The sequence below is a fragment of the Pseudomonas sp. UBA5706 genome (assembly GCF_002419965.1).
Taxonomy (GTDB): Bacteria; Pseudomonadota; Gammaproteobacteria; order Pseudomonadales; family Pseudomonadaceae; genus Aquipseudomonas.
In genome coordinates, this window is record NZ_DIHC01000016.1 from 270,640 (window position 1) to 327,883 (window position 57,244).

Genomic DNA, 57,244 nt, shown 5'->3' on the forward strand with positions numbered 1-57,244 from the left:
TGTGGGACAGTGAGCGGCGTTTCGCGTTACAGCCAGCCCCCCACGCAAGGGCTGAACGCTGAGCGCGATGCGCTACCTTGTCATTCAAAGCCTGGTGCGAAGGAGGAGTGATGTTCGAAGGTTTTCGCCTGCAAATGATCGAATTGCCCGAGGCGACTCTGCGGGTGCGTTATGGCGGTTCAGGGCCGCCGTTACTGCTGCTGCATGGTCATCCCCGCACGCACACGACCTGGCATGCGGTCGCGCCGCTGCTGGCGCGGTCGTTCACCGTGGTTTGTCCCGACCTCAGGGGGTTCGGCGGGTCCAGCAAACCAGATGATCCTCCCGAGTACGCGGCCTCCTCGAAGAGGGCGAAAGGACGGGATTGTGTTGCGCTCATGGACCACCTGGGCTTCGATGGGTTTTATCTGGCGGGGCATGACCGGGGCAGCTACACGGCATTTCGCACCGCCATGGATCACCCATCCAGGGTGTTGAAGCTGGCGATCATGGATGGCGTGCCCATTCTGGAAGCGCTGGAGCGGTGTACGGCGCAGTTTGCCTCCCTATGGTGGCACTGGTTCTTCTATGCGCAGCCTGACAAGCCCGAACGCGCGATTCTTGCTGATCCCAGGGCGTGGTACCAGGGCCGCGAAGAGGACATGGGCGCAGGCAACTACCAGGACTTTCTGGCCGCGATTCACGACCCAGAAACCGTCAGGGGGATGCTCGGCGATTACCGGGCGGGACTGGTGCTGGACCCGCAACATGATCGCGAAGACAGGCAGGCTGGACGCAAGCTTCAATGCCCGCTACATGTTCTCTGGTCACTTAGGGACGATCTGCAAACGCTTTATGGCGATGTGCTCGCCGTGTGGCAGCCTTGGGCCGCTCAGGCTGTCACCGGCGCAGGCATCGACAGCGGTCACCACATGGCAGAGCAGGCCCCGGTCGAAGTGGCCAATGCCTTGGCGGCATTCTTTAGTGGAGGACAGGCGGGAGACTCACAATCGGGATGACTCGCTGCCTGAGCTCTTCGTGGGACGATCACGCAGCCAGCGGTCATGCCTGGTGATGTTCCACCAGGAAATCGATGAACACCCGAACCCTGGCCGGCATTGCCGTGCCACCGACGAATACTGCATGAATCGGTTCCCGGTCACCGGGATTGCAGTCTTCCAGCAGCGGCACCAGTGTGCCGCGCTGCAGGTCATCGGTTACCGAGAAAGCACCGATGCGTGCAATGCCGGCACCGAGCCTGGCCAATTGCGCCAGGGCCTCGCCGCTGCTGCATTCGATGGTGCCGCCGACCTTCAGGGAAAACTCCAGGCCGTCGCGGCGAAATGGCCAGTCCGGCGCGGCCCGGCGAAAGTTGAAGCGCAGGCAATTGTGACGCAGCAGGTCTTCAGGTTCAGCAGGCGTTCCATGGCGTTGCAAATACTCAGGGGACGCCACGATAACCTGGCCCGTCTCGCCAATGCAGCGCGCGCTCAACGGGCTGTCCGGCAGGTGGCCGAAACGCACCGCGACATCGGCCTGCCCGCCGAGAATATCGACCACTTCATCGCCCAGCATCAGGTCCAGCAGCACCTGGGGGTAACGCGCACTGAACGCCGCCACCAACGGTACGATCTTCATCCGGCCGTGGGCGAGGGCGGCGCTGACCCTGAGCCTGCCTCTGGGCACGCCTTGATCGGTAATGGCCTCTTCCACTTCGGCCAGGTCCGCCAGAATGCGCCGCGCGCCGCGCAGGAATGCCTGGCCCTCGGCGGTCAGGGTGATCGCGCGAGTGGTGCGTAACAACAAGCGCGTGCCCAGGCGCTGTTCGGTGCGGGCGATGATCCGGCTGACCGCCGAGGGCGTCAGATCCAATGATCGAGCCGCCGCCGACAGGCTGCCTTCCTGCGCCACCTTGACGAAGACCTCCATCTCACCTGACCGCCCGTTAAGATCCATTTGTGCCTCGTAAGCAAAGGTGATTGACCATGGAAGGCTCTACCGCCGCAAAAGATCGGATCGTAGCATTCGCGGCACAGATAAGGAGTTTTTCATGGGTATCAATCCACCCCTTGTAGCACTCTCCATCGGCGCCTTCGGCATCGGTGTTACCGAGTTCGCCCCCATGGGCATGTTGCCCGGTATCGCCGCGGACCTTGGCGTCTCCATTCCCGCAGCCGGTCTGTTGGTCAGCGCCTATGCCTTGGGCGTACTGATCGGCGCGCCACTGATGACCCTGGCCACGGTGAAAATTCCGCGCCGTTACCTGCTGATCGGGCTGATGATGATTTTCGCCCTGGGCAACCTGATGTCGGCGCTGGCGACCGACTATCAGAGCCTGCTCATCGCCCGGGTCGTGACCTCGCTCAATCATGGCGCATTCTTCGGTATCGGCTCGATCGTGGCCGCCAGCGTGGTCCCGCCCGAGAAGCGAGCAGGTGCGGTAGCGGCCATGTTCATGGGGCTCACCCTGGCGACCATCGGAGGGGTGCCGCTGGCGACCTGGTTTGGCGAAATCTTCGGCTGGCGCACAGCGTTCTGGGGTATCGCCGGGCTAGGCGTGGTCGCCATTGCAGCGCTGTGGTATGCCTTGCCGAACCAGCCCGCGCCTAAAAGCGACGGTGTGCTCGCGGAAATACGCGTACTGGGGCGTGGTCCGGTGCTGACCGCCTTGGCGCTGACGGTGGTCGGCTCCGGCGCGATGTTTACCGTGTTCACCTACATCGCGCCGATCCTGCACAGCCAGACGCACGCGTCGACGACGTTCATTACCGGCATGCTGGTGCTGTTCGGGATCGGCTTGACGCTGGGTAACATGCGGGGCGGCAAGGCGGCGGATCGCTCGGTGGATCGCACGCTGATCGTTTCGCTGGTGGTGCTGATCGTCGTACTGTTGGCGTTCACGGTGCTCATGCGCTGGCCATTGCCCACCGCGCTGGCGGTGCTGGTCTGGGGCGCTGCCAGCTTTGCCCTGGTACCACCGTTGCAAATGCGCGTGATGGAAGCGGCCAAGGACGCGCCCAACCTCGCATCAGCGGTCAACATCGGCGCATTCAACTTCGGCAATGCCATTGGTGCGGCGTTGGGTGGGGCGGTGATCAATGCAGGTCTTGGCTACCCGGCGATTTCGCTGGCGGGTGCAGCGATGGCGGCCTTGGGGTTGCTGATGGTGCTGCTGTTTGCCTGGCGTTCTCGGGTCGCGGCGACTCGCGCTGATGGCAACCCGGCGGCGGTGGTCTAGGACGCGGTGCTGCGCCGGCGTCGAGCGCTCAAGCGCCACCGGCGTAGGGCGTATTGCAAGTGTGTGGGCTGATGATCACCGGGGTATTATTCATGCAGTAAAAAGCCGCGACAGTTCGCGGCTTTTTACGTGACTCATCGAGCGTTTCAGTCAGCGACGATGGCGTAAGTCTCGATTTCAACCTTTTGCCATGGGCGCAGCATTGAGTCCACCTGAATCAGGCTGCTGGCCGGGCGAATGCCGTCGAACACTTCGCTGTGGGCCTTGGCAACCTGCGCTGCGTCGTTGATGTCGCGCAAGTAAACCACCGTGCGTACCACGTCTTCCACGCTCATTTGGGCGTCAGCCAATACCTTTTTCACCGTGACGAGAATCGCTTGTGCCTGCTCGTAGGCATTGCTGTGTTCGTAATCGGGCGCAGCGCACGTGCCGGAAATGTGCAAGTGATTGCCCACGCGCACCGCTCGCGAGTAACCGAACACCGACTCGTACTGGCCGCCTGAAGAAATGTTTTGCCGCGTTGCTGTTTTGTCGGTCATGTCGTGTCTCATTTTGGGAGGGGTTTACCGGTGGAATCCTTGATGAACAGGATCGAAATCAGGCCGACGACAGCGCCGGCGATTAAATACCAGGCTGGAATCATTTGATTGCCCGTTGTCGAGATCAGCCAGGTATTGATCAGCGGGGCGGTGCCGCCAAAGAGCGAAACGGCCAGGTTGTAGCTGATGGCCAAGGCGCTGTAGCGCACGCGGGCGCTGAACAGCGAAGTCAGGGTCGCTGGCATCGCACCTTCGAAAAACAACTGGCCGAGCGTCAGGGTCAGCAGCGCGACGAACAGGAAACCGACCTTGCCGGTGTGCAGCAGCATGAAGCAGGGAAATGCCATCACGATCAGCAGTACGCAGCCACAGAGGATCATGCGCTTGCGTCCCAGACGATCGGCCAGATGGCCCGACACCGGAATCAGCACCAGCATGAACAGCGTGGCCGCCAGGCCCATGGAAAGGGCGAAGCTGTTGCTGTAGCCCAGAACGTTTTCCAGGTAGCCGGGGATGTAGCCGAGAACGATGTAGTAGGTAACGTTGAACACGGTCACCAGGCCCATGCACTTGAGCATCTGCGGCCACTCGCTGACCATTAGGCGAAACAGGCGGCCCTTTTCGCCCGATGAAGAGGTGTGCAGCGTTTCGTTGTTGCGAATCTCCTTGAACACCGGGGTCTCTTCCAGGCCCAGTCGCAGGTAAAGGGCGATCAGCCCGAGCAGGCCGCCGATGGCGAACGGCACACGCCAGCCCCATTCGGCCATTGCCTGTTCGCCGAGGGCGAGGGTAAACACGCTGACGGTGGCCCCGCCGAGCAGGAACCCCGAGATGTTGCCGAACTCAAGCCAGCTGGTGAAAAAGCTGCGACGTTTGTCTGGCGCGTGTTCGGCGATGAAGGTGCAGGAGCCGCCGTATTCGCCACCGGTTGACAGGCCCTGAAGCAACCTCATCAGGATCAGCAAGATCGGCGCCGCCACACCGATGCTGGCGTAGCCTGGGATCAAGGCGATGGCGAAGGTGGCGACGGCCATCAGCGAAATGCTCAGCGATAACGCGGTGCGCCTGCCGTATCTATCACCGATGGGACCAAAGATCAGGCTACCCAGCGGCCGGATCAGAAACCCTGCGGCAAAGGTGGCGTAGATCGCCATCAATTGCGTGGCGGGATTGTCGTCATGGAAAAAGGTTTTGCCGATGATCCCGGCCAGCGACGAATACAGCGCGAAGTCGAACCATTCGACCATGTTGCCCAGGGTCACGCCGATCACGGCTTTTGACAGAGGTCTGCGCGATGGCTCGGCTGGCGCACGGTTGCTGGAAAATTCAGGTACAGCGGTAGCGTGTAGTTCGCCCATGATATTGCCCTCTGTAGTAGTTGTAGTGAGGCAGCAGTCAAAGGAGGGGAGACAGGCCCACGTCTGGCGCGTGGGGCCTGTTTGCAGGTCAGCGCATGAACACACCACCGGCAATGCACAGCGATTCGCCAGTGACGTAGGACGGCTTGCTGCTCAACTGCCAAACCCACTCGGCAATCTCATCAACGCGGGCCGCACGCTTGAGCGGAATGGACCCAATGGCTGCATCGATGCGCCCGCCGGCCCGGGTGCCAGCTGTGTCGACCCAGCCAGGCGCTACGGCATTCACCACGATGTTGTGCTCGGCCAGTTCGATGGCCAGCGAGCGAGTCATGGACACCACGGCCGCTTTCGACGCGCTGTACAGCAACTGATTCTTCGACACGGTGAATGCATCGACCGAGGCAAAAAACACAATGGATCCACCCCCGGCGGCTTTCAGGTGGCGAGTGCCGATGCGTGCGATGTTCAGCGAGCCCAGCACGTTGATGTCGAAGATTGTTCGGTACAACGACTCGCTGTAGCTTTCCAGTGACGAGGTTGGAAAAATCCCGGCTGCGTTAACGATCGCACGCAGCGGCGCTTTGCCGTCGAGGGCCGCATCGACAGCGGCGCCTAACACTGCTTCGCATGTGATGTCGCCTGTCACAGGCGACAATAGCGGGCTGGACGCTTGCGGGTCGGGCATCACGTCGACGGCCACGACATGCCAGCCTTGTTCCTGAAAACGTTGCGCGACGGCCTGGCCCATGCCTGATGAGGTGCCTGTGACGATGACGCTGGAGTGCGGTGCTGTATTCATGGGGAGTGTCCGATCAAGCCAGTTGAGGGAGGGTGTTGCCAGACACCAGGGCCAGTTCCATGACGTCCAGTTGGCGTTGGGTGTCCTGGTAGTTGGCCAGCCATTCGCGCTTGACGATGTCGATGCGCGACTCGGCCGCTTGCAGCTTGGCGAACGCGGCTGCAAGGCCTTTCATGCCACTGGCTCGCAGCTTGAGAAAGCGCATGACCAGCCTGGTTTGCTCGCAATAAACCGGCCATTGCGGGCCCCGCGGAGCACCAAGACCGATGTAGAACAGACCTTCCAGGTTGGTCGGCAGGGTCATGGCCGCAGTGCGCAGCGGTGCGCCATCGCGCCATTGCAGCAGGTGTTCGTCGAGGAATGGCAGGCGGGTGTTGAATCCGGTGGCCCAGACGATGGTGTCGTAATCGGCCTGGCTGCCGTCAGTGAAGGTCACGGTTTTGCCTTCGATGGTGTCGATGCCCGGAGCGACCTTGATGCGCCCGTGCTGAATCCAGTACAGCAGCAAGGTGTTGACCACAGGCGGCTGCGCATCCAGATCATAGGTCTGCGGCGCCGGCAGCCCTGGGTAATTCCTGTGGGTGCCGACGCTGGCCATGATCAGCATGTTCATGATCATGTTCTGCTGTTCCGGCGGCAGTTGCCCCAGCAGCGGTAACTCTCCGCGCGGCAGGCCGAAAAGGGTCTTGGGCTGGAACAGCTGGCCGCGGCGGATGGCGATGGTGGTGTCAAGGCGTGCCTGTGCGGCGTCCACCGCCAGGTCGCAACCGGAATTACCGAAGCCGACCACCAGCACCTTGCCTTCGACCTGCTGCACATTGCGATACTCACCGGAATGAATCGACACACCGGTAAAGTGCTGACCGATTTGCGGAATCTTGCAATCCCATAAATGGCCGTTGGCAACCAGCACACCGGCATAACGCAGGCTGCTGCCATCGGCCAGGGTCACCTGCCAGCCCGCTTCGCCGTTTTCACCGAGCGGGGTGAGGTGGCGTACCTCGGTATTGAAAGTGATCTTCTGGCGCAGTCCGAAGGCATCTGCGTAGGCGTTCATGTACGTCTTGACTTGATCCCGGCTCGGGTAGACCGGGTAGTGCGCAGGCATCGGGAAGCCGTCGAAACAGGAGCTGCTTTTAGGGGTGATCAGGTGCAGCGCATCGTAGTCAGTGTTCCAGTGGCCACCGATGTGCGCTGACTTTTCAAAGCAGTCCACCGTCAAGCCGGCATCAGTCATGGTCTTCAATGCGGCCAGGCCAGCTGCCCCGGCGCCGATGATGCAATAGTGCGGTTGATTGGACATTGCGACTCCCCATTCCTTGAACCCTGCGAGCGCCTCATGTTGGCGTCCGTGGCTGGAGTATCCGTCCAGCAACCGGGTGGATGAATGGGCAAAGCCATGTGTTTCCCATAGGTCTTGCCTATGGCTAAAGCGTTTCGAGATGGGCGTACTGGTTCTGAATCCGCGACAAGTGGCTGCGCATCAGATTCATCAACACCCGGGTAGGTGGCGAGATAGGCGTGTCGTGGCGATGGATGAAGCCAAACACCTCGAAGATCGCCGGTGACAACGGCACCCAGCCCAGACGGTCATCGAACCCCAATTGATGCAGGATCGGCCGGGTCGCGATGACATCGCCCAGCCCGCGCGCTGCCAGTTCGAATCCTGTGATCTGATGCTCCACCTCGATGATCGGGTCCAGCACCTGACCACCCTTGGCGGCCAGTTGCGCCAGCAAACGGCGTATGGGGTCGCCGGTGCTCCAGCGCGCCTCGGTCAGGATCAGCGGTGCCACGGCCAGGTCACTGATCGACTTCGGCCCCTTCAAGCGCTCCGGGTCAGCGCTGATATAGCCGACTTGGGCTGACCACACCGGCTCGGTGATGGTGAGGTTTTGCTGTTTGATCGGCAGCATCACCAAGCCAGCCTCGATTTCACCCTGGCTGACCAGATCGGCGATTTCCGATGAGTTGTAACCCACGATCTTTATGCGCATGTCGGGATAAAGCGTACGAAATTGCTCGATCAGGTCGGTGAGGAAATAATGATGCGCGGTGCCGAAGGTGCCAAAACTGGCGACGCCGCCGGACAGCTCGCGTACGGCCTGCACCGCCTCGTAGCCTTGCCGCGCCGCCGTTACCATGCCCTGCGCAAAGGGCTGCAGACGGCGCCCGGCCTCGGTCAGCATCAGTCGGCGGTTGGTGCGGATGAACACGTGAGTGCCCAGATGTTCTTCAAGACGCAGGATCTGCTCGGAAAGGGACGGTTGGGAAATATGCAGGCTTTCCGCCGCCCTGGAGAACGTGCCGTGCTCAATGGCAGCAAGGAAATAGTGCAGCTGTTGCAAGGTCATGGCGCATTTCCATCAGCGGGATGACGTGAACATGCCACAGCCCGGTTGCATTGCGAAGCCGCCGTTCGGTCCACCTGCTGGGAAGCAAGCGCCTGGCAGGGGACCAACGGGGTGGTCGCTGCGCTCAGCCCACGCCGCCATGGGGCAATGGACAGCAATGGTCATCGGAGCGCGGATCTACGCTACTGCCCGAGTGTCTTGTCCATGATGATCGTGCGTTCGGCGCCGTGAAACTCGTCCCGGATCTTAGTGAAGCCAAGCGACAGGTAAAACCCTTGCGCGGTGATCGAGGACGGCACCCGCAACTGTTTGAAGCCTTCACGCCATGCCATTGATTCAATCGTCTCCATCAGCCTTCGGCCTAAACCTTTGCCCTGATACACCGGTGCGACGAATACGCTTCTGACGATGTTTCGATCAAGGCTTGCAGTCGCGACGAGCGCGTTACCCACGGTTGCGACATAGACCTTTCGTTGAGTCAGAAATCCCAGAATCGCTAAGGGAGAAAAGTTTCGCTGCACCTGCTCGATGATCTCTGCTGGATAGTCTTGCGTGTTGGATTCGCCCAGGGCCGCGATGATGACCTGGCTGATCGGTGCTGCATCTGCCACTGTCGCGTCTCGAATCAAACAGTCCATCGAAAAGATTTCCTGGTGTGTGTTGTCAGTTGAGCGAGTGCCTGCCAATGGCAGCAGCATCGCCCGGATCGATGGTGCCAGCCCTCGAAGGTACGATGCCACAGCCTATATGCTGTTCCGCTCGGTGCCCAGCGCACGATGGCTCGTTTGTTGTTTTCACGAAACCACCATTCGCGCGCCCAGCCTGCTCGCTCCGGGCGTCTGCCCGGTGATGCGCTTGAATGCCCGGCTGAACGCGGCCTGAGAGGTGTACCCGAGCCGCAGCGCTATTTCAGCCCGGGTCGCGGGCGAGAGCAGCGGTACGCCTTTGAGTGTGGAGGGCAAAGAGCGTGACGGGCAAACTCTTCCGGGCTGCCGGCTCCTTGCCTTGAACTGCAGACGGCTTGGCTTAAGGGATGCAACGCCACAGGGCGACGCATCCCTTCAAGGTTCACTCCGGAAAATCAGCCGACACGCTGAGGTCCCGAACCCCTTCGATTTGCGCCAGCCGTTTGCGCCGATCGGCTACCACGTTGTCATGGCCCCATTTGCCCAGGGGCAGGTGACGCGGCGGTTTCTCCATCCGGGTAATGGCAATCATGGCCTCACCGGCACGCACCGGATCACCGGCCTGGCTGCCGCTGTTCTTCTTCGTCGACTCCAGCCGCGCGCCTGCTGTCTCTTTGTAGTCGGCAATTTTCGTGGCGGTCTGGCGTAGCGAACGGCCGGCCCAGTCAGTGCGAAACGGCCCTGGTTCTACGCAGGTGACGCAGATGCCGAGCGGTTCCACTTCGGCGATAAGCGCGTCGGACCAACCCTCGATGGCGTGCTTGGACGCTGCGTAATAGCCAGACCCCGGAAAGCCGATCAATCCGGCTACCGAGGTGATGTTGAGGATGTGGCCGCTTTTTTGCGCACGCATGATCGGCAATACCGCACGGGTGATGGCGAACAGGCCGAAGACATTGGCGTCGAACTGAGCGCGGATTTCCGACTCCACACCTTCTTCAACCGTGCTCTGGTAGCCATAACCGGCATTGTTGACCAGTACGTCGATCCGACCGAATTTTGCCTTCGCGGCTGCGACTGCCGCTTCTATCTGATCAGCCTTGGTGACGTCCAGATCCAGCGCCAGCACGCGTTCCTCGACGTTGGCGGTCAAGTCTGCGACCCGCGATTTGTCTCGGGCGGTCGCGACCAGGCGCCAGCCACGGTCGATGATCAGCTTGGCCAGTTCTCGGCCAAAGCCGGTCGAGCAGCCGGTGATAAGCCAGACAGGGGTGTCGTTTGTGTGGGTTGTCATGATTCAGCTCTCCGTGAAGATCAAAAATGCTGAGGCCTGGGACGATCACCTCGCTGGACAGGTATAGGTTCTGAACCCTGTATCCCGGATCGTGAGCCAGTGAACAGGCGAGCACGGTGGGTATCGGCTTGGACCCGCAACGGCTGAACTTCGTTTCCCTTGTTTACCGGCATCACCAAGGCGCAGGCCTGTCGCAATCAAGTTTGCAGCGTGGCAATCGCCCAAACGTGCGGCAATGCGGTCTGCACGCAGCAGCGATGTCGACGTCGCCACCGTCGGCACGCCGTACTGCTCCAGCGAAGTGGGGGAGGTCTGCAGGCAATGCTGTCGGACCGCAAGGGCGCATCGGCGGACTGTCGATGGCCGACTCGGCGCCGGCATTCAACCCAGCGCCGGGCATCGCACGACGGGTATTGCCGTCACCTGCGAGAAACGTGTCAGCTTTCGCAGGCAACGCTTGAGTCCTGGTCGGACTCGGCAGCCAGCTTTAAGCGGTCGGCTTTACTGATGTATTTGGGCTTGTTGCGCGGGGCCAGTTTGGCGTTGGCTTTTTTTGCGTGCGCCTCCAACAGTTGCTTGATCTTCTTGCGGCGGTTCATGGCGGGTACTCGGCTGCTCAATTGCCGAATGGTAACAGCCCAGGGCGCGGCAGATCGAGGTGAGAGGAACTGACCATGTGTCCAGGCGCCGCGCGGCCAGAGGGCGGGCTCAAACGAAGGTTTTGCCCCCCCCCCGGCGGCGCTTTTACCTATTGTCCGAAACAGGTGCGCAGATCCTCGAGCAAACCGGGCCCCTTCGGCTGCCAGCCCAGACGCGCCCGGGTCTTGGCGCTTGAGGCGGTCATGTCTTTGCCGGCGAAGATCGCCATCCAGCCAAAATGCGCCGCGGCCTCTTCGCGGGACAGCGCGACAGTGGGCACGCCGAGACCGTCGCCAATGACCTGGGCGATATCGCGAGCGCGGATTCCTTCTTCGGCGGTGGCGTGGTAACGGGCGCCAGGCTGATGTTTTTCCAGCGCCAGGCGGTAAAGGTGGGCAGTGTCCTTCAGATGGGCGGCGGACCAGTGTTCGCGGCCTTCCCCGACATAGGCCGATACGCCTTTTTCCCGCGCCAGTTCGATGAGGGAGGTCACCAGCCCCTGCCTGGCCGGGTCGTGAATCTGCGACAGTCGCATCACCACCACGTTGACGCCGCGCTGGCTCAAGGCCTGACCCGCCAGCTCAGAGGCCACACGGGGGTTGCGGTGCGCAGGATCGAAGTGATCCTCGTCCGCCACCTGGCCCGGCGCGGACGAACCCATCGGCGTGACGGAGGTGATGAGCAGCGGCCGTAACGACCCTTCCAGCACGGCGCCCAAGGCTGCGATCACCCGGGATTCCTTCTGGCAGTTCTCGACGAAATGGGTGAAGTTGTGATCGAAGGCAGTGTGAATGACGGCATCGCAGTTTTCGGCGCCCTTACGCAGACTGCCGAGGTCTTCGATGTCACCGCGATAGGCTTGGGCGCCCAGCGCCCGCAGTGAGCGCTCACCGTCATCGGAGCGGGTCAGGCCCAGCACCTGATGGCCTGCGTGGAGCAGTTCACGAGTCACCTGCGAGCCCACGAAACCCGTCGAACCGGTAAGAAATACGCGCATGAGTCAAATCTCTCTTTGCTGAAAACACCAGCCTGCGCGTAGTGTTTATCCGGTTAAAGCCGTGACGTTATCAGGGTATAAAAACTAACAGGATGGCCATGTCAGATCAGTCGATTCAGCTCTTGGGCGCTTATTTGAAGGATTGCCGGGCGCGCCTGGATCCGGCGAGCTTCGGCTTGAGTAATGCGCGCAGGCGCACGCCGGGGCTGCGCCGTGAAGAGGTCGCGCAGCGCGCCAACATCAGCCCCACCTGGTACACCTGGCTGGAACAGGGGCGCGGAGGTGCACCGTCCTCGGAAGTGCTGAACCGCATTGCCCAGAGCCTGCTGATGACCGAGCCCGAGCGCGAGCACCTGTTCCTGCTTGCCTTCGGCCACCCGCCGGAAGTGGTTTACCGCGCGCCTGCAGGCGTCACGCCGCGTCTGCAACGGCTGCTGGATACCCTCACGTTCTGCCCGGCCATCGTCAAAACGGCCACTTGGGACGTGCTGGCCTGGAACCGCGCTGCGGCCGTGGTGTTTACCGACTACAGCCTGCTGCCGGTGGAAGAGCGCAATATCCTGCGCTTGATGTTCTGCCGCGCCGGTGTGCGTGAACGCCAGGACGACTGGCAAAGCATGGCGCGCTTCGTGGTTGGCGCATTCCGCGCCGACGCCATTCGTGCAGGCGCAGCGTCCGAAGTCAGCAAGCTGGCCGATGAACTGTGCCTGCGCAGTGCCGAATTCGCGACGCTGTGGCGCGACAACGACGTCCGGGTTCATGGCGAGGGCACCAAGCGCATCCATCACCCCACCCAAGGCGTCATCGCCCTGGAGTTTTCGGGTTTTGCGGTGGATGGGAGGCCGGACCTGGGCATGATCGTCTACAACCCGGCGACGGCCGAAGACGTGCAGCGGGTTCGTGCACTGCTGGAATGAGATCGGGACGCTGCGGGGTGTGGCGTGCGTGCGCCTCGGCTACCTGCAGGCCAGGGTGCCTGATGCGGTGGCCTAACCGGCGGCACCGTCACAACGCTGGTCCATCGCCTTGATCAGTACCCCATCTTGAAATAACTCCAGATGAACAGTGCAGGCCGCCTGCGGGGGAACGCTCAAGCGCACGAGGGACGTGCTGGCCCCGGTCTGAATGTTGCCTTGCTGGCTGATGCTGGAAGTGCCAGCGTCGCTGCGCTGGCTGACGGCCATGCAATAACGCAGGGTCAGGGGCGTTCGTGCGCCTTGGGCGATCAGGTGGAGCAGGCCCGACTCGATGGCTTCGTATGTACGCAGCGTCCCGGCGTGCACGCTGCGGCGAATCATTCAGGGCGGCAATGGGGGTGTCGAGCGTGGCCTCAGTAGACGAGCGAAAGGCGTGTGAGCGTTCGTGAAGGCATTCGTCCAGGCGTTTTCAGCTTTCGATGACGTCTTTTATGCGGCTGGCCAGGTCATCCATGGAAAATGGCTTGGTCAGCAAGTGCATCCCGGGTTCGAGTTGCTCACCCCACAGCAATGCGTTGTGCGCATAGCCGGTGATGAACAGCACCTTCAAATCAGGCCGCACGGTACGCCCGGCATCGGCGACCTGACGGCCATTGAGACCGCCGGGCAGACCGACATCCGTCACCAGCAGGTCCACCCGTTTATGGGACTGCAGCAACTGCAAGCCCTCGGCACCGTCGCCTGCGGCCAAGGCGGTGTAGCCCAGGTCCTCCAGCACTTCGGCGATGAGCATGCGCACTGTCGGCTCGTCGTCGATCACCAGCACCGTTTCGCCACGACCATCCAGGGCGCCGGCCTGGGGCAGGGCAGGTGCCTGGGCATTCGCCGCCAGCGTCGATCGGGGCAGATACAAGGTCATCGTGGTGCCGACGTCCAGGCGCGAATCAATATGAATGCTACCCCCGGACTGACGGGCGAAGCCATAAATCATCGACAGGCCCAGGCCCGTGCCCTCGCCAGTAGGTTTCGTCGTGAAGAAGGGGTCGAAGGCGTGAGCGATCACCTCGCCGCTCATGCCGCTTCCGGTGTCGGCAACGCTCAAGGTCAGGTAATCGCCGGCGGGAATCTCAAGCTCGGCGGCCGCTTTTGCCGTCAAGGTGCAGTTGCCGGTGCGGATGGTCAGCGTACCGCCAAGCACCATCGCATCGCGCGCATTGATGCACAGGTTGAGCAGGGCGTTTTCCAGCTGGTTGGGATCGACTTGGGTCGACCACAGGTCGGTCTGGTTCTGGATGTCGATATCGATCGCCGGGCCGATCGTGCCGCGGATCAACTCCAGCATTGCGTTCACCAGAGCATTCACATCGGTAGCGATCGGTTCCAGCGTCTGGCGCCGGGAGAAGGCCAGCAAGCGGTGGGTCAGTGCCGCGGCTCGGCGCGAAGCGCCCTGGGCGGCCTCGAAGTAGCGCTCCATCTGGTCCAGGCGCCCCTGACCGACGCGCAACCGGAGCATTTCCAGGCTGCCCATGATCCCGGTCAGCAGGTTGTTGAAATCGTGAGCCAGGCCACCGGTGAGTTGCCCGACCGCTTCCATTTTCTGGCTCTGGCGCAGCTGTTGTTCGAGCAGACGCTGGGCAGTCATTTCGACCCCGACGCCGGTGCGTCGTACCGGATCACCGGTGCCGTTGAAGTAGGTGTGGCCGCGCGATAACACCCAACGCACCCCACCGGCGGGGTGAACGATGCGGTATTCCAGTTCAAGATCGCCACTGTTTACCAGACCGCCTGCCATGGTCTTGCGCAGGTTGGCCAAATCATCAGGGTGAACATTGGCGAGAAAGTCGGGGCGTTTAATGCCTGCCACGCCCTGGGTCGGGTCGATGCCGTACAGCTCGCTAATGCCCTCGTCGCAAAAAAAACAGTCGCTGGAGACCTCGTACGTCCACACACCCACGCCACGCACCGCCGACAGTGCCAGACGGGCGAAATCCATGGAGTCGTACAGTGCAGTCTCGCCTTGCGCCTCGGCCACTACATCGCGCGGCCTGGCCTCATGGGTCTGCATGACCCGCAACGCCGCCACACGGGCTTGCTCGACGCTAGTGTAGTGACCGGCGCTGACCTGCGCCTCAAGGACCGAAGAAAGCGCCAGGCTCAGGGCCAGGTCCTGAGGTGCCCGGTAGGACATGAAGAGATTCTCTGCGTGGAAAATTAAGCGAGCGAGTAGATATCACACAACGTGGGGCAGGAACAGCCTGTCGCCGGCCAGTGCGTCGGGTCAACCCTGCAGAGTGTGGCCCGTGGTGCTGGAATTAGGCTTCTTGGGGCGTTGCAAACCCATCGATACTGAAGCTGTGCGCAAGGCGCAACACCCGCCCGGCAAACCGATGGCCAACCTGTCAGCTCACCCCGGGAGGCCGCAACCCAGCTCATCGCCTGAGGGCTGCCAATACGGCTAGCCAGTGCCGGGCTGCACTGCGGGGTGAGGTGCTCCACCAGCAAGCGTCCCTTGGGCGTCAGATTGACTTCGCGCGTGGTGCGTTCGAACAGCTGGATGTCGATGGATTCTTCCAGTTTACGAATCGAATCACTGACCGCACTCGGCGAGATTCCCAATTCCCGGGCAGCCTGGATGAACGAGCCGGTTCGCCCTGTCGATTCGAAGACGCACAGCGAAGACAGGGGCACTCTGCGTAGCTGGCGGATTAGTGAATTTTGCTCTGCTTGCCCGTGGCAGCGTCGGACCAAACCCTTTGATTCAGCCGGCTTTTAACCCACCCAACACAATCAGCACAGAGCCCATGCCCCGTTCAATCGGGGCCTTGAACCGCAGAAAACCGCTGGCGATCCGACGGTTGGAAAAGCACAGCGCGACGCCGCAATACCACAGCGCCGAGAGCACGAAACACAGCCCGCCTACTACCAGCAAAAACCACAGCGGCGCGTGGGCCGGAATTACCACGGCGAAGACACCGCCAAAGAATGCCAGGGATTTTGGGCTGGTCATGCTAACGACGTAAGCGCGACGCATCGCGCCCTGCCATGTTGGTTCGGCCGTGCCGGTCAACCGCAGCGGTTGTTTCGCTCCGGCAATCATCTTGATGCCCAGCCAGATCAGATACGCGGCGCCTGCCCACTCAAGCGCACGTTGTAACCACTGAAAGTGCGCGATCAGCAATGCGACCCCGGCCATGGCCAATATGGCCCAGCTGAGCGAGGCGCAGGCGAGCCCCAGGCCTGCGAACAGTCCCGCTTTGCGTGAAACCGCCATACTGGTGCGGGTCACCACGATGAAATTAGGGCCTGGACTGATCAGCGAAATCATATAAACGCTGATGAGCACCGCCAGCGATTGAACATACTCCATGCGCACTCCTTCACAGGCCGGGCCGTATCAGGGAGCTGGAACGATACGTTCGCCGCCGCAACGCGCCTATAGACAGATGGCGCCATACAGATGCGGCGTGAGCGCCGTCCATGACGGACGGAGGGAGAGGGTGTCCGCACCCGAATGACCCAAGCGTCGAAACGCAAGCATCAGTCACGGACATGCGAGCGCCGACCGAGAGGATCGGCGTATGGATTGCAGTCAATATTTCCAGGTCACCGAGGCCATGAGATTACGGGGCGCTCCGTAGTTGGTGGAGCCTGCGGCCTGATACAGCGACAGCAGGTATTTGCGGTCAGTGACGTTGTTCAGGTTCAGCGAGGTGCTCCAGTGTTCGTCGATCTCGTAGCGGGTCATCAGGTCAACCAGTGCGTAAGCGTTCTGCCGCACTTGACTGTTGGTGTCCCGCTGGGTCCCGCTTTGCCACTGCAGCCGGGTGCCGATGCGTGCCTTGGGCAGCCCGGGCAGGCGATAGGTTACGCTGCCGCGCAGGCTGTGGGTTGGCACATATTGCTTGGCCTTGTCGCCGTGGTCGTCTTCGATTTTCACGTAGGTGTATCCGGCGCCCATCTCAAGTCCGGGCAGTGCTTCGCCGGACGCTTCGAGCTCGACGCCGTGGCTCTTGTAATCCATCCCTTGATAGACGTATTGGCCACCGACGATCTGCCCGGTCGCTTCTGCCACGTTCTGCTGATCGGTTTTGAACAGCGCCGCTGTCACGGTCATGCGCTCGTCGAGCAGATCGCCCTTGACTCCGACTTCCATGCTTTTGCCTTCCAGCGGTTCGATTACACCGCCTGCGGTGCTGCGAAAATACTGGGGTTTGAAAATCTCGGTCCAGCTGCCATACAGGCTCCAGTGCGGGCTGAGGTCGTAGACCAGCCCGGTATACGGCGTGACCTTGCCATGCTCGCGGGTGTCGTGGGGCGAGCCGTAGCCCAATCCCTCGCCATCGGCGCTGAGCATGCGCGCACCGGCGATCCAGTGCAGGTCGTCGGTCAGGCTGAAACGCGCGCCGGCAAACACGCTCTTCTGACGGTCGGTGAACAGCTGGGTGTTGAGGCTGTCGGTGTAGTCGAAGGCCGGTTGCGACACGGTCCCGGCCAGCGCGTCGGCCAGGCTCACCAACTGATAACCCGAAGCGTCCTTGTAATGGCCACGTTCAGTGTGGCGGTTGCGCCCATAACTGGCGCCTACGGTGATTTCATGCTCGCGGCCAAACAGCTGGAAAGGCCCGGACAACTGCGCCTCGCCGGTCATTTCGTGCTCGACGCTGTTGGTGCGGTTCATGTAGGCGAAGACATCGTCGGAAGTGGCCGGAATCGCGTACAGCATCTGCGTATCCTGATGCTGGTTGACGCCGGTAAGGGTGATTTTGCCGTTCCAGCCGTTGCCGAAATCGTGCGCCAGTTCGGCGAACGCGCGCTGGGTGTGGATATTCCAGTAGGTCCAGGGTTGGCCGATGCTGGAACTGCGGCTGCTGTAGTGAATGCGATGGCCGGCGTAGTCGGCGATGGGCAGGGCGCCCCAGGTGCTGCCGTTGGAATCATTGCGCTGTTCGGAAAAGCCCACGGTCAGGGTATCGGCGTCGGACAGGTCAAAAGCCAGCAGCCCGGAGGCCAGATTCAGCTCATGGCTGTAGCGATCCAGATAGGCGTTGCCCTTGTCGTGGGCGTAGATGAAGCGTCCGCGCACGTTGCCGCTGTCGGTCAGCGGGCCGGCCACATCGACATCCAGTCGGCGGTTATCCCAAGAGCCGACGCTGCTGTCGATTTTCGCCTGGAATGTGTCGCTCGGGCGTTTGCGCACGAAATTGACCGTGGCCGAGGGATTGCCCGTGCCGCTCATCAATCCGTTGGCGCCATGCAGAACGTCGATTTGCTCGAACTCGGCTAGGTCCTGATCGCCCAGCAAAACGCCGGAAGAGAAAGGCATGCCCATGCCGTCATATTCGAAGTTGTCGATGTTGAACCCGCGCGAGGTGAAGGCGGTGCGGTCGGTTTCGAACTGTTCGACGGTCACGGAGGGCGCGCTGCGCAACGCCTCTTTCACACTGTTGAGCTTGAAATCGTCAATCTGCTCGCGTGTGACTGTGGTGATGGCCTGCGGTATTTCACGGTTGCTCAGCCCCAAACGTGTGGTGCTGGAGGCCGGTTTAGCGCGATAGGTCGGCTCGGGAGCAGCGTCTTGCAGTGCGTGGTACTGAATCTGCGTGGCCGCGAGATTGATTGGGGCGCCTTGGGCATTCGCAACGACCGGGACCAGATAAACCGTTGCCGCGTCGGTGCGTGCAAAGCTGTAACCGCTGCCTTGCAGCAGTCGCGCCAAGGCATCCTCTGCCAAGTAATTGCCGACCACTGTAGTGCTGCGTAACGCTGCGTCCAGATTGCCGTCCAGCAACACGTTCTGCCCGGATTGCTGACTGAACATCAGCAACGCCTGACGCAGCTGTTGCGCCGGGATATTCAGCGGCAGCTTCTGCGCAGCCATGGGCGCAACCGCAGAGGATGCTCCGTAAGCCTGAACAGCGCCGATCAGCAGTGTGCAGGCCAATGACGCGCTCAACGCGCTGCGCTGCCAACGAGAGTCGCACGTAGATACGCGGTGGAGTTGCCTTGCCATTCAGGATGTTCCTATGAAGATGCATGGATATGCGAATACCTATCAGTCCGCTTAAGACGCATGGGCATTGGAAATTCCTGATGGCGTTATGAAATATTTCTGCGAATCTCGAAAAACAGAGCAGGCATGCAGCGTTTGAAGAGCATTCAGGCGGGATAGATCAGCGTCACAAGATCGGTGTAGCGCTGGGTACGGACCGACAGCGCTTTGCTCAGCACGTCGAGCATTTGCTCCGGTCGATCCAGATTGAGGATCAGGCTGACCCGCCGTGCGGCCAGTTGCTTGTTCATGATAAAGACTCTGCCTTCACGCCAGCGCTGCAGTTCATCGACTACCGTCACCAACGGCGTGTCGAAGAACACCAGACGCCCGTTGCGCCAGGCGAGGATCTGTCCAAGGTCGGCGTGCTGAATGACGCCCGTCTGCTGGGCGGTGAAGCCCAGCGACAGGCCCTCGTCGAGATCGGCCTGCTGGCGGGCCGTTGTCACGCGAACGGCGTTGCGACTGACCGCCACTCGGGCTGAGTCGCCAGTGCATGAGAGGCAGAACCCGGCATCGGTCGACATCACTTGCCCGGCCTGTGTGCTGACCTTTAACTCCCCGGCCGTGCTCGGCACGACGTCGAAAAGCGCCTCGCCCTGGAGCAACTCCACCGAGCGTTGTGTCGCGGAGAAATCCAGGTTCATCGCAGTGTTCCCCGCCAGTTCGGCGTTCGATCCATCGGGCAGGCGCACCAGACGCCGCTCGCCCACTGCTGTACGGACATCGGCAAAAGGTGAACTCATGCCGCTGAGCCAGAAGCGGGTCGCGCCTGCGGTGACGGCCACGACGCTGGCGGCAACGCCCAGACCGACGAAGCGTCGACGCGAAAGCTGCGGGCGCACCACCGGTGCACGGGGCCGCAGCAACTGCGCCGAAGCCGCCCATAGTGTTTCCAGCTCGGCATAGGCTTTGGCATGCCGAGAGTCGGCTGCCATCCAGGCGGCCAACTCATCACGCTGGGCCTGCGTTGGCGCACCGCCCTGCATCAAGGCAAACCAGGCGCTCGCCTGATGCGTCACCTCGTCAGCCTGTGGGGCGCAGGACTCGGGAAAGGGCGGTTCGGAACTCATCGTTGAATCCATTCGGTTGACAACGCAGCAGGCGGCTGATTGTAAGCCACCCCGGTGAAGCCGGTCGGCCGTTTCGAAACCTTGAGCGAGCAATTGGCGTTCACCTGGTCATCCCCATCTTCAACAGCTCCAGGGCTCTGACCATACGGCTGTAGGCGGTTTTGGGCGAGATGCCGAGGCGTTCGCCAATCTCGGCGTAGGTCAGCCCTTCGATCCGCACCAGCAGAAACACCTCGCGGCAGGGTGCGGGCATGTTCTGAATCACCTCGTCGAGTGTCGCCAGTTGCTGATTGGCGATCGCGGCTTGTTCAAGGGTCGGCGTGTCGTGCCCGACATTGCCGGTGTCCCGGATGTCCAGCGGCTCGCTTTTGCGATGCTCCTGGCGCCGGGTGTGATCGATGAACAGGTTGCGCGCCGCCGAGAAGAGGTACGCACGGAAGTTGTCGATACGCGTACGACCCATTTGCTCGGACAGGCGAATGAAGGTGTCTTGAGTCAGGTCTGCAGCGGTGTCCTTGCAGCGCAGGCGACGGTCCAGATACTCCTGAATTTCTTCACGATGGGCGAGATAAAGCGCCTTGAGATCTGAACCGGACATAGAGCCACCTGAGCGGGCATGCAAGCGAGGGCGGGAAGATATCACAAACGAGAATCGTTAGTGTTGGTGGTTCGTGTGTGCGTTATGTGCAGAACGGGGACCTTGGCCAGCGCCCCGTCGGCCTTAGGAAACAGCCCTCCAGGCCAGGACGAAAAAAAACCGCCCTCGGTCAGGAGGGCGGTCAGGGCAGCCTATGAACCAGCGTTTACCAGCGACCGTCACCACGGCCCTGATCAAAGTGTCGACCGTAACCCCGGTCGTCGTAGCCACGAGGCGGTGGCGGGGCGTAGCGGCGGTATTCCACGCGCTGCACAGGGACATAGGCTACCGGTTGGTACACCGGCTGATAACGGGGTTGTGGTCGATAATCCTGATAGTAGGCACGGTGATGATTGTGGCCGGCACCGCTGATCACGGTCGCCAACACTGCACCGACGGCCGCCCCGGCGATGACTGGCACGACCATATCGCGTTCATCGGCTGAGGCTGCGCCTGCAGCGACCAGGCAACCGGACAGGATCAAGGCTTGGGTCATCTTCGAAATCATGGTGTCTCCTCAGGCGAGATGTTTGGGTTCGCCATGGATCCATGAAACACCGGTTCGGTGTAAACGAACGTCCACACTCCGTAAAAGTTGAGTAAAGGGTCAACAAACCTAGAGCGGCTTGCGCATGAAGACTCGAGGAAAGCCGTCTTCGGTGGCGCGGTGAGTTTCCTGATAGCCCAGCTTGCTGTAGATCGCCAGGTTTTCGCTCATCAGTTCATGGGTGTACAGCCGAATCCCGCCGCATCCTTGACTGCGTAGTTGATCACGACCGCAAAACCGTCGGCGGCCAAGCGGGTGGCGATGGCTTGGCCGATGCCACCGGAGCCGCCGGTGATGATGGCGGTCTTCAACGATGCTGTGTTCATGCAAATGCTCCAGCTTCAGGGGGCAGGGGGGCCGTCAGGCCATGCGCTGCATCTTGCCGGTTTGCGTTGATCGGATAAATCCGCATGAACCGCCATCACCGTTCGGCCACCCCGAACAATCTTCCGCGCCCTCGATTGCTTGGCTGCGCGAGTCTTGATTGCAGATGCCTGAACCAAGGTAAGACCGGATTCAGCTGTTCATCAACTCTCTGACACGTGACGTCAGCGCATCCACTGCAAATGGCTTGGTCAATACCCACATGCCTTCACCCAGGTTGCCGTTGCCGACCACTGCCGTTTCCGCATAGCCGGTGATGAATAGCGTCTTCATGCCAGGCCGCAGCTCGCGGCCTGCATCGGCCATCTGTCGCCCGTTCATGCCACCCGGCAGGCCGACATCGGTGATCAGCAGGTCGATATGCACGTCCGAGCGCAGCACCGTCAGCCCGGCCACACTGTCGCCGGCTTCAAGCACCGTGTAGCCGAGGTCTGCGAGTACATCCATCAACAACATGCGCACGGTAGGCTCATCATCCACCACCAGAATCGTCTCGCTGGCGACCGGCACAGGGTCGTGGGGGCCGCTGAAATCAATTTCCTCAGCCATCGCGTTACCGTCGTAGCGCGGCAGGTAAATGCACATGCTGGTGCCTTCGCCCACCTGTGAATACGCCCGAACCTGCCCGCCGGACTGATTGGCGAAGCCGTAGATCATCGACAGGCCAAGGCCAGTGCCTTGACCGATCGGCTTGGTCGTGAAAAACGGGTCGAAGGCCTTGGACATGATGTCCGGCGACATGCCGGTGCCGGTATCGGTAACCGAAAGCGAGACGTAAGCGCCTTGCGGGATGTCGTGCGCGGTTGCCATGTCGCAATCCATCCACTGGTTCGCCGTCTCGATGGTAATGCTGCCGCCTTGAGGCATGGCGTCGCGGGCATTGATGCACAGGTTCAGCAGCGCGTTTTCCAACTGGCCGGCGTCCACCAGGGTGGTCCATAGCCCGGGAGTGCCCAGCGTCTGCACGCGAATGGCCGGGCCGACGGTGCGTTGGATCATCTCGGTGATGCCCAGCATCAGTGCGTTCACGTCGGTAGGCCTTGGATCGAGGGTTTGCCGGCGGGAGAAGGCCAGCAGCCGATGGGTGAGGGCGGCTGCGCGTCGGGTGGCGGCTTGCGCGGCGACGATGTACTTGTCGACGTCATTGAAGCGGCCCTGAAAGATCCGGCTGTTCATCAGCTCCAGCGCGCCGGATATGCCGGCGAGCAGGTTGTTGAAGTCGTGGGCGATGCCGCCGGTCAACTGGCCGACGGCTTCCATTTTCTGTGACTGACGCAGTTTTTCCTCGGCCTGCATCAGTTCGGCGGTCCGTTCGACAACCCGTTGTTCCAGGGTGTCGTTGAGCGCACGCAGTGCCGCGGTCGCGCGATCACGTTCATCCTCCACCGAGCGACGCTCCTCGACGTCGATCAGCACGCCGGGAAAACGCAACGGTGTGCCATCCTCGGCCAGTTCTACCCGGCCATTGGCCTCTAGCCAATAGTAAACGCCGTCAACGCGCCGGACGCGATACTGATGTGCATAAGCGCCCCCGCGGGCAGCGGCGGCAGTAATGGCTGTCTTGAGCCCCTCTCGGTCCTCGGGGTGGACGGTGGCGATCACCTGCTCAAGGCTCAGCCCCTCGCGGCCCTGCGCCGGATCCATGCCGAATGCCTTGGCAAAGGCTTCATCCACGGTGAAGCGATCACTTGGCAGGTGCCAGTGCCAGGTGCCGATGATCGCACCTGCCGCCAGGGCCAACTGGACACGTTCGACGTTCTCGCGGGCGATCGCCTCGCTGATCGACAGGCGTTCTTGCGCGCGGCGGCGTTCGGTGACATCGCTGAAGAAAATCGCGATGTGGCGAAGCGCTGGGTCGCCGACCCGGATCGCCCGGACGTCGAACCAACGCTCGAAGTGGCTTGCGTAGTTTTCGAAGTTGGCCGGTTCACCGGTTTTGGCCACATGGCCATAGGTGTCGAACCAGAAGCGCTCCAGGTCCGGAGCGAATTCGGTGACCCATTGGCCACGCAGGTTGACCCCGGCCTGCCTTTCGAAGGCCGGGTTGGCCTCGATGAAGCGATAGTCAACGGCGTGATCGTCGGCGTCGAACCGTACCTCGACGATGGCGAACGCTACTTCGATGGTTTCCAGGATCATGCTGGAGCGCTCGTTGCTCTGGCGCACGGCGCTCTCGGCATCGCGCATTCGCGCCAGTTCCGTGCCCAGGCGCACGACCTCAGCCTCCAGCGCTTGTCGAGTCAGGCTATTCAGAACTGCCCCCAGTGATGCATCGTGATTTCCCGTGATGGACGTGGCAGTCGATTGCCGATGCGCAATCAAAGCAGAAATGCCCCAAAGTTGCACTAAGCGGACAGGCTTTGGTTTTTCAGGATAAACAACGACATCGATCCGAAAGGCGATGAAATCCCGCATGCCGTCAGCGCGTAAAACATGGCCATTGATGCCGGTGGTAGTTCCCTTGCTGCGCATTGCCACCCGTTGATGGCCGGCAGATACCGCGTGGCCCGGGGCCTGCTTGTCGGATGACTACGCCCTGGCCGAAGGGATAAGATCCTACCGGCCACCGCGTGACGTATATGACCTTTTTCAGGAAAGCTGCCGATGTTGACTGGCTTGAACCATCTGACGCTGGCGACCGTGAACCTGTCCCGAAGCGTTGAATTCTACGTAGAGCTGTTGGGTTTCAGGTTGGCTGCCCGTTGGAATAAAGGCGCCTATCTTGCCCTGGGGGATCTATGGCTGTGCTTGTCGCTGGACGAAAACCGTGCTGCCGAACAGCCAGCGGATTACACCCATTATGCTTTTTCAGTCGAGCCGCACGCGTTTGCACTGCTCACTGCGCAGTTGCGACTGCGCCAGGTCATTGAATGGAAAACCAACACCAGCGAGGGCGATTCGTTCTATTTCCTTGACACGGATGGTCATCGTCTGGAACTGCACGTGGGTAGCCTGGCATCGAGGCTGGCGCAATGCAGGCTGGAACCTTACGCAGGCATGGAGTTTTTTGACCCAGGCTGAAGATCCGGTGGCTTGCTATGGTGCACGAAGCGCTGCCGGGTCCTTTATCCATCCTTCTGCCGACGCGTGTAATGCAACAGCCGGTCGGTTTCGGTCTTGACCACCAGGTAGCACTCGCAGCTGAGCCTTTCCAGGCGTGGGCGGTCCAGGACAGTGATCTGGCCGCGGCTGTATTCGATCACGCCTTGGCGCTGGAGTTTGCCGGCCGCTTCGGTCACGCCTTCTCGGCGCACGCCGAGCATGTTGGCGATCAGTTCCTGGGTCATGTTCAGGCGATTGCCGTGCAGGCGGTCCAGTGACAACAGCAGCCAGCGGCACAACTGCTGGTCGATGGAATGGTGGCGATTGCACACGGCGGTCTGCGACATCTGGGTGATCAGCGCCTGGGTGTAGCGCAGCATCAACAGCAGCAGGTCACCGTGACGGTTGAACTCGGCCTTGAGTGTCTGGCCCGGCAAGCGAAGTGCAGTACCAGCGCTTTGCACCACGGCGCGGCTGGACGTGCTTTCTCCACCCATGAACAGCGCAACGCCGATCAGGCCTTCATTGCCGACCACGGCGATCTCCGCCGATGAGCCGTTTTCGGTCACGTGCAGCAGTGACACGATGGCGTCAGTGGGAAAGTACACGTGGCGCAAGGTATCGCCCGGCTCATACAACACATCGCCCAGCGCCAGGCTGACCCGCTCCAGATGGGGTGCCAGGCGCTGCATGTCGCCAGGCGGCAGCGCCGCGAGAAGGTGATTGTGGCCGGATGGGGATGAGGCGTTCATGGCATGGCACCGAGGCGGAAGAGGGGCAGGCCCTTGCAGGGTACTCCTCTGTCCGCCGTGGCTGTGGTTTGTCGTCTATTTATCGACGGCGTGCGTGGACACCACAGAGGGAAGCCGGGATGCCACGCGGCAGTGGACCACGATGCTGTGTTCCACGCCGTCATCGCGCAGCAGCAGGGTGTTGTCACCCAGCGATTCGCCGTCGAGGATCATGGCGGTCACGGGCCCCTCACCCTGGCGTACATCAAAGTGGTAACGCGTGGCGCCATAGCAGTACTGCAGCTTGAAACCAGGCCAGTCGCCGGGAATGAGCGGCTCAATGCGCAGCGAGTCGCCGTTGCGCTGAACCCCCAGCAATGACTCCACGATCAAACGGTACATCCAGCCTGCCGAGCCGGTGTACCAGGTCCAGCCGCCACGCCCGGCATGGGGTTCGGTGCCGTAGACATCGGCGGCCATGACATAGGGCTCGACCTTGTAGGTATCCACACGCGGGATGTTCGCCGGATGGGCGGGGTTGATCAGGTTCAGCACCTCCCACGCTTTGGCCGCGTTACCCAGTTGCGCGAAGGCCATCCCCGCCCAGACCGCGGCATGGGTGTATTGACCGCCGTTTTCCCGCACGCCCGGCACGTAACCCTTGATATAACCGGGGTCCAGCGCGCCCTTGTCGAATGGCGGATCGAGCAGCAGGACCGCGCGAATATCAGGCTTGAGCAAGTGCTCATCCAGAGCATGCATGGCCTGGCGTTGCCGGCTGGACGAGCCCACGCCCGACAACACCGACCAGCTTTGCGCGATGGAGTCGATGCGGCACTCGACGTTGCCCGCCGAGCCCAGCACCTGACCATCGTCGAACCAGGCGCGGCGATACCAGGCGCCGTCCCATGCATGCTGCTCCAGGTTGCCGCGCAACTGCAAAGCGTGGTCGCTGCATTGCTGCGCGAATGCGGCATCGCCGTGCAGACGCGCGGTCAGGGCGAATTGCTCCAGTACCTGATAGCTGAAAAAGCCCAGCCAGACGCTTTCGCCGATGCCATGCTGGCCCACGCGATTCATGCCGTCGTTCCAGTCACCGCAGCCCATCAGCGGCAGCCCGTGCTGACCCCGGCGCAGGCTGTGCTCGATGGCTCGCACGCAGTGCCGGTACAGCGATTCGCGGGTGGGCGAGATGCCCGGCAGGTCGTAATAGGATTCCTCTCCCGCGCCCAGCGCGCGTCCCTCCAGATAGCCCGCGGATTCTTCCAGCACGCTGAGGTCGGCGGTCAATTCGATGTAACGACTGGTGGCCGCCACTAACCACAGGAAGTCGTCGGAGCACGCCGTGCGCACGCCCCGGTTCATCGGCGGGTGCCACCAATGCTGCACGTCACCCTCCAGGTATTGATGACTGGCACACAGCAGCAGGTGCGCGCGCACCGCAGCGGGGTCGGCATGGATCATCGCCATGCTGTCCTGCAACTGGTCGCGAAAGCCGATCGCGCCGCCTGACTGGTAATAGCCGCTGCGGGCCTGGAACCGACAGGCAATGACCTGATACATCAGCCAGCCGTTGACCATCACGTCAACTGCAGGCGACGGGGTTTCGACACGAATCACGCCTAGCAGCGACTGCCAATGATCACGCACCTTTTGCAACTCCGCTGCCGCCACCTGGCTGCCCCTGAATTGCTGCACCAGCCCGGTGGCGGCGCGGCTTGAAGTTTGCGCACCCAGACGCAAAATCACTTCTCGGGTTTGACCCTCTTCAAGCTCGACCGCGACTTGCAGCGCAGCACAAGGATCAAGGCCACCGCCCATACGCCCGGACAACCCGGCGTGACGCATCGCCGCTGGTGCTGCCAGGGTGCCGCCGCGACCGAGAAACTCGGTGCGGTCGCCGGTAACGCCGTGATCGAGGGTGTCGGTATCGAAAAACGCGACCCGGTCGGTGAACTCGATCGAATAGGCATTGCGAGCGAAGAAGGCACCGCTGACCGGGTCCGACTGCGTCACCACGTGCATCGCCGACTTGCTGCGCAGATCCCCCAGCACCCATTCCACGTAGCCGGTGACGCTCAGCGAGCGGCTGCGCCCGGAGCGGTTGGTCAACAACAGCCGCGAGAACTTGATCGGCGCATCCAGTGCCACGTAGACCCATAACTCGCTGTAAATCCCGTCTTCTTCGTGTTCGAACACGCTATAGCCAAACCCGTGGCGCGTGCGGTAAGGGCCGCTGCCAGGGCAAGGTTGTGGCGTCGGCGACCAAAAATGCCCGGTCTCTTCATCGCGCAGGTAAATCGCCTCGCTGCCGCGGTCGGTGACCGGGTCGTTGTGCCAGGGTGTCAGGCGATATTCGTGAGCGTTTTCGGCCCAGGTATACGCACTGCCCGCCTGCGAGAGCACGGTACCCAAGTGCGCATTGGCCAGCACGTTGACCCACGGCGCGGGCGTCGGTTGCGACGCCAGGCCAGTGATCACGTATTCGCTGCCATCTTCACTGAAACCGCCGTAGGCGTTGTTCAGCAGCAGCGCGGTAGAGGGTGGGCGGGCAGGGCGCGGGTCTGGCCGGCGCAGTTCAGGGAAAGAGGCTCGGCTCGCCACGAAAGGCGCATGCACCGGCGACCGACGACGGCGATGAAGCTGTTCGCTGAGCGTGCCCAGCTCGTCGTTGAAAACCAACCTGGCCACCGACAGCACCAGGGTGCGGTCTTCGCCGGACATCTGTTGGGTCTGGCGCACGAATACGCCGCCCGGACGATCGATCAGGGTCGCTTCACTGCCTGAGGCGATCAGGCCCATGAGCGCATCCTGCAGTTGCTGACGATACCCGGCCTGATCCTCGTTCCAGATCAACAGATCCACCACCAAGCCTTTTTGACGCCAGTAGGCATGGGCCTGCACCAGTTGGTGGACCAGGTCGATGTTGTCCAGGCTATGGATTTGCAACAGCACGATGGGCAGATCACCGGAAATGGCTTGGCCCCAGAGCCCCGACTGATTGCGCCGGTTGGCGATCAGTACGGCGCTGTCCGCGCGCATTGATGCGTTGGCGTACAGCAGCGAAGCGGCCATCTGCTCGAACAACCGGGCATCGGAAAGCGAAGCGTTGAGCTGGCGCAGCAGCACCTGGCTATGGGTCCACGACAGGTCGAACACACGGTCGGCCAGATGACGGTCCCGGTATTTGTTGATCAGGAACAGGCAGCCGTCGCGGTTGTCGGCAATCCCGGTGACCAGATCGATGGTGCCCTGCTGACCGGGCTGCAAGGTCACCCTGCAGCGAATCGCGACGATAGGATCGAGCACCGGTCCTGCCGTCCCGGACAGGCGCGCGCAGTCAGGGTCCAGCACTGCAGGTGCTACCAGGCTGCGATCGCGACCGATGAACCGGGCGCGATCGGTTTCATAGGAAATCGCGTCGATGTCCACGCCATGGGCAGCCAGCAGGTGACACATCCATGGCGTGGACTCGTCGCTGGCCCGCGGCCGGCGGCTGCACACGATGGCTTGCAACTGCGGCAGCAGCTCGGTCTGCACGAACAGTTTGCTGAACGCGGGGTGCATCGCATCATTGCTTGGCGATGTCAGCACCACTTCGGCATAGGTGGTGATTTCCAGGGTCTTGGCCACCGCTGCACGGTTGGTGATGTGCAGACGGCGCATCTCGATGTCGTCCTCCGGCGAGACGACGATTTCCAGGTGGCTGTCGAAGTCCAGATTGCGTGCCCGAAACTCCGCTCGCGAGTCGCTGAAGATTGCCTCGTGACTCTCAGGCCATTGCATCGTCGGCTGATGCGCGGCCGACCAGAACTTGCCGCTCTCGACGTCGCGCAGATAGCAAAACATGCCCCAGTTATCCTGCGACACGTCTTCATGCCATCGGGTAAGTGCCACATCATTGCGCCGGCTATACCCGCCGCCGGCGCTGGTGAGCATGACGTGATAGCGCCCATTGGAAAGCAGTTGCACCGCAGGACGTTTGCGTCCGGGTTCGACAAATACCCGCAATCCGCTGTCCTGGCCCTGACCGCTGTCGTCGGTGATCGGTGACTGCGCGACCTGCAGATACGGCGCGGCGGCGTTGGGGACGCGCTCCTGCAACAGCAGCAGTGTCGCTTGCAGCGCAGGGTCTGCCTCGAAACGCCGTTGCATGGGCTGGTCGAGCAGCACGCTGGTCAGAGACAGCAAACTCATGCCCTGGTGGTGGGCCATGAACGACTGAACCACGGCAAAACGCTGGCCGCGAGGCACGCGGGCTTCGGTGTAGTCCACTGCTTCGTACAGCCCGAAGCGCCCGGCAGAGCCTTGCAAGGCCAGGCGCTGCAGGTTTTTGCAGGCCGCATCCGCATCGACCATCAGCGCCAGGGCACTGGCGTAGGGCGCGATCACGATGTCTTCGCTTAGCCCGCGCTTAAGCCCCAGGCCCTGAACACCAAAGGCGCGATATTGATAGTTGAAGTTCGCATCCAGGGTGTAGTAACCCGACTCCGAGACACCCCACGGGATGCCCAGCTTGGCGCCATGCTCGATCTGCACTGCCACCGCCGAGCGGCAGGTCTGGTCCAGCAGGCTGCCGTCGTAATTGGGCATTACCAGCATGGGCATCAGGTATTCGAACATCGAGCCGGACCATGACAGCAGCGTCGGTGTGCCGGCATTTTCGCCCAGCAGGCGGCCCAGGGTGAACCAGGCCCGTTGCGGGATCTGGCCTTGGGCGATGACCACGAAATTGGTCAGCCGCACCTCCGAAGCCAGCAGGTCGTAGTGGCCGGTGTCGAGCCGGCGCTCGTCGGCGTTATAGCCGATGACGAACAAATCGCGGGGGCTGTCGTAGAGCAGCGAAAAATCCATCTGCGCCAGCGACGTCGCCAGTGCGGCGAGGCGATCGAGGGTGGCCAGCCGTTCCGTGGCCACCGTGCGTACGCCCTGGACTGTCGATCGATGCTCAGCGGCCCAATGCGCCGGATCCAGTGACGCCAGCTGACGCAGCGTGCAAGGTAAAGGTTGGTGGTCGATCTGCGACGCGGGAAGTCGGTAGCGCTGCAACTCTTCGCTCCAGTCCAGGCATTGGAGGGTGAGTGCTTCGCGCCAATACAGACTGTCCTCATCACTGCCCAAGGGTACGCCGGCGAGCATGATCCGGGCGGCGTGCAAGAGTTCGCCGAGGGTGTCGATGTCAGCAGCGCGGGAGGCCTGTTCCAGGCGTTTACGGAGTTCGATGAGCGCGCGCTCATCGATCCCCACGGCCTGTTGAGCTTCCGCCAAGGTATCGAGGGTGTCTCCCAGGCCCTTGACCACGGTCGAGCCGAACAGGGGCGCGTCGGCCAATTGCAGCAGGCCGGTGCGCAGGGTCAACAGCAGACCGACCAGATTGCCACTATCGACTGTGGAGATGTAGTACGGGCGCAACGGTTCACGGGTCTGCGTGTCGTACCAGTTATAGAAGTGCTGCCGATGGCGCTCCAGACCGTTCATGCTGTCCAGCGAGGCAGCCAGCCGTGTCAGCAGCCGCTCGGTGCTCAGGTAACCGAAATCGTGAGCAGCCAGATGGGCCAGCAACGCCATGCCCATGTTGGTCGGGGAGGTGCGATGGGCAATCGCCGGTTTCGGCGCCTCTTGTACGTTGTCCGGGGGCAGCCAGTTGTCCTGGGGGCCGACGTATTGGTCGAAGAACGCCCAGGTCTTGCGGGTCAGCACGCGCAGGAAACGTAGCTCGTCGGTCGAGGGCGTGAACACCGATTGCCGAGGGGCAGCGCTGAGTCGCCATGCCAGCCAGGGGCCAGTCAGCCACGCCAGCAGCACCGGGCTTGCAATGCCCAGTGTCAGCGGGCTTGCAATGCCCAGCACCACGGCCGAAACGACAGCGGCGGCGGGTCCGATCCACATCTGCCGGTAAAGGCCGCGCAAACTGTTACCCAGTGTGCGCTCCACTTCGCGCGAGGGCTGCCATTGCAGCAGCAGGCGCCTGCTGAAACCAATGCGCCATAGCGAACGCAGGATCGCGTCGGCACTGTAATACATCTCGTAGGGCAGCCAGGCGATGGTCAGGCAGGCGCAGGCCAAATCATGCCCAAGATGCCCGGACACCGCACCAAAATGCGGACGATAAGGCACGTCAGTGGGTGCGTACAGGGCGTCCAGCAGTGCTCGGAGCGTGGGCTGGATGACCAGCAATCCGGCCACCGCTGCGGTCCAGCCCAGCGGCGCACTGCTGGCGAACCAACCCCAGGCGAACATCAGCAGCAGCGCCATCGGCTCCAGGCTGCGGCGCAGGTTGTCGAGGATCTTCCAGCGCGCCATGAGGCTGAGCCGATTGCGTACCCATCTGCCGTCGGCGTCGCGCGCGCGCGGCAGTGTCCAGGGCAGCAGTTGCCAGTCGCCGCGTATCCAGCGATGCCGGCGTTTGACGTCCACCGCGTAGCGCGATGGGTATTGCTCGTAGAGTTGCACGTCGCTGAGCAGCCCGGCGCGGGCGTAGCAGCCTTCGATCAGGTCGTGGCTGAGGATCTGGTTGTCCGGCAGGCAGCCCTCCAGCGCACGGGTGAACGCATCGACGTCATAAATGCCCTTGCCGATGAATGAGCCTTGCTGGAACAGGTCCTGATACACGTCCGAGACCGCGCGGGTATAGGGGTCAACGCCGGCATCGCTGCCAAACAGCCGGGCATAGACCGAGCGCGTGGCACTGGTCAGGCTGATGCCCACCCTGGGCTGCAGCACGGCATAGCCTGAGACGATCTGTTCGCTCACGTCGTCGAAGACCGGCCGATTCAAGGGGTGCATCATCGCCGCCACGCACAGGCGGGCGGCATCGCGTGGCAGCAGGGTGTCGGTGTCCAGCGTGATGACGTAACGCACGCTCTGCAAGGATGCTATATCACCGACAATTGCCTGGAAGCGCTCCTGACCTTCACCACGCAACAGGCTGTTGAGTTCCACCAGCTTGCCGCGCTTGCGTTCGTGGCCCATCCAGACCTGTTCGCCGGGGTTCCACAGGCGCGGGCGATGCAGCAGGAAGAAGCGGTCGCCTTGACCGTCGGCGTATTTCTCATTGAGCAGCGTGATGGCCTGGCGGCCCTTGGCAAGCAATTCGGCGTCCAGTGGCTCAGAGGCTTGGGCAGCATCCAGAAAGTCGCTGAGCAAGGCGAAATAAAGATTGCTGTCGCGGTTGGCCAGGAAGCGCACTTCCAGGCCTTCGACCAGTTCATCGACGTCCGCCAGCGTGGCGATCAGCGTCGGTACGACCACCAGCGTGCGCGCACTGTCGGGAATGCCAGTGGCGTAATCCATTTTCGGCAGCACGGCCGGCGGCATGCTGAAGGTCACCAGCCAGTTGATCAGGCCGATCGCCAGGCGGCTGGTCATGATCAGGCAAGGAATCGCCAGCAGGATCAGCGCGCCAGTGGGTGCGCCATCGCTCGACGCCGAGGCCAGCAGCGGCCAAGCGAACAGCAGCGTGAGCAGCGCCACCGGCGCCAGGTAGAACATCATGGGTGAGAGCAGTACCAGGCGCTTCCAGCGCTCGTGGATCGGCACCCGGGCAGCGAGTTGTCGCTCCAGCGTCGCAAGCCCCGCGCTGATCAGGTAGTAGCCGACATGGTGCGCGAGCCGGTCGCCGGGCGCTGAGGCACGGCGCGCGCATGCCAGATCGACGGCCGCGCGGGCGACCTGGATTTCCGACTGGCCGCGGCTGCGCCGGGCCAACCGCTCGATGACATGCCGATAGCTGTCGCGGGTGCTGAAATCCATCGCTCGATAAATCTGTGCAGGGTCTTGGGCGAGGGCCTGTTCGACATGGCTCATGCGCTCGACGAATTCGCGCCAGTCGGTGGCCGACAACACGCGCAGGCTGCCGATGCTGTTGCCGATGGACACTTGGTCGGCCGCCTGTTGCTGGGCATCGAGTTGCACCTGACGCTCGATGCTCGAACCGGTTTCACTGAGCACCTGCTCGATCCAGTTCAACGGCATGGCCAGCCCCGCGCTTTGCCCTTGCAGGCGCCGGGTGAACTCGGCAACGAACGCTGCGCTGATCGGCGGCTCCGAGCGGGCCATGTCGGCCACAGTGAGCACCACGCTTTTGCTGTCCTGCTCGGACGTTTCGATCAGGCGCTCGGCCCAGTCATCGGCCAGGTTGCGGTCGTTCGCATTGGCGATCACCCGCGAGGCGACCCGGCGCAGGTTTTCGATCAGGGCCAGGCGCAACATGATCGGAATTGCCCACAACTCACCCAGGGCCAGGGGCATTACCGTTTGATACGACTGGATGAAACGGCTCAGGCTTTGCTCGTCGACGCGGCCATCGCCGTGGGAGATAGTCTCCAGGGCAATGTCGTACACCCGAGGCAACCCGGCGGAAGGGCCGTTGGACAGGCGCGGTAGTTCACGACTGTAGCCTCTTGGCAGGTGGCTGCGGGCGGTGCGGATGTGGTCCTCGACCAGGAAATAGTTATCCAGCAACCATTCCGCTGCAGGAGTCACTCGCCGGGTGGATTTCTGCGCCTTGGCCAGTGCTGTGCAACTGCGCAACAGCAATTGTTCGTTGTCGTCGAGCCTGCGCAGCATCGAGTCACGGGCCGACAAGGGGCTGAGCCGATGCAGGCCGGCCAGCGCAATCCCGTGGCTGGCCATCTGATCGGCATTGAACAGCTCCGCGCGCAGGATGGGCTCGTATTCGAATCGGGAAGAGGCGGGTTGATCGCTGCGGCCAACGTCGAGCGTCCGTGCGGCGGCTTTTTTCAGGCGTGTCCAAATGCTGGTCATAGAATCTCAGGTCTGAATGCGCAATCCAGATCGCGCATTTGAGAAGTGCACAACGCATCGCGCCAGCACCGAGCAGCGCCGTCAGGACGTAGCTTTGCAGCCGTGAGTGTGGTGGTGGGTCGGGAATACTGTCTGTGCGGTGGCGCACATAGCCACTTGCCCCATGCCCCTGTGAAAGGGGCATGGCGTGGATGAATGATCAGCGCGTCATCAGCGCAACATCAGTGATTGATGGGCGGCGCCGCCAGTACGCGCGCCGTCGCCGACGGCTGTCGCCACATTGCCCGCGGCGACGGCGGCGTCGCCACAGGCAAACACGCCCGGCACGCTGGTTTCGCGCATGGCGTCGACTTTGATGAACGCACCCATCGGGCCGTCTTCGAACTCACAGCCCAGCTGTGCTGCCAGCGGTGAGGCCATGTGAGTGCGTGGCTGGGTGAACAGCCCGGCGAATTCAAGTGTGCGACCGCTGGCAAGCGTCACCTGCGCATGCTCGCCCAGCGCCGTTACCCGCTCAGATTCCACGACCACGCCGCGGTGAATCAGCCTTCCCACTTGCTCGGCATCCGGCTCGAACGCCTGGTTGAGCAGAAGCGTGGTCGGCCCCCAGTCCGGCAGCATCAAGGCATGGTGCAACGCAAGCGGACCGCTTGCCAGAACGCCGATCGCGCCGCCGTTCAACTCGTAGCCGTGACAATACGGGCAGTGGAAGACTGACGTGCCCCAACGCTCGGCCAGGCCGGGGATGTCGGGGAGCTCGTCGACGACGCCCGTGGCGAGGATCAGCCGTGACCCCGCGAACGACTGGCCGTCGGCGAGCGTCACCACGAACGTCTCACCTTGCCGTAAAGCAGTTGCCGCCAGTGCGCACAGCCAGTCGACGTTCGGGTAAGCCTGCAGTTGTTCACTCGCCTGCTGGGCGATCAGCGCCGGGTCACTGCCGTCATGACCCACAAACCCGTGCGCCTGATGGGCAAAGCGATTGCGCCGCAGGCCGGCGTCGATGACCAGCACCTTGCGGCGCGCCCGCGCCACCTGCAAACCTGCGGAAATACCGGCGTAACTGCCGCCGATGATGATCACGTCATACGTCATGGATCTGACCTCCTGAGGGTTAAGCGCTGGATGAAAATCTCGACACACCGTAAGTTACAAGAAATGATGCTGTCAACGCTCTCGTAACTAATGATGTATCGAGCGATACTTGGCACACCTAAAGTCTGGAATCCGGGATCGATGAGAACCGACACCCGCCTGTCGCGCATGCTGCATGTGCTCATCCACATGGCGCGCCACGAACTGCCCGCCACGTCCGACACCCTCGCGCAGATGCTCGGGACCAACCCGGTCGTGGTACGGCGAACCATGGCGCTGCTCAAGGAGCAGGGCTATGTGCGTTCGGAGAAGGGCCACCGCGGCGGCTGGACGCTGGCCCGGCCGCTGGCCGATATCACGCTGCTGGATATTCACCAGGCGCTCGGTTCGTCCTCGTTGTTTGCCATCGGCCTGTCCACCGACCATCCCGAATGCCTGGTCGAGCAAGCGGTGAACGCTGCCCTGACAGATGCCTTCGACGCCGCCCAGGCGTTGCTGATAGCGCGCTTGGGCAGCGTGACGCTTGAGCAATTGGCCGATGATTTCGAAGCGCGTTATCAGGGCCGATAAACAGGCATCCAAGACGCCCTTGCAGAGCACGCAAAAATCGGCGGGGGCTTCAGTGGGTCTTCCTGCGACGCGCCTCGCCCCAGGTTCGTTGACCCGACAGCGGCAGGCTTTGGGCAATGCCGAACCCGATTTCGAACACCGTGAACCCTAGCAGTAGAAAGCTGGCGCCATGCGCGACCGCGTACAGCTGCCAGGTCGCAAAGAGCATTCGAGCCAGGGCGTCGTAGAGCCCGACGCTGCGACCCGGATGCCTGAGACGCCAGAGTGACCAGACCACCACCACACTGCCGAGCAGATTCGCCAGCAGCATCGTGGTTGCGTCCAGGATGGGTACCGGGCGACTTAGCGCCAGCTCGTCGGACAACGCGGCGAAGCCTTTGAATACCATTGATGCGGTCCACGGCGTCATGAAGCCCGCCGTCACGATCAAGTCGTACCAGGCGCTCGCCCGGACGATATGTAGATTGCGCTTTACGCTGAGCATAATCATCCCTCACAGTTTGGACCCGCAGGCTAAAGCCTGGTCCTGGGTCCAGAGTCAATACGGGCAACGATGAGCATGAGAATCGGCGAAGTGGCAGCACGCACCGGGGTGTCGGTCGACGCGCTGCGGTTCTATGAAGAGAAACACCTGATCAAGCCCCGGCGCACGGCGAATGGCTACCGGGTCTATGCCGAGCAAACAGTGCAGTTGGTGGGGTACATCAAGATGGCGCAGCAGTTGGGGTTTTCACTGGCGCAGATCGGCGAGAACCTGCCGCTGTTGTGGAACAGCGAGGATGTCTCGAAAGACGTGCTGAGCCGGCTGTTTGCGGAAAAAATCGCCGCGCTGGACGAACGCATTGCGCAGATGAACGCACTGCGCAATGTGCTGGCCGAACGGGCCGGGCAGGTGTGTCCACTGCTGCGCGACGGCTGACTGTCCGGGGCGCTTGTCGAATGGATCAACGGCCACGGTGGGCCGCCTACGGGAGTTGACCTGTGCGCTGCCGTCACCGGATACGACAGCAGCGACAGGGGTGTGCAAGCACCTGAAGGTCCAGGTGGCTTGCGGCCTTGCATCAGAGCTTGGGCAGTTGCCCGATGCGTCCCATCATCTCGGTCACGATTTGCAAGTCCAGCAGAAACTGCCCGGTGGTCTTGAACTCGCTGTCGGTGTGGCCGGTGTATTTAAGGTCAGGACGTGCCAGGCCGAACTGCACGCCATTGGGCAACTCATGGACCGAGGTGGCCCCGGCCGAGGTGCCGAACGTGTGCTCCATGTTCAGGTTCTCGCTGGCAACGGCCAGCAGGGCCTTGACCCATTCACCCTCCGGATTGCGATACATCGGCTCGGCGATCGAGTAGTCCAAGGCAGGCGCGATGTGGGTTTTCTGGCTCCAGGCATCAAGCTTGCCAGCGATCTCGGACTTCAGGACGTCCACAGACTTGCCTTTTGGCACCCGCAAATTCACTGCGAGCTTGAAGGCTTTGTCGTCCAGCGCGACATAGGTCAGTGACGCCGTCAACGGCCCCATGAACGGATCGGAGAAACCGACGCCCAGTTTGCTGCCCAGATAATCCAGGCCCCAGTTGTCTGCGGCGTAGCGAGCGGCGTCGGTGATCTGGTTATGCTTGAGCGCGACCTTGCCATCCAGGCTGTTGATGAAGTCCAGCATTCTTGCCACCGGATTAACCCCGGACTGCGGCTCGGATGAGTGCGCCGAAACGCCGGTAATCGTCAGATTGACGTCCTTGCCTTCAACCTTGGCGCTCACTTCGAAGTCGCCGCCGTTACGCTGGGCGTAGTCGGTGCCGGCTTTTTGAAGGCTGGCTGCAAGCGCCTCGGGTTGGTCGGTCAACAGGGTAGCGACCGATCGCGACGGGATCTGGTTGGTCGCCATGCCGCCGGTCATTGAAGCGACTTCAGCCCCTTCGCCCTCGGCAGTTCGGCGTGCAAAGGTCGCCATCACCGTACCGTAGCCCTTTTCGGCAATTACTACCGGGTAGCTGCCGTCCAGCGCCAGGTTGTACTCGGGCACCGGGTTGCGTTCGAAGTAATAGGGAATCGCATCGCCAGCGGTTTCTTCGGTGGTGTCGATCAGCAGTTTGAAATTGCGTGCCAGCGGCAACTGCTCTTCCTTGATGACTTTCATGGCGTACAGCGCCACCACGATGCCGTTCTTATCATCCTCGGTGCCACGACCGTACATGCGGTCGCCGATCAGCGTGACCTTGAACGGGTCCAGATGGGTGCCGTCCTTGAGCACCCAGTTTTCCGGTGTTACCGGCACCACATCGGCGTGGGCGTGGATTCCGACCACTTCCTTGCCCGCGCCTTCGAGGGAAATCTCGTAGACCCGGTTGTCGACGTTGCGAAAGTGCAGATTGAACGACTCGGCGAGGGTTTTGATCTTCTCGGCGATCCTGATGAACTCAGGGTTCTCGTGCTGAGGGACTCCGTCCTTGTGAAACGTGGGAATCTCCACCAGTTCACGCAGGGTTTCGGTTGCCGCGCTGCCGTACTTCAACCGCGCATACAAACCGAGCAGGCGATGAATTTCGTTTTGCTGCTCGGCACTCAGCGTCTTGTTATCGAGAAATGCGCTGATGGCCGGGCGAAGGTTATCGGTTTTTGAAACATCGCTGTTGGCGACACTGCCCAGAAACTGCCTGAAATCAATGAACGTCGCGTCGTTGAACGTTTTGAGAATGATATCGCTCTGTTGCGCGGTGACATTGGCGCTGGCAGGCGTGGCGAACGCCGACAGGCTCGCCAGCACTAACGTGGCCGCAGCCAGGTGCTTGAGGGGAAAATTCATTGCTTGGGGCATTCCTTTGCAGGCGGTTTATGAGAACGGTTTGTGCGCAATAGCTGATCGTTCGATCAGAGCGGTTGGCACGCTAACATCCTCGGTGAATAACGGGAAACCCCTGTGTCAAAATGTGTCGCGCCAAAAGGCGAAAGCGGCGCAGATGTGAAATAGGCTTGGCAGGCAGGTGCAACCCACAGGTGAGAGTCTATGGTGCTTGCAGGGTTTTCTTGCCCATGACATCCATGCACGTCGACCTGAAAGCCCGGGCAATGCGGGTTTCGGTCTGGGCGTTGAAGATCAATGAAAGGCCGATGTCCGGCCCCAGGTTCACATCCGCAAGCGTGAGGAAATGAACGCCATCTACGCTGCGGTGACCATGCAGCGAGGGCACCAGTGCCACCCCCAGGCCTGCGGCCACCAGGCTGATGGTGGCCTGAATCTGCGTGGTCTCCTGGACTACTCTGGGCAGGAAACCTGCCGCCTGACAGGCGCTGCTGACGGCGTAATGCAAGCCGGTGGCTTCCTCCCGTGAGTAGGAAACAAAGTCTGCGTCAGACAGCTCATTGAGGCCTATCCGCTTACGAGCGGCGAGCATATGGCTGGCCGGCACCACGGCAATCAGCCGGTCTGCCTCCAGCAGTTCGCTTGCGACCTGATAGCGGTCGATGATCGGCGAGCGCACCAGCCCGACATCGAGTAACCCGCGTTCGACCTCTTCGATGATGCGGTTGGAAGGGTAGTCCCGCAGCACCAGATCGATACCCGGATAGCGCTGGCGAAACACCGGAAGGATGCGCGGGATCAACGAAAGCGTGGCCGAACCCACACACCCGACGCTCAACAGCCCGCGCACTCCATCGACGGTTTCACGGGCATGGCGCTGGGCCTGCTCCAGGTGAAACAGCGCCTTGCGCACGTCCGCAAGGGCAGCAACCCCTGCTTCGGTCAGCCTGACCTGGCGCGTCGAGCGCTCGAACAGCGGGGTGCCGAAGCTTTCCTCAAGCTTGCGGATCGCCACGGACAAAGGCGGCTGGGAAATGTGCAACAACTCCGCTGCGCGGCGAAAGTTGAGGGTTTCGGCCAGCACGACAAACTGGCGCAGTTGACGGACGTCCATATTGATACCGAATCCCTATCAATCGAATGAAAAACAATATTAGAAAATGAAAGGGTGCCTCGCTAGTCTCGTCCTATCAATAAAAACAACAGGGGACGACCCATGCATGACGAGATTCCGCTGCTCGGCCAAGGCCTGTTCTGGCAGGAGCTGGAACAGGGCCAACGCTTTCGCACCTTTCGCCGTACGGTAACCGAAGCCGACCTGATCAACTTCATTGGCGTGACCGGGCAAACCGAAGTCATTTTCATAGACGCCGATTATCCCGGCGCCATCAAGGGCGGGCGGCCCGTGCCGTCAGCCCTGACCTACAGCCTGATCGAAGGCATTCTGATGCAGACCCTGCTGCAAAATGTTGGGCTGGCACTGCTTGAGCTGCAGCAGGTGATCAAGGCACCGGTCATGGTGGGCGACGCCGTGCAGGCGGTGGTTCAGATCAGCGATGTACGGCCTACCTCCAAATCCGGGCGCGCGGTGGTCACGCAACAGGTCACCGTCAGCAATCAGCACGCCGTGGTGGTGATGGAATACTCGGTCAAACGCTTGCTCGCCGGGCGTCCGGCCTAAGAGGTAGCCCATGCTTCAGGCTCTTGATTTCACCCCTGAACCGCTGGCTCATGAAGCGCTGCGTGAGCAGGTCCGCACGTTTTTGCTGGACCGTATGGGGGCTTATCCCACCGACGTTCGTGCCCGCAGCTGGCAGGGTTTCGACGCTGACTTCAGCCGGGCACTGGCGGCCAGGGGTTGGGTGGGGCTGACGCTGCCCAAGGCCTATGGCGGGGCCGAACTGGACGCCTTCGCCCGATTCGTCGTGGTCGAAGAATTGCTCTGTGCCGGCGCGCCGGTGGCTGCCCACTGGATTGCCGATCGCCAGAGCGGCCCGTTGATCCTGCGTTACGGCAGCGATGCGCAAAAAGCCTTCTATCTGCCCCGGATCTGCCAGGGAAAGGCGTTCTTCTGTATCGGCATGAGCGAGCCCGGTGCCGGCTCGGACCTGGCCAGTGTGCGCAGCCGCGCCCAGCCGGACGGTGAGGGCTGGCGGCTTAACGGGCAGAAGATCTGGACCACCTATGCCCAGCACAGCGACTACATGATCGCGCTGGTGCGTACCTCCGGCAGCCCGGAAGACCGCCACAGCGGTTTGTCACAGCTGATCATCGACCTGACCCTTCCGGGTATCGACATCCGGCCGATTCGCGACCTGACCGGCAGTTCGCATTTCGCCGAGGTCTTCTTCAACGACGTGCAACTGCCCGCCACCGCGCTGATCGGTGCGCAAGGGCAGGGTTGGGAGCAAGTGACCGCCGAGCTGGCCTTCGAGCGCAGCGGGCCGGAGCGCTTGTACTCCAGCCTGGTGCTGCTGGATGCGTGGCTGGCCTGGCTGCGCCAGCGCGGCAAGCGCGACGACGCGGTATTGCTGGGGCGTCTGGTCGCGGAGCTGACGACCCTTCGCGGGCTGTCGCTGGCAGTCACCGGACGTCTTGCCGCGGGTCACAGCCCGGTCATCGAAGCGGCTCTGGTCAAAGACCTGGGAACCAGCTTCGAGCAGTCGGTGCCGCTGCTGATTGCCGATGCCATCGGCGCGGATAGCGAGCCGCCGCCTGCGTTGCTCAGACGCACGCTCGACTATCTGTGCCAGGTGGCCCCGGCCTTTTCCCTGCGCGGTGGTACCCGGGAAATCCTGCGCGGGGTGATCGCGCGCGGTCTGGATCTACGTTAGGAGCCTGGCATGAGTATTGATCGTTTCATCAGCGATGCCTTCAGCCAGTGGCTGCAGGCGACATTCGACAGTCAGCGCGTGCGCTCCATCGAGCAGGCTGGCGCAGACCCGGGTGCCTGGCAGGAGGTCACCGACAGCGGTTTTGCCGATCTGTTGCTTGCCGAACAGCATGGGGGCGCCGGGGCGAACCTGGAAACGCTGGGTGAAGTGCTGCAGATTTGCGGTGCCTGCGCCTTGCCCCTGGCAGTAGCCACCACGATGTGGGTTTACGCGGCCTTGGCGGCAGAAGGGCATGACCGGCCGCGTGGCGCCATTGCGCTGGCGCGTGGGCAGCGGGTGGGTGAGCGCGTGGAGTGCCGCAATGTAGCCTTCGCTGCCACGGTGGAGCACGTCCTGGTGCTGCTGGACGATGGCGCCTGGCTGCTGCCAGTGGCCGATGCCGAGCCTGTTGCTGCATCGGGTGTTGCCGGGCTCAGCGCCGATCTGCAATGGACGACGTTGCCCGCCAGCGCCTGGAAACTTAATCAATGTCACGACTGGGAAGCCATCGGTGCCGCCATTTTTGCGGCACTGATCGCCGGCGCGGCGGGTCGGGTTCTCCAGCTGTCGTTGAGTTATGCCGCCGAACGCCACCAGTTCGGTAAACCCATCGCGCGCTTTCAAGCGGTGCAGCAACAACTGTCGGTGCTGGCAGAGGAGGTGTATGCGGTGCGGATGGCGGCTCAACTGGCACTGCGCGGCAGCGGGCTGGCAGTCGATCCGCGTCTGGCAGCGCTGGCCAAGGCCCGAGCCAGCCAGGCAGTGAGCAGCATCGGTGCCATCGGGCATATGGTGCACGGTGCGATCGGCATTACTGAAGAGTACGACCTGCAACTCTACACCCGCCGTCTGCATGAATGGCGGCTGCAGTTCGGCAGCGAACGGTATTGGCAGCAGCGCCTGGGACACGCTTTGCTCGACAGCCAGTTGCCAGTGCTCGATTTCATGCGCGGGCTCACCGGGTCAGGCTGACCAAGCCAGGCCCGTGCTTTTTGAAAGACGCCTGATAACAATCACAATTGAGGCTCATCACATGGCGAACGACGCATCCACAGTTGCAGGCACCCTCAGCGAGCCCGCAGCACCGCTGACCCTGGCAACGGCCTGGCGACCCATAGTCGCAGGCAGCATCGGCAATACCATCGAGTGGTTCGACTGGTCGATCTACACGGCTTTCGCGCTGTATTTCGGCCCGCAGTTCTTCCCCTCGGACAGCGAAACGGCTGCCTTGCTGGCGACATTCGGGGTGTTCGCAGTGGGTTTTGGTATGCGCCCGGTCGGCGGATTGCTGATCGGCCTGTTCAATGACCGGGTCGGACGTCGCGCTGCGCTGACCCTGACCATTTTGATGATGGCCCTGCCTTCGCTGGTCATCGGCCTGTTACCCACCTATGCCAGCATCGGCCTCGCCGCGCCGATTCTGATGGTGCTGGCGCGCATGGTCCAGGGCATATCGGTGGGGGGAGAGTACGGCGCGGCCGCCACCTTTCTCGCCGAGTCCGCGCCACGAACTCGGCGCGGGTTCTACTCCGGATTCATGTTCTTCAGCATCGCCCTGGGCTTGCTGTTCGCCTCCGCACTGGCCTGGACGCTCACATCAATGCTCAGTAAGGAGCAGATGGTCGATTATGGCTGGCGCATTCCGTTTCTGATCGGGTCCCTGGGCAGTTTCGTCGGGTTGTGGCTGCGTCGCTCGGTTGCCGAACCTGAAGCTTTCATCCAGCACCAACGCCAGGCAAGCCCGGTGCGTCACCCATTGCGCACCCTGTGGCGTGAGCACCCACAGGCGTTGCGTCGGGTGGTGGGCATCAGTTTGTTGGGCGCCTTCGCGTTCTATTTGTTCGTGAGCTACATCCCGGTTCACGCCATTCGCACTTCTGGCGCTACGGCCACCGTGGCCTATGCCGCCAGCACGCTCGCCCTGGCTATCTTCATGGTCTCGCAGCCGCTGTTCGGCATGCTTTCGGACCAATGGGGCCGGCGTCCGCAGCTGATTTTGTTCGCGCTGGGCTACCTGCTGCTGCTTTATCCGGTGGTGTCGATGATCGACGCCTCATTCACCACCATTCTTGCGGTGGAGTTGTTCGGGCTGCTGTTCTATGGGTTGTACTCATCGATCGCACCCGCGGTGAAGGCCGAGTTGTTCAGTACCGACGTCCGGGCGCTGGGCATTGGCTTGCCCTACAACCTGGTCGTCGCCATTTTCGGCGGCACCACCCCTTACCTCATGACCTGGCTGCAGAGCCTAGGGCACGGGGACTGGTTCCTGTTCTATGTATCGGGCGCGGCGCTGATCAGCCTTATTGCGTTTTTGCGCATGCCTGAGACCAAAGGGCAGCGCCTGAGCTGAATCCTGAAAGGAAAATCCGATGAACGATTGCGCAACTTTTGCACCGGGAGCCCTTGAGGGCATTCGTGTGCTGGATCTGTCCCGCGTGCTGGCCGGTCCCTGGTCCACTCAGATCCTCGGCGATCTGGGCGCCGAAGTGATCAAGGTCGAAAACCCGGCCCGGCCGGACGACACTCGCGGTTGGGGGCCGCCCTTTCTGCAAGACGGTGAGCAGCCATGGGACGCGGCCTATTACTTCTGCACCAACCGCAACAAGGAGGCCATCGCGGTCGACTTCGCGCAGCCGGAAGGCGCGGACATCATCCGCCGCTTGGCTGCCAGGGCCGATATCGTGGTCGAAAATTTCAAGGTAGGCACCCTGGCTCGCTACGGGCTCGATTACGCCAGCCTCAAAGCCATCAATCCACGGTTGATCTACTGCTCCATCACCGGCTTTGGCCAGAGCGGCCCCTATGCGGCGCGCGGTGGCTACGATTTTCTCGTGCAGGGCATGAGCGGCCTGATGAGCGTCATCGGGCGCCAGGACGACGAGCCCGGCGCCGGGCCGCTCAAGGTGGGAATACCCGCCAGTGACCTGTTCTGCGGCTTGTACGCCACGATCTCGATATTGGCTGCGCTGAACCATCGCACGCGCACGGGAGAGGGGCAGGCCATCGACTGTGCGCTGCTCGATTGTCAGGTTTCCTTGCTGGCCAACCAAGGCATGAACTACCTGATCGGCGGCCAGGTGCCCGGTCGGCTGGGCAACGCTCACCCGAATGTGGTGCCTTACCGGGATTTCGCCGCCGCTGACGACTACATCCTCGTAGCCTGTGGCGGCGATGGGCAGTTCCAGGCCCTGTGTCGACTGCTCGAGCGCACGGACTTGGCCGAAGACCCCCGTTATCGCAATAACGCCGGACGCAGCCAGCATCGCAAGGAGCTGGAGTTGCAGTTGGCCCATAGCATCGCGAAATGGCCTGCAGCGCAGTTATTGGCGCGCATGGCTGAGAGCGGGGTGCCGGGCGGGCCGATCAACAACGTTGCGCAAGCATTGGCCGACCCTCATGTACAGGCGCGGGACATGCTACACACGATGCAGCGTGATGATGGTACGCAAGTGACGGTGATCGGTTTTCCGGCAAAACTGTCCGCTACGCCGGCCAGCTACCGTCGTGCGCCGCCAGGGTTTGCCAACGACACGGCGCAGGTGCTGCAGCGCACGTTGGAGGTCGACGACCAAACCCTTTCGCTGTTATCGCAAAAGGGCGTGGTGGGGTGTTGAAAAAAGGGGCGACCGTGGCGTTGGGGTGACCGCCCTGGGGCAGGGCGGCGCTTGTCCCTGTTAGTCGTTGATCCGCGGATGCTGCTGTACCAAGTCCTTGCGCTTGGCCTCCAGCTCGGCAATCTCGGCGTCGATGTCTTCAATCTTCTGCTCGATGTTGTCGTGGTGTTCCTTCAACAACTCTTTGGCCTCTTGCATGTCCGAGGCAGCCGGTGCCGCGCCGCGCAGGGGTTTGTTGGCGGTTTCCTTCATGGTCACGCCGGTGACCAGGCCAATCACCGCCACCACCATCAGGTAATAGGCGGGCATGTAAAGATTGTCCGTGGTCTCCACCAACCAGGCCGCCAGGGTCGGGGTCACGCCGGCGATCAATACCGAAACGTTAAACGCACTGGCCAGTGCGCTGTAACGGATATGGGTAGGGAACATCGCTGGCAGGGTCGAGGCCATGACGCCGATGAAGAAATTCAGCACCACCGCCAGGAGCAGCAAGCCGGCGAAGATCAGCCCTACCTTGCCGCTGATAATCAGCGTAAACGCCGGAATGGCAAGGATGAACAAGGCGATACTGCCCACGATGATGAATGGCTTGCGGCCAATCTTGTCGCTGATGAAACCGATCAGTGGCTGGACGAACAACATGCCGACCATGATCGCAATGATGATCAGCACCCCGCGGTTTTCGCTGTAATGCAGATTGTGCGACAGGTAGCTGGGCATGTACGTGAGCAGCATGTAATACGTCACGTTGGTCGCGACCACGATGCCGATGCAGGTGAGCAGGCTGCGCCAGTGTTTGGTCGCCACTTCCTTGAACGACACCTTCGGGCCGGCGGACAGGCCTTCGCGATCGCCCTGTTCGAGTTTCTCCACGTGCTGCTGGAACGCTGGCGTTTCTTCGAGGGCATTACGCAGGTACAAGCCGAGCATGCCCAGGGGCAGGGCGAGGAAGAACGGCAGGCGCCAGCCCCACGCTTGAAATTGCTCCTCGCCGATGACTGCGGAGAGCAACACCACCACGCCCGCGCCGAGGACGAAGCCTGCAATCGAGCCGAAATCCAGCCAACTGCCGAGGAAGCCGCGTTTGCGATCCGGCGCGTACTCGGCGACGAAGATCGAGGCGCCGGTGTACTCGCCACCGACGGAAAAGCCCTGGGCCATCTTCGCTAACAGCAGCAGGATCGGTGCCCAGATGCCGATCGAGGCGTAGGAGGGAATCAGCCCGATGGCGGTGGTGCTCAGGGACATGATCACGATGGTCGCGGCGAGGACCTTCTGCCGCCCGTATTTATCGCCCAATGCCCCGAAGAACAGCCCGCCCAACGGGCGAATCAGGAACGGTACCGAGAAGGTCGCCAGTGCTGCGACCATCTGTACGCTAGGGTCTGCGCCGGGGAAGAACACCTTGCCCAGTACATAGGCAACGAAGCCGTACACGCCAAAGTCGAACCACTCCATGGCATTGCCCAATGCCGCGGCAGTAATCGCTTTGCGCATCTTGGCGTCGTCGACGATGGTGATGTCGTTCAGGCCAATCGGTTTGACTTTCTTCTTGCCTAATTTCATACGCCTCACTCTTTTGCTGAATCGGTATTGCTGCACATCGCCTAACCTCGTCCGCGCTCGACCTGGTGGCAGCGCAGTGAGGTTTATGACCCCGTCATTGCCATCGTTTTGGTGGCACGGCATTTCCGGATCAGATACGGCAAGCCACCAAATAATTCAGCGCAAGTCGATTTTTTTCATAAGGGGCAGTCGTCGTTTGCTGCCCGCGGCCAGGCTGCGGCTCGGGTCACCCGGAAAACCAATCTGCCGCCGAGCGGTTGCCGTTGTGAGCCGCATGTAGTGTAGTGACGGCCCCATGTCGTCGCGGCCGGCCCGCGCGGCATACACCTGATCGCTATGTGGAAGCTGCGGATGGCAGAGTCGAGTACCAAAATCATCACCACTGAAGGCTTTGAGGCGCTGAAGAAAGAATTGGACTATCTGTGGCGCGAGCATCGGCCGGACATTACGCAAAAGGTTGCCTGGGCGGCATCGCTCGGCGATCGCAGTGAAAATGCGGACTATCAGTACAACAAGAAGCTGCTGCGCGAGATCGATCGGCGGGTCCGCTACCTGCGCAAGCGCCTGGAAGACATGCGTGTGGTGGCTTACTCGCCCGAGCAGGAAGGTCGCGTGTTCTTTGGCGCCTGGGTGGAAATCGAGGACGAAGAGGGTCAGTGCAAGCGGTTTCGCATTGTTGGTTATGACGAAATCTACGGGCGCATGGACTACATCTCCATCGACTCGCCTATGGCCCGTGCGTTGCTGAAAAAGGAAGTCGGCGATGAGCTGACGGTGCGAATCCCCGCCGGGGAGAAGCTGTGGTGGGTGACGAAGATCGAATACCAGGTCAGCGAGCCGTGATGAGCCCGGGCCGGCGGGATAGATGCCGGCCCGGACGAGGGGCTGCTAGCCTTCGCGCAGCACCGTGAGCGGGCTGGCATTCAGCGCCCGGCGTGTGCCGAATACCCCGGCGCCACCGACCAGCAGCGCGCCGATCAGCGGCAGCGCCAGCAGCCACGGATGCGGCGACCATTGCAGGCTGAACGCGTAGCGGTACAGCGCAAAGCTCACCAACTCGCAACCCAGTGCTGCCAGCACGCCACTGACCGCGCCCAGCAAGCCGAACTCGATGCGCCGTGCCTTGACCAGCAGTGCGCGGTTGGCACCCAGGGCCCTGAGCAACGCGCCCTGCCGGATACGCTCGTCCAACGTCGCTTGAAGGCCCGAGAACAGTACCGCAAGCCCGGCCGCCAGCACGAACAGCAACACGTACTGCACCGCCAGCGTGACCTGATCGAGGATGCTGCGCAGTTGCTCCAGCAGCGCCTCGACCTGCAGGATCGTCACCGCCGGGAAAGCACGGGACATCTCGACGATCTGCTGATCATGACCGGGTGCAAGGTAAAAGCTGGTCAGGTAAGTGATCGGTACGTCTTTTAATGTGCCTGGTTGGAAGATCACGAAGAAGTTGGGCTGGAAGGTATCCCAGTTGATGTCGCGCAGGCTGGTGACCTTGACCTCATAAGTCGCGCCACCGATCACGAAGCTCAGCGTATCGCCCAGTTTCATGTTCAGGCTCCTGGCCAGCCTGGCTTCGACCGAGACGCCGGGAATGCTGTCGGCAGCAGGCAGTTGATCATTCCACCACTGGCCTTCGGTGATGCTATTACCTTCTGGCAGATGGGCCGACCAGGTCAGGTTGAGGTCACGCTGGGTAGCGTTTTCGCCCCGCGAATCCTTGGTCACGAACTTGCTCACTGGCTCGCCGTTGATGCTCATCAGGCGTCCGGGAATCATCGGGTACAGCGGCGCGCTGTGCGTCGACAGCTGACTGATGCGTTCGGCGAAATGGTCGCGTTCGGTGGGCAGGATATTCAGCGCGAAGTAATTGGGCGCCTCCTTGGGCAGCTGATTCTGCCAGGTGTCGAGCAGTTCCCCGCGCAACAGCGCGATCAACCCCATGGAGAGCAGGATCAGGCCGAACGCCAAGGATTGTCCGGCCGCTGCCATGGGGTGGCGCAGCAGTTGGCCCAACCCCAGACGCCAGGGTAAAGATGCGTTGGCCAGCAAGCGTCGCAGGCTTTGCAGCGTCAGTAGCAGCACGCCACCGAGGACAATCGCCGCCATCAGCCCGCCGCCAAGCAGGGCGAACGTTAGCACCAGATCCAGGCTCAGGCGCCACATGATCAGCCCCAGCGCCAACAACGCAGCACCGTAGACCAGCCAGGTGCTGGCGGGAGTCGGCAGCATGTCGCGGCGCAATACGCGCAACGGCGGCACCCGACCCAGGGCTGCCAGCGGAGGCAGGGCGAAACCGCCCAGGGCCACCAGCCCCGTGCCGATTCCCGCAAGCGCGGGCAGCCAGTCTCCCGGCGGTACTGCGGCCGGCAAAAGATCTTCGAGCAGGTAAAACAAACCCAGTTGAGCGAACCAGCCGAGCAGGGCGCCGGCGACGCTGGCGGCAATGCCGAGCATCGCCAGTTGCAGGCTGAACAGCACCAGCGCTTCGTTACGCGACAGGCCAAGGCAGCGCAGCAGCGCGCTGGCGTCGAAGCGCCGCACGGCGAAACGCGCCGCCGACAACGCCACGGCGACCCCGGCCACCAGCACGGCCACCAGGCTCGCCATGTTCAGATAACGTTCGGCCTTGCCCAACGCGCCGCCAATCTGCTGATTGCCGTCGCGGGCATCGTCGATTTTCTGGTTCGGTGCCAGTCCCGGCTCGACCGCCTTGCGATAAGCCGCCAGCGCCTGCGGCGTACCGCGCCACAACTCACGAAAGTTGACCCGGCTGCCCGGTTGCACGACCTTGGTCGCTGCAAGATCGGCCATGTTGATCATGACCCGAGGCGTCAAGCTGTAGAAATTGCCGGCGCGATCAGGCTCGTACGTCAGGACGCGGGTCAGCTTCAAGGTCGTGGAGCCGACGTCGATGCTGTCGCCGACTTTCAGGTTCAACGCCACCAGAATCCGCGCTTCGGCCCAGGCTTCACCGGCCTTCGGCTCGCCACCGCTGACTTCGGGCTGATAGGGCGCTTCGGCACTTTTCAGCTCGCCTCGCAGGGGATAGGCGCCGTCCACAGCCTTCACACTGGCGAGTTGAATGCCGTTGTCGGTAGCGACCACGCTGGAAAAAATGACGATTTGCGAGTGATCGAGCTTGAGTGCCGTACCGGCGTCGATCTGCTCGGGTCTGGCAGGGTCAGAGCCGCTGAGTATCAGGTCGGCGCCGAGAAACTCCGTGGCGCGTAACAGCATCGCGTTGTTCAGCCGCGCGCCGAAATAACCGATGGCGGTACTGGCGGCAACCGCCACCACCAGCGCAAAAAACAGCACGCGCAGCTCTCCGGCGCGGGCATCGCGCATCAGCTGGCGGCCGGCGAGGCTCAGTAGACGGGCAAAAGGCAAACGTGCCATCAAGGCTCCATGGGGGCGACCAGTCGGCCACCTTCAAGACGGATCAGTCGCCTGCAGCGATGAGCCAGGCGTTCATCATGGGTGACCAGCACCAGCGTGGTGTTGCGTTCCTGGTTCAGCGCGAACAGCAGGTCGCTGATGCGCTCACCGGTCTGGCTGTCGAGGTTGCCGGTGGGCTCGTCGGCAAACAGCACGTCGGGATCGGCGGCAAAGGCGCGGGCGATGGCCACGCGTTGCTGTTCACCGCCGGATAATTGTTTGGGGGAGTGGGTCAAGCGCTGACCGAGGCCCACGCGCTCCAGCAGATGACGGGCCTGCTCGCGAGCGTCCTTGCGACCTTCCAGTTCCATGGGCAGCATGACGTTTTCCAGCGCATTCAAGCTGTCGAGTAACTGAAACGACTGGAATACGAAACCCACGTGCTCGGCACGAACCCGTGCCCGCTGGTCTTCATCCAGCTCACTGAGGTTGCGCCCCGACAAGGTGACTGATCCTGCGCTTGGCAGATCCAGTCCGGCGAGCAGCCCCAGCAGGGTGGACTTGCCGGAACCGGAGGCGCCAACGATGGCCAGTGTGTCGCCCTTGTTTAGTTCCAGGGAGAGTTCGTGCAGGATGGTCAAGTCACCTTCGGTGCTTGGGACCACTTTGCTGAGGTTCTGCGCACTGAGAATACTTTCGCTCATGGAGAATCCGATGCGTGCGTGGTTTTTAAGTGCTGGCCTGGGGTTGCTGCTGTTGTCTCAAGGAGCCATGGCAGGCACGGTTCTGATCGTTGGGGATAGTATCAGCGCGGCTTTCGGCCTGGATACACGTTTGGGCTGGGTGAGTCTTCTCGAGAAGCGCCTGGCAGAGCAGGGCTACGAGGACACAGTGGTCAATGCATCGATCAGCGGCGACACCAGTGCCGGTGGCCAGGCGCGGCTGCCAGCGCTGCTGGCGGAGCATAAACCGGATCTGGTGATCCTTGAGCTGGGCGGCAACGACGGCCTGAGAGGGCAGCCTCCGGCGCAACTGCAACAAAATCTTGCATCAATGATCGACAGTTCCCGCGCGGCAGGGGCCAAGGTGTTGCTGCTGGGGATGCAGATACCGCCCAACTATGGCGCGCGCTATACGACCGCGTTCAAAGAGGTCTACAGCAATCTGGCCAGCGAGAAGAAGGTTGCGCTCGTGCCGTTCATGCTTGAAGGGGTCGGTGGGGTGCCTGAATACACTCAGGCTGATGGGCTGCACCCGGCAGCCAATGCTCAGGGGCGACTGCTCGAAAACGTCTGGCCGCAGTTGAAAGCGCTTCTCTAGGTGAGATGGTTGCGGGGATCCGGGAGTAGATCGGTAGTCTCGGGTGGGTCTGGCTGGCTTTGTCTAATGGCGGCAAGCAATGTTCGGCTGGCTTCAACGTTGATCCTCAGGCATGCCTCGATCCAGGGTGGGAGACTTCGGAGGCAGTGATCTCAACAAATTGCACATTGGACGACGTCCGTCCACGCCGCGCAAAAAACGGATACGCACCACCTCCAATCCCATCCTGGCAACCTGCTCCACGCTGCAAAATTAAAGCCCTCCAGCCCTTTTCCCAACGAAGCCTTTCGGCTAATGTGGCGCCCCCTATCCGGAGCCCCCCGATGCGTCGCCCTGCCTGGTCCCTGTTTGCCTATCAACTGATCGAGCCCGACGAGCAACTCGACCTCTTCGCGTGCCAGGAAGTTCGTGTGCATCTTGTCGCCCGGCAACTGGAACTGGCCGGTTCAGCCGACCGCACCCTCTGCGGTACGTTGCTGCCCGCCCAGCCGCGCTGGTCCGATGTCGAGCAGGCGATCTACCAGGATGAGCGGTTGTGTCCGCTGTGCCGGGCGATCATCGATGCCCAGCGAAGGGGTTGGCACCCCATCTGGCCGGAACTCGATCAGACCCTGTAAGCCCCGCACCGGGTAAGCCATCGCGCCTACTCCCGGAGGCCTCGGGGTGCGTGTACAATCGCGCTCACTCAAGCCCTCCGTTGACCCAAGGATTCCCCGGATGTTGTCGCGCATTCCAGCTTTCGCCCGCTGTCTGTCGCTCGCTGCACTGTGTGCGGCCGGCCCTGCCTTTGCTCTGGAGTTTCCATTGCCACCGCCGGGCGAAGACATCATCGGTCAGGTGCAGACCGTTACGGCCAAATACGAAGATACGTTCGCTGACCTGGGCACCCAGTACGATCTGGGCTATCTGGAAATGATCGCCGCCAACCCCGGCGTTGATGCCTGGCTGCCGGGCGCTGGCACCCAGGTGATCCTGCCGACCCGTTTCATCCTGCCGCCGGGCCCGCGTGAGGGCATCGTCATCAACCTGGCCGAGTACCGCCTTTATTACTACCCGAAGGGCGAGAACGTGGTGTACACCTTCCCGCTAGGTATCGGTCGGGAAGGCTGGGGCTCGCCGGTGTCCACGACTAAGGTGACCGCCAAGACCCCGAACCCGACCTGGACCCCGCCTGCGTCGGTCAAGGCCGAGCACGCGGCCGATGGTGACATCCTCCCCGACGTCGTGCCTGCCGGCCCGGACAATCCGTTGGGGCCGTTCAAATTCGGCCTGGGCTTGCCTGGCTACCTGATTCACGGTTCGAACAAGAAATTCGGCATCGGCATGCGCACCAGCCACGGCTGCTTCCGCATGTACAACAACAATGTGCTGGAAATGGCTGACATGGTGCCGGTCGGCACCACCGTGCGCATCATGAACGAGCCCTACAAGTTCGGCATCAGCGGCGGCAAGGTCTATCTGGAAGCGCACACGCCGCTGGATGAAAGCGGCAATCCATCGGTGGTCGACAAACACACCGCGGTAATCAATGCGCTGCTCAAGCGTGAAGATCTGGCAGGCAGCCTGCGAATCAATTGGGATGAAGTGCGTGACGTAGTCGCCGCCGAAGATGGCATGCCGGTTGAGATCGCGGTGCCAGGCGTCCAGGCGCCACCTGTGGACAATGCGCCGGTGACCCTGCAGTAAGTCTCGTCCGGCGCTGGCACCCGTTCACGGGCCTCTTGAGCGAGAGGTCGGTGAACGGGTTTTTTATTGCCTGTCGATCGGTCGCGGACATGGTCAACGCGAAACGGGCAACAAAAAAGCCGATCCGAAACCGGACCGGCTTATCAATAATCCCGAGGGATTATTACTTGCGGCTTGCCTTGTCGAGCATGCGCAGAGCGCGCTCGTTGGCTTCGTCAGCAGTTTGCTGAGCTTTCTGAGCAGCAGCCAGCGCTTCATCTGCCTTGCGATAGGCTTCATCGGCACGAGCTTGCGAACGAGCGGCTGCGTCTTCAGTTGCAGTCAGACGAGCTTCAGTTTCTTTGGATGCGCTGCTGCAACCGGTAGCCAGAACTGCGGCCAGGGCCAGAGCAGAGAATTTCAGAACGTTGTTCATCGTGTTCCCCTTAAAGGACTTCTATCGAATGAGTCATCTCTCGAAAATGAGAAAATGACCGGCGTACATACTACCCATTGTTTGTAGTAAGTAAACGGACTAAGCGCAAGAACCGCACAAAATTCTTTGCTTTGAAAGCCTTCCGTGCCACTCCTCACGTATTTTCTGGAAAAACGTGCCGCTGTCAGGCGAGTCCCCCTGCCAGTGCATCCAGATGCCAACGGCGCTTTGGGCGCATCTACGAGTTCGTCGGGCGGATCGGCAGCATGCCTGCAGGCTCTTGAGTCTGTTCGGATTAGCCGCGTTACAGCCTTTTTTGTATAGACATTGATCGACGATGACGCTTGTTCTGTGCTGCCCGGGGTGACTTATAGGGAAGTGACCCCGGGCAAGCCGTGTACGTCACAATGGACATTAAACGGCGGCAGCAGGTTCAACAGCAAAGCGCGCAGTTGTGAGGCAGCGCATATTCGTAGGCATTTGTTGAGCCCGTTCGCCAATGACGCCTACTATGAGGTGGCTCGGTTGCCTGGGGAGCCAAGCCCCTTGGTAGCCAAATCAGGCACAGGATGGCGTTGCAGGCAGTGCCAACACGTCGCGAGCGAAGGCGAGGTCGCACAAAAGCCGATGCATTGAGGGAGTTCAGGGGTGTTTTATGAACCTTTTTTGCCGGTTTTCAACGCCCCGTTGCCAAGCGCTGTCGTTTTCACGTTGCCCGATGGTTCCTTCGCCGGACAAACATCGGTAAGGTAGGGGTCAAATTCCAAGACCCGCGAGGAGTAGTGATGAGCGAGGCGTTGTACATCCACCATGACGAGACCGGTCACCAGTTCGAGGTCAATATCGACGGTCACCGTGCTTACCTGACGTACATGGATCTGGGAAAGCAGACTCTGGATATCTATCGTACGTTCGTTCCCAATGCACTCCGAGGCCGGGGCATCGCCGCGGCATTGACCGAAGTGGCGCTGGATTATGCCGAGAGCAATGGCTATACCGTCATTCCATCGTGCTCCTACGTCGAGCGCTACATGGAACGCAATCAGCGCCAGGCGGCCAAGATCTGATCAGCCGATCAGTGGGCCTTGCAGGTGCAATCTTCACCATCAAAAACGCCGAGCGATTGCTCGGCGTTTTCGTTTCCGGGCCCCGATCAGCCGCGCTTGCGCTGTGGCAGCACGTTTTTGAGCTTGGCATGCATGCTGCGCAAGGTCTTTTCAGTGGCTTCCCAATCGATGCAGGCGTCGGTGATCGACACGCCATATTGCAAGTCCGCGAGGTCCTTGGGAATTGACTGTGCGCCCCATTTGAGATGGCTTTCGACCATCAGGCCGATGATCGATTCGTTGCCTTCCAGAATCTGGTTAGCGACGTTTTCCATGACCAGCGGTTGCAATGCCGGATCCTTGTTGGAGTTGGCGTGACTGGCGTCGACCATGATGTTCGGCTTGATCTTGGCTTTGTTCAGCGCCTGCTCGCACAGGGCGACACTCACCGAGTCGTAGTTCGGCTTGCCGTTGCCACCGCGCAGCACCACGTGTCCGTAGGCGTTGCCCTTGGTGGTGACGATGGATACGCCACCTTCCTGGTTGATGCCCAGGAACCGGTGCGGGCTGGAGACCGACTGCAGCGCGTTGATCGCGACTGTCAGGCCACCGTCGGTGCCGTTCTTGAAGCCAACCGCCGAGGACAGGCCCGAAGCCATTTCACGGTGCGTCTGGGATTCGGTGGTGCGTGCGCCAATGGCCGACCAACTGATCAGATCCTGCAAGTACTGCGGGGAGATCGGGTCCAGCGCTTCGGTAGCGGTTGGCAAGCCTTTCTCGGCCAGGTCCAGCAGCAACTGGCGACCGATGTGCAGGCCGTCCTGGATCTTGAAGGAGTCGTCCAGATACGGGTCGTTGATCAGGCCTTTCCAGCCGACGGTCGTGCGCGGTTTTTCAAAATACACGCGCATGACCAGGTACAGGGTGTCGGACAGCTCGGCAGCCAGCGCCTTGAGGCGATCGGCGTATTCGTGGGCGGCCTTGATATCGTGGATCGAGCACGGCCCGATCACGATGAACAGGCGGTGGTCCTTGCCATCGAGAATATTGCGGATAACTTCGCGGCCCTTGCTCACTGTCGCCTGGGCGGCAGCAGTGAGGGGAATTTCGCGCTTGAGCTGATCCGGAGTGATCAGTGTCTCGTTGGAAGCAACGTTGAGGTCGTCAATCGGTAAATCAGCCATCGTGTTACTCATCAGGTCACGGGTGCAGGCCGCCAACGGCGGCCCAGCAAGGTTGAGCGCAGCGGGGAGCGGAACCTTAGCGCGTTAACCCTTATCTCGACAATGGGTAAACGCGGCTTTCGACCAACAAGCGCGGCATTGACGGCGGATTTTTCCTTCCAGGCAATCAGCCAGCAGGTGCGAAGCTTGCGAACGGCCGCGCGGGTGGGGATATAGTGTGCCGGGGACCTTGGAGAGATTGGCGTGGATCAACTGCAACTGACGGATTTCGACCTCGATCGGCAACTGCTGAACCTGCCCGGCATTTCGCTGCTGATATTCACCAGTGTCGGTTGTTCCAGCTGTCGCTGGGCGCGGCAGCAGTTGCCTGTACTGGCGTTACCGGTGCAGCGGCTGTGTTGGGTCGACGCCGAGGAGAATGGCGGGGCAGTGCAGCGTTACGGCGTTTTCCACCTGCCCACACTGTTCGTGGTACGCGATGGCCAGTTTCATGGGGCATTGCGCTGTAAGCTGTCGGCCGATGCCATGACCCAAGCGCTGGATCAGGCGCTGGCCCTCGCGCCCGACGACTTGCCTTGAACCTAAACGCCTGCACGCGCAGCGATCAATGGGGGAGAGCATGAGCCAAAACACGGCCAAACCTCGCATCGGCATGATCGGTACTGGCGTCATTGGCGGCTCCTGCACGCGCAGCAGGTGTTCGAGGCTGTCGCACAGGTGCCTGATTGTCGTCCAGGCAGGCATCACAACCTTATCGAGAAACGCCCGCTGGTGCTGCAGGCCCTCGCCGCGATTCCTTTGGCAGCCACCCTCGCGGCGCGTTGCAGCGGGCCTGAAACCAGCCGCTGTATCACGCGCTGGCGTTCACCGATCGCAATCGTCATCCGGGAGATTAATCAATGACCCATGAACTGAGCGCCAACACGCCGGGCAGCAAACTGGTACTGGCCATTTCCTCGCGGGCGCTGTTCGATTTGCGAGAAAGCCACGCGATCTACATGAGTGACGGGGTAGCAGCCTACCGCCAATATCAGATCGACCACGAAGATGAAGTGCTGGAGCCGGGCGACGCCTTCTTGCTGGTGGAAAAGCTGTTAAGCCTCAATGCCAGCCTGAGCCAGTCGCGGGTGGAGGTGGTACTGGTGTCACGCAACAGTGCCGACACCGGCTTGCGGGTCTTCAATTCCATCCAGCATTACGGTCTGGACATTTCCCGGGCAGCATTCGTCGGCGGCCGCAGTCCGTTTCCCTACCTGGCAGCCTTCGGCAGTCATCTGTTCCTTTCCACCCATGCCGAAGATGTGCGCAGTGCGCTGGACGCAGGCTTCGCGGCGGCGACCATCCTTTCCGGCGGCGCCCGGCGTGCGGCCAGCGCTGAACTGCGTATCGCTTTCGACGGCGACGCGGTGTTGTTTTCCGATGAGTCGGAGCGGGTTTATCAGTCCGGCGGTCTGCAGGCCTTTCAGGCCAATGAGCGTGAAGCCGCGCGCCTGCCGCTGCCGGGTGGGCCATTCAAACCCTTTCTTGCTGCGCTGAACCTTCTGCAGCGTGAGTTTCCCGAAGAGGCGTGTCCAATTCGCACCGCTCTGGTGACGGCCCGCTCGGCGCCGGCCCATGAGCGGGTAATCCGCACCCTGCGTGAATGGGATATCCGACTGGATGAATCGCTGTTTCTCGGCGGTCTGGAAAAATCGGCGTTCCTGGAGGCATTCGCTGCAGACGTTTTC

General features: G+C 61.7%; 48 protein-coding genes and 3 pseudogenes (1 of these 51 cut by a window edge). 18 read left to right on the plus strand and 33 right to left on the minus strand.

Going from position 1 to position 57,244, the window contains the following annotated elements; translation table 11 throughout:
- Window positions 1-110 precede the first annotated feature (110 nt).
- A complete protein-coding gene (locus B3I26_RS09310) occupies window positions 111-998 on the plus strand; it encodes an alpha/beta fold hydrolase (protein WP_296257272.1) in 888 nt (295 codons plus the stop codon).
- A gap of 43 nt (window positions 999-1,041) precedes the next feature.
- On the opposite strand, the gene B3I26_RS09315 is transcribed toward B3I26_RS09310, so the two are convergent.
- A complete protein-coding gene (locus B3I26_RS09315; protein ID WP_296257274.1) occupies window positions 1,042-1,935 on the minus strand; it encodes a LysR family transcriptional regulator in 894 nt (297 codons plus the stop codon).
- 94 nt (window positions 1,936-2,029) lie between these two features.
- Here B3I26_RS09315 and B3I26_RS09320 point away from each other — a divergent pair, with 94 nt between their 5' ends.
- Window positions 2,030-3,217, plus strand: a complete 1,188-nt coding sequence (locus B3I26_RS09320) for an MFS transporter (RefSeq protein ID WP_296257276.1) — start codon at window positions 2,030-2,032, stop codon at window positions 3,215-3,217.
- A gap of 146 nt (window positions 3,218-3,363) precedes the next feature.
- Here B3I26_RS09320 and B3I26_RS09325 read toward each other — a convergent pair whose 3' ends face one another.
- The 10 genes and pseudogenes from B3I26_RS09325 to B3I26_RS09370 all read right to left on the minus strand — a co-directional run bounded on the left by B3I26_RS09325 (window position 3,364) and on the right by B3I26_RS09370 (window position 11,826).
- Window positions 3,364-3,756, minus strand: a complete 393-nt coding sequence (locus B3I26_RS09325) for a Rid family hydrolase (protein ID WP_296257278.1) — start codon at window positions 3,754-3,756, stop codon at window positions 3,364-3,366.
- Window positions 3,757-3,764: 8 nt separating this feature from the next.
- The gene (locus tag B3I26_RS09330; protein WP_296257280.1) at window positions 3,765-5,114 is read right to left on the minus strand and encodes an MFS transporter; all 1,350 of its coding nucleotides are present in this window, start codon (window positions 5,112-5,114) and stop codon (window positions 3,765-3,767) included.
- Between the two features lie 88 nt (window positions 5,115-5,202).
- Entirely contained in the window at window positions 5,203-5,916 is a 714-nt protein-coding gene (locus tag B3I26_RS09335; protein ID WP_296257282.1) for an SDR family NAD(P)-dependent oxidoreductase, read from the minus strand.
- A gap of 13 nt (window positions 5,917-5,929) precedes the next feature.
- Window positions 5,930-7,219, minus strand: a complete 1,290-nt coding sequence (locus B3I26_RS09340; protein ID WP_296257283.1) for a flavin-containing monooxygenase — start codon at window positions 7,217-7,219, stop codon at window positions 5,930-5,932.
- Between the two features lie 124 nt (window positions 7,220-7,343).
- Window positions 7,344-8,270 (minus strand): LysR family transcriptional regulator, encoded by a 927-nt coding sequence (locus B3I26_RS09345; RefSeq protein WP_296257284.1) that lies wholly within the window; start codon window positions 8,268-8,270, stop codon window positions 7,344-7,346.
- A 182-nt stretch (window positions 8,271-8,452) separates the two neighbouring features.
- The gene (locus tag B3I26_RS09350) at window positions 8,453-8,908 is read right to left on the minus strand and encodes a GNAT family N-acetyltransferase (RefSeq protein WP_296257484.1); all 456 of its coding nucleotides are present in this window, start codon (window positions 8,906-8,908) and stop codon (window positions 8,453-8,455) included.
- A 156-nt stretch (window positions 8,909-9,064) separates the two neighbouring features.
- Window positions 9,065-9,181, minus strand: a pseudogene (locus B3I26_RS09355) (helix-turn-helix domain-containing protein); the annotation flags it as partial.
- Between the two features lie 157 nt (window positions 9,182-9,338).
- The gene (locus B3I26_RS09360; protein ID WP_296257286.1) at window positions 9,339-10,190 is read right to left on the minus strand and encodes an oxidoreductase; all 852 of its coding nucleotides are present in this window, start codon (window positions 10,188-10,190) and stop codon (window positions 9,339-9,341) included.
- A gap of 437 nt (window positions 10,191-10,627) precedes the next feature.
- On the minus strand, window positions 10,628-10,789 hold the full coding sequence (locus B3I26_RS09365; protein WP_296257288.1) for a DUF2986 domain-containing protein: 162 nt from the start codon (window positions 10,787-10,789) through the stop codon (window positions 10,628-10,630).
- A gap of 149 nt (window positions 10,790-10,938) precedes the next feature.
- Complete coding sequence (locus tag B3I26_RS09370; RefSeq protein WP_296257290.1) at window positions 10,939-11,826, minus strand: SDR family oxidoreductase; 888 nt, start codon at window positions 11,824-11,826, stop codon at window positions 10,939-10,941.
- A gap of 98 nt (window positions 11,827-11,924) precedes the next feature.
- Here B3I26_RS09370 and B3I26_RS09375 point away from each other — a divergent pair, with 98 nt between their 5' ends.
- The gene (locus tag B3I26_RS09375; RefSeq protein WP_296257292.1) at window positions 11,925-12,743 is read left to right on the plus strand and encodes a helix-turn-helix transcriptional regulator; all 819 of its coding nucleotides are present in this window, start codon (window positions 11,925-11,927) and stop codon (window positions 12,741-12,743) included.
- A 72-nt stretch (window positions 12,744-12,815) separates the two neighbouring features.
- On the opposite strand, the gene B3I26_RS09380 is transcribed toward B3I26_RS09375, so the two are convergent.
- From B3I26_RS09380 to B3I26_RS09425, 11 genes and pseudogenes are all read right to left on the minus strand, one after another.
- Complete coding sequence (locus tag B3I26_RS09380) at window positions 12,816-13,124, minus strand: hypothetical protein (RefSeq protein WP_296257294.1); 309 nt, start codon at window positions 13,122-13,124, stop codon at window positions 12,816-12,818.
- Window positions 13,125-13,212: 88 nt separating this feature from the next.
- Window positions 13,213-14,931 carry a PAS domain-containing hybrid sensor histidine kinase/response regulator gene (locus B3I26_RS09385; RefSeq protein ID WP_296257296.1) on the minus strand — a complete coding sequence of 573 codons (1,719 nt, stop codon included), beginning with the start codon at window positions 14,929-14,931 and terminating at the stop codon, window positions 13,213-13,215.
- Between the two features lie 23 nt (window positions 14,932-14,954).
- Window positions 14,955-15,431, minus strand: coding sequence for a helix-turn-helix domain-containing protein (locus tag B3I26_RS28860; protein WP_409521972.1), 477 nt, complete (start codon window positions 15,429-15,431; stop codon window positions 14,955-14,957).
- Between the two features lie 70 nt (window positions 15,432-15,501).
- Window positions 15,502-16,110, minus strand: coding sequence for a LysE family translocator (locus tag B3I26_RS09390; protein WP_296257298.1), 609 nt, complete (start codon window positions 16,108-16,110; stop codon window positions 15,502-15,504).
- A gap of 222 nt (window positions 16,111-16,332) precedes the next feature.
- Window positions 16,333-18,753, minus strand: coding sequence for a TonB-dependent siderophore receptor (locus B3I26_RS09395; protein ID WP_296257300.1), 2,421 nt, complete (start codon window positions 18,751-18,753; stop codon window positions 16,333-16,335).
- 146 nt (window positions 18,754-18,899) lie between these two features.
- Entirely contained in the window at window positions 18,900-19,865 is a 966-nt protein-coding gene (locus B3I26_RS09400) for a FecR family protein (protein ID WP_296257302.1), read from the minus strand.
- A 100-nt stretch (window positions 19,866-19,965) separates the two neighbouring features.
- On the minus strand, window positions 19,966-20,463 hold the full coding sequence (locus tag B3I26_RS09405; RefSeq protein WP_296257304.1) for an RNA polymerase sigma factor: 498 nt from the start codon (window positions 20,461-20,463) through the stop codon (window positions 19,966-19,968).
- Between the two features lie 205 nt (window positions 20,464-20,668).
- On the minus strand, window positions 20,669-21,010 hold the full coding sequence (locus B3I26_RS09410) for a hypothetical protein (protein WP_296257306.1): 342 nt from the start codon (window positions 21,008-21,010) through the stop codon (window positions 20,669-20,671).
- Between the two features lie 108 nt (window positions 21,011-21,118).
- Window positions 21,119-21,265: pseudogene (locus tag B3I26_RS09415) on the minus strand (GNAT family N-acetyltransferase); the annotation flags it as partial.
- Window positions 21,262-21,375: pseudogene (locus B3I26_RS09420) on the minus strand (SDR family NAD(P)-dependent oxidoreductase); the annotation flags it as partial. The pseudogenes B3I26_RS09415 and B3I26_RS09420, both read right to left, overlap by 4 nt.
- Before the next feature lie 190 nt (window positions 21,376-21,565).
- On the minus strand, window positions 21,566-23,647 hold the full coding sequence (locus B3I26_RS09425; RefSeq protein WP_409521971.1) for an ATP-binding protein: 2,082 nt from the start codon (window positions 23,645-23,647) through the stop codon (window positions 21,566-21,568).
- 390 nt (window positions 23,648-24,037) lie between these two features.
- Between B3I26_RS09425 and fos the strand changes: the two genes are divergently transcribed.
- Window positions 24,038-24,454, plus strand: a complete 417-nt coding sequence (fos, locus tag B3I26_RS09430) for a fosfomycin resistance glutathione transferase (RefSeq protein ID WP_296257308.1) — start codon at window positions 24,038-24,040, stop codon at window positions 24,452-24,454.
- Between the two features lie 44 nt (window positions 24,455-24,498).
- Here fos and B3I26_RS09435 read toward each other — a convergent pair whose 3' ends face one another.
- From B3I26_RS09435 to B3I26_RS09445, 3 genes are all read right to left on the minus strand, one after another.
- The gene (locus B3I26_RS09435; protein WP_296257310.1) at window positions 24,499-25,227 is read right to left on the minus strand and encodes a Crp/Fnr family transcriptional regulator; all 729 of its coding nucleotides are present in this window, start codon (window positions 25,225-25,227) and stop codon (window positions 24,499-24,501) included.
- A gap of 75 nt (window positions 25,228-25,302) precedes the next feature.
- On the minus strand, window positions 25,303-33,972 hold the full coding sequence (locus tag B3I26_RS09440; RefSeq protein ID WP_296257312.1) for a GH36-type glycosyl hydrolase domain-containing protein: 8,670 nt from the start codon (window positions 33,970-33,972) through the stop codon (window positions 25,303-25,305).
- 210 nt (window positions 33,973-34,182) lie between these two features.
- Window positions 34,183-35,067, minus strand: a complete 885-nt coding sequence (locus tag B3I26_RS09445; RefSeq protein WP_296257314.1) for an NAD(P)/FAD-dependent oxidoreductase — start codon at window positions 35,065-35,067, stop codon at window positions 34,183-34,185.
- A gap of 141 nt (window positions 35,068-35,208) precedes the next feature.
- Between B3I26_RS09445 and B3I26_RS09450 the strand changes: the two genes are divergently transcribed.
- Complete coding sequence (locus tag B3I26_RS09450) at window positions 35,209-35,637, plus strand: Rrf2 family transcriptional regulator (protein WP_296257316.1); 429 nt, start codon at window positions 35,209-35,211, stop codon at window positions 35,635-35,637.
- A 49-nt stretch (window positions 35,638-35,686) separates the two neighbouring features.
- On the opposite strand, the gene B3I26_RS09455 is transcribed toward B3I26_RS09450, so the two are convergent.
- Window positions 35,687-36,121 (minus strand): hypothetical protein, encoded by a 435-nt coding sequence (locus B3I26_RS09455; RefSeq protein ID WP_296257318.1) that lies wholly within the window; start codon window positions 36,119-36,121, stop codon window positions 35,687-35,689.
- 69 nt (window positions 36,122-36,190) lie between these two features.
- Here B3I26_RS09455 and B3I26_RS09460 point away from each other — a divergent pair, with 69 nt between their 5' ends.
- Entirely contained in the window at window positions 36,191-36,556 is a 366-nt protein-coding gene (locus B3I26_RS09460; protein WP_296257320.1) for a MerR family transcriptional regulator, read from the plus strand.
- 142 nt (window positions 36,557-36,698) lie between these two features.
- On the opposite strand, the gene B3I26_RS09465 is transcribed toward B3I26_RS09460, so the two are convergent.
- Window positions 36,699-38,438, minus strand: a complete 1,740-nt coding sequence (locus tag B3I26_RS09465; RefSeq protein ID WP_296257321.1) for a dipeptidase — start codon at window positions 38,436-38,438, stop codon at window positions 36,699-36,701.
- A 199-nt stretch (window positions 38,439-38,637) separates the two neighbouring features.
- The gene (locus B3I26_RS09470; protein WP_296257323.1) at window positions 38,638-39,549 is read right to left on the minus strand and encodes a LysR family transcriptional regulator; all 912 of its coding nucleotides are present in this window, start codon (window positions 39,547-39,549) and stop codon (window positions 38,638-38,640) included.
- A 102-nt stretch (window positions 39,550-39,651) separates the two neighbouring features.
- On the opposite strand from B3I26_RS09470, the gene B3I26_RS09475 reads away from it, so the two are divergent.
- From B3I26_RS09475 to B3I26_RS09495, 5 genes are all read left to right on the plus strand, one after another.
- Entirely contained in the window at window positions 39,652-40,116 is a 465-nt protein-coding gene (locus tag B3I26_RS09475; RefSeq protein WP_296257325.1) for a MaoC family dehydratase, read from the plus strand.
- 10 nt (window positions 40,117-40,126) lie between these two features.
- On the plus strand, window positions 40,127-41,269 hold the full coding sequence (locus B3I26_RS09480) for an acyl-CoA dehydrogenase family protein (RefSeq protein ID WP_296257327.1): 1,143 nt from the start codon (window positions 40,127-40,129) through the stop codon (window positions 41,267-41,269).
- Between the two features lie 9 nt (window positions 41,270-41,278).
- Window positions 41,279-42,280: an acyl-CoA dehydrogenase family protein gene (locus B3I26_RS09485; RefSeq protein ID WP_296257329.1), complete on the plus strand. Its 1,002-nt coding sequence runs from the start codon at window positions 41,279-41,281 to the stop codon at window positions 42,278-42,280.
- Between the two features lie 61 nt (window positions 42,281-42,341).
- Entirely contained in the window at window positions 42,342-43,658 is a 1,317-nt protein-coding gene (locus B3I26_RS09490; protein WP_296257331.1) for an MFS transporter, read from the plus strand.
- A gap of 19 nt (window positions 43,659-43,677) precedes the next feature.
- On the plus strand, window positions 43,678-44,922 hold the full coding sequence (locus B3I26_RS09495; RefSeq protein ID WP_296257333.1) for a CaiB/BaiF CoA transferase family protein: 1,245 nt from the start codon (window positions 43,678-43,680) through the stop codon (window positions 44,920-44,922).
- Between the two features lie 60 nt (window positions 44,923-44,982).
- Here B3I26_RS09495 and proP read toward each other — a convergent pair whose 3' ends face one another.
- Window positions 44,983-46,488, minus strand: a complete 1,506-nt coding sequence (gene proP, locus B3I26_RS09500; protein WP_296257335.1) for a glycine betaine/L-proline transporter ProP — start codon at window positions 46,486-46,488, stop codon at window positions 44,983-44,985.
- 351 nt (window positions 46,489-46,839) lie between these two features.
- Between proP and greB the strand changes: the two genes are divergently transcribed.
- Window positions 46,840-47,331, plus strand: coding sequence for a transcription elongation factor GreB (gene greB / locus B3I26_RS09505; protein WP_296257337.1), 492 nt, complete (start codon window positions 46,840-46,842; stop codon window positions 47,329-47,331).
- A gap of 45 nt (window positions 47,332-47,376) precedes the next feature.
- On the opposite strand, the gene B3I26_RS09510 is transcribed toward greB, so the two are convergent.
- Both B3I26_RS09510 and B3I26_RS09515 read right to left on the minus strand, forming a co-directional pair.
- Entirely contained in the window at window positions 47,377-49,887 is a 2,511-nt protein-coding gene (locus B3I26_RS09510; protein ID WP_296257338.1) for an ABC transporter permease, read from the minus strand.
- Window positions 49,887-50,570, minus strand: coding sequence for an ABC transporter ATP-binding protein (locus B3I26_RS09515; protein ID WP_296257340.1), 684 nt, complete (start codon window positions 50,568-50,570; stop codon window positions 49,887-49,889). Before B3I26_RS09515 ends, B3I26_RS09510 begins: the two co-directional genes overlap by 1 nt.
- A gap of 10 nt (window positions 50,571-50,580) precedes the next feature.
- Here B3I26_RS09515 and B3I26_RS09520 point away from each other — a divergent pair, with 10 nt between their 5' ends.
- The 3 genes from B3I26_RS09520 (at window position 50,581) to B3I26_RS09530 (ending at window position 52,872) form a co-directional block, all read left to right on the plus strand.
- The gene (locus tag B3I26_RS09520; RefSeq protein WP_296257341.1) at window positions 50,581-51,186 is read left to right on the plus strand and encodes an arylesterase; all 606 of its coding nucleotides are present in this window, start codon (window positions 50,581-50,583) and stop codon (window positions 51,184-51,186) included.
- A 323-nt stretch (window positions 51,187-51,509) separates the two neighbouring features.
- Window positions 51,510-51,803 carry a hypothetical protein gene (locus B3I26_RS09525; protein WP_296257344.1) on the plus strand — a complete coding sequence of 98 codons (294 nt, stop codon included), beginning with the start codon at window positions 51,510-51,512 and terminating at the stop codon, window positions 51,801-51,803.
- Between the two features lie 100 nt (window positions 51,804-51,903).
- A complete protein-coding gene (locus tag B3I26_RS09530; RefSeq protein WP_296257345.1) occupies window positions 51,904-52,872 on the plus strand; it encodes a L,D-transpeptidase family protein in 969 nt (322 codons plus the stop codon).
- Between the two features lie 163 nt (window positions 52,873-53,035).
- Here B3I26_RS09530 and oprI read toward each other — a convergent pair whose 3' ends face one another.
- On the minus strand, window positions 53,036-53,287 hold the full coding sequence (gene oprI / locus B3I26_RS09535) for an outer membrane lipoprotei OprI (RefSeq protein WP_003199355.1): 252 nt from the start codon (window positions 53,285-53,287) through the stop codon (window positions 53,036-53,038).
- 785 nt (window positions 53,288-54,072) lie between these two features.
- Here oprI and B3I26_RS09540 point away from each other — a divergent pair.
- Window positions 54,073-54,354: a GNAT family N-acetyltransferase gene (locus tag B3I26_RS09540; protein WP_296257346.1), complete on the plus strand. Its 282-nt coding sequence runs from the start codon at window positions 54,073-54,075 to the stop codon at window positions 54,352-54,354.
- 86 nt (window positions 54,355-54,440) lie between these two features.
- Here B3I26_RS09540 and B3I26_RS09545 read toward each other — a convergent pair whose 3' ends face one another.
- Window positions 54,441-55,517: a 3-deoxy-7-phosphoheptulonate synthase gene (locus B3I26_RS09545; protein WP_296257348.1), complete on the minus strand. Its 1,077-nt coding sequence runs from the start codon at window positions 55,515-55,517 to the stop codon at window positions 54,441-54,443.
- 243 nt (window positions 55,518-55,760) lie between these two features.
- Here B3I26_RS09545 and B3I26_RS09550 point away from each other — a divergent pair, with 243 nt between their 5' ends.
- Window positions 55,761-56,096 (plus strand): thioredoxin family protein, encoded by a 336-nt coding sequence (locus B3I26_RS09550; RefSeq protein ID WP_296257351.1) that lies wholly within the window; start codon window positions 55,761-55,763, stop codon window positions 56,094-56,096.
- A 320-nt stretch (window positions 56,097-56,416) separates the two neighbouring features.
- A protein-coding gene (locus B3I26_RS09555) for a 5'-nucleotidase (protein ID WP_296257353.1) crosses the window boundary here: on the plus strand, window positions 56,417-57,244 show its 5' portion. The gene runs 93 nt beyond the window's last position; only the first 828 of its 921 coding nucleotides appear in the window; its start codon is at window positions 56,417-56,419; the stop codon falls past the right edge of the window.

Excerpts from the sequence above, each read along its gene's own strand:
- B3I26_RS09310 (WP_296257272.1), top strand. The coding sequence starts at position 111 with ATGTTCGAAGGTTTTCGCCTGCAAATGATCGAATTGCCCGAGGCGACT.
- B3I26_RS09315 (WP_296257274.1), bottom strand. The coding sequence starts at position 1,935 with ATGGATCTTAACGGGCGGTCAGGTGAGATGGAGGTCTTCGTCAAGGTG.
- B3I26_RS09320 (WP_296257276.1), top strand. The coding sequence starts at position 2,030 with ATGGGTATCAATCCACCCCTTGTAGCACTCTCCATCGGCGCCTTCGGC.
- B3I26_RS09325 (WP_296257278.1), bottom strand. The coding sequence starts at position 3,756 with ATGACCGACAAAACAGCAACGCGGCAAAACATTTCTTCAGGCGGCCAG.
- B3I26_RS09330 (WP_296257280.1), bottom strand. The coding sequence starts at position 5,114 with ATGGGCGAACTACACGCTACCGCTGTACCTGAATTTTCCAGCAACCGT.
- B3I26_RS09335 (WP_296257282.1), bottom strand. The coding sequence starts at position 5,916 with ATGAATACAGCACCGCACTCCAGCGTCATCGTCACAGGCACCTCATCA.
- B3I26_RS09340 (WP_296257283.1), bottom strand. The coding sequence starts at position 7,219 with ATGTCCAATCAACCGCACTATTGCATCATCGGCGCCGGGGCAGCTGGC.
- B3I26_RS09345 (WP_296257284.1), bottom strand. The coding sequence starts at position 8,270 with ATGACCTTGCAACAGCTGCACTATTTCCTTGCTGCCATTGAGCACGGC.
- B3I26_RS09350 (WP_296257484.1), bottom strand. The coding sequence starts at position 8,908 with ATGGACTGTTTGATTCGAGACGCGACAGTGGCAGATGCAGCACCGATC.
- B3I26_RS09360 (WP_296257286.1), bottom strand. The coding sequence starts at position 10,190 with ATGACAACCCACACAAACGACACCCCTGTCTGGCTTATCACCGGCTGC.
- B3I26_RS09365 (WP_296257288.1), bottom strand. The coding sequence starts at position 10,789 with ATGAACCGCCGCAAGAAGATCAAGCAACTGTTGGAGGCGCACGCAAAA.
- B3I26_RS09370 (WP_296257290.1), bottom strand. The coding sequence starts at position 11,826 with ATGCGCGTATTTCTTACCGGTTCGACGGGTTTCGTGGGCTCGCAGGTG.
- B3I26_RS09375 (WP_296257292.1), top strand. The coding sequence starts at position 11,925 with ATGTCAGATCAGTCGATTCAGCTCTTGGGCGCTTATTTGAAGGATTGC.
- B3I26_RS09380 (WP_296257294.1), bottom strand. The coding sequence starts at position 13,124 with ATGATTCGCCGCAGCGTGCACGCCGGGACGCTGCGTACATACGAAGCC.
- B3I26_RS09385 (WP_296257296.1), bottom strand. The coding sequence starts at position 14,931 with ATGTCCTACCGGGCACCTCAGGACCTGGCCCTGAGCCTGGCGCTTTCT.
- B3I26_RS09390 (WP_296257298.1), bottom strand. The coding sequence starts at position 16,110 with ATGGAGTATGTTCAATCGCTGGCGGTGCTCATCAGCGTTTATATGATT.
- B3I26_RS09395 (WP_296257300.1), bottom strand. The coding sequence starts at position 18,753 with ATGGCAAGGCAACTCCACCGCGTATCTACGTGCGACTCTCGTTGGCAG.
- B3I26_RS09400 (WP_296257302.1), bottom strand. The coding sequence starts at position 19,865 with ATGAGTTCCGAACCGCCCTTTCCCGAGTCCTGCGCCCCACAGGCTGAC.
- B3I26_RS09405 (WP_296257304.1), bottom strand. The coding sequence starts at position 20,463 with ATGTCCGGTTCAGATCTCAAGGCGCTTTATCTCGCCCATCGTGAAGAA.
- B3I26_RS09410 (WP_296257306.1), bottom strand. The coding sequence starts at position 21,010 with ATGATTTCGAAGATGACCCAAGCCTTGATCCTGTCCGGTTGCCTGGTC.
- fos (WP_296257308.1), top strand. The coding sequence starts at position 24,038 with ATGTTGACTGGCTTGAACCATCTGACGCTGGCGACCGTGAACCTGTCC.
- B3I26_RS09435 (WP_296257310.1), bottom strand. The coding sequence starts at position 25,227 with ATGAACGCCTCATCCCCATCCGGCCACAATCACCTTCTCGCGGCGCTG.
- B3I26_RS09440 (WP_296257312.1), bottom strand. The coding sequence starts at position 33,972 with ATGACCAGCATTTGGACACGCCTGAAAAAAGCCGCCGCACGGACGCTC.
- B3I26_RS09445 (WP_296257314.1), bottom strand. The coding sequence starts at position 35,067 with ATGACGTATGACGTGATCATCATCGGCGGCAGTTACGCCGGTATTTCC.
- B3I26_RS09450 (WP_296257316.1), top strand. The coding sequence starts at position 35,209 with ATGAGAACCGACACCCGCCTGTCGCGCATGCTGCATGTGCTCATCCAC.
- B3I26_RS09455 (WP_296257318.1), bottom strand. The coding sequence starts at position 36,121 with ATGCTCAGCGTAAAGCGCAATCTACATATCGTCCGGGCGAGCGCCTGG.
- B3I26_RS09460 (WP_296257320.1), top strand. The coding sequence starts at position 36,191 with ATGAGCATGAGAATCGGCGAAGTGGCAGCACGCACCGGGGTGTCGGTC.
- B3I26_RS09465 (WP_296257321.1), bottom strand. The coding sequence starts at position 38,438 with ATGAATTTTCCCCTCAAGCACCTGGCTGCGGCCACGTTAGTGCTGGCG.
- B3I26_RS09470 (WP_296257323.1), bottom strand. The coding sequence starts at position 39,549 with ATGGACGTCCGTCAACTGCGCCAGTTTGTCGTGCTGGCCGAAACCCTC.
- B3I26_RS09475 (WP_296257325.1), top strand. The coding sequence starts at position 39,652 with ATGCATGACGAGATTCCGCTGCTCGGCCAAGGCCTGTTCTGGCAGGAG.
- B3I26_RS09480 (WP_296257327.1), top strand. The coding sequence starts at position 40,127 with ATGCTTCAGGCTCTTGATTTCACCCCTGAACCGCTGGCTCATGAAGCG.
- B3I26_RS09485 (WP_296257329.1), top strand. The coding sequence starts at position 41,279 with ATGAGTATTGATCGTTTCATCAGCGATGCCTTCAGCCAGTGGCTGCAG.
- B3I26_RS09490 (WP_296257331.1), top strand. The coding sequence starts at position 42,342 with ATGGCGAACGACGCATCCACAGTTGCAGGCACCCTCAGCGAGCCCGCA.
- B3I26_RS09495 (WP_296257333.1), top strand. The coding sequence starts at position 43,678 with ATGAACGATTGCGCAACTTTTGCACCGGGAGCCCTTGAGGGCATTCGT.
- proP (WP_296257335.1), bottom strand. The coding sequence starts at position 46,488 with ATGAAATTAGGCAAGAAGAAAGTCAAACCGATTGGCCTGAACGACATC.
- greB (WP_296257337.1), top strand. The coding sequence starts at position 46,840 with ATGGCAGAGTCGAGTACCAAAATCATCACCACTGAAGGCTTTGAGGCG.
- B3I26_RS09510 (WP_296257338.1), bottom strand. The coding sequence starts at position 49,887 with ATGGCACGTTTGCCTTTTGCCCGTCTACTGAGCCTCGCCGGCCGCCAG.
- B3I26_RS09515 (WP_296257340.1), bottom strand. The coding sequence starts at position 50,570 with ATGAGCGAAAGTATTCTCAGTGCGCAGAACCTCAGCAAAGTGGTCCCA.
- B3I26_RS09520 (WP_296257341.1), top strand. The coding sequence starts at position 50,581 with ATGCGTGCGTGGTTTTTAAGTGCTGGCCTGGGGTTGCTGCTGTTGTCT.
- B3I26_RS09525 (WP_296257344.1), top strand. The coding sequence starts at position 51,510 with ATGCGTCGCCCTGCCTGGTCCCTGTTTGCCTATCAACTGATCGAGCCC.
- B3I26_RS09530 (WP_296257345.1), top strand. The coding sequence starts at position 51,904 with ATGTTGTCGCGCATTCCAGCTTTCGCCCGCTGTCTGTCGCTCGCTGCA.
- oprI (WP_003199355.1), bottom strand. The coding sequence starts at position 53,287 with ATGAACAACGTTCTGAAATTCTCTGCTCTGGCCCTGGCCGCAGTTCTG.
- B3I26_RS09540 (WP_296257346.1), top strand. The coding sequence starts at position 54,073 with ATGAGCGAGGCGTTGTACATCCACCATGACGAGACCGGTCACCAGTTC.
- B3I26_RS09545 (WP_296257348.1), bottom strand. The coding sequence starts at position 55,517 with ATGGCTGATTTACCGATTGACGACCTCAACGTTGCTTCCAACGAGACA.